Consider the following 57,671-nt stretch of genomic DNA (forward strand, 5'->3'; position numbering starts at 1 on the left):
AGCAAAATTTCCATTTGCGCGTGGTGGGCATTGCCGCGTCGATTGAGCAGGCGTGTAACCTGATACGCCAGCATCAGCCGAGGCTGATACTGCTGGACAATTATCTCCCGGACGGTAAAGGCGTGGCGTTAATCGATAACCCGCTCCTCAAAAGCTATGAATGCTCGGTGATCTTTATCACCGCAGCCAGCGATATGCAGACCTGTAGCCATGCCATGCGCAGCGGCGCGTTTGACTACCTGATTAAGCCCGTTTTTTTCCAGCGTCTGCACGCCTCGCTGGAGCGTTTTATGCGTTTCATCCACACCGTGCAGCAGGTGAAGGTTGTCGACCAGCATGCGCTGGATCGCCTGTTTAACCTCCCCGCCGCGGACACCTCGCAGACCCCGTCCACAAAGGGTATTGAGCCTCACACCCTGGACCGTATTAAGCGTTTATTTGCGGAACACCCCGAAAAAACAATGTCGGTGGAAGAGGTGGTGGAATACGTCGGCATCAGCAAAACCACGGGCCGCCGTTATCTGGAATACTGCGTGGAAAGTGGGTTAATCAGCATCGAAATGCTGTATGGCAATATCGGACATCCCAGAAGGCTTTACCGCAAAGCGGCAGAGAAAACGTAATCCGTAACCGTTCGTTTGCTAAGCGTCGCGGATTTTATGGTGTTAATTGCTGAAACGACGCCGACAATCACACTTCGGAACCGCAACCCGCGCCCCCCTATTGTCGGCGCGGAGCTATGCGCTATGTTGACAATTAGTTCCTCAAATGTAACTAAAAGGTTAACTATAATGTCGAACATTTTCCGAATTTCTCTGATTACCGCTACCGTACTGTGTTCTGCTTCCGCACTGTCTGCTTTGCCGCAGGGCTACCCTGCTGACTATCAAAAAATGGTCGATGCCGCGACCAAAGAGGGCAAAGTGGTGATCTACTCCACCACCGACACCAAAGCTGCCGGGCCGCTGATTGAGGGCTTCGAAAAAACCTATCCGGGCATCAAAGTTGAATATAACGACATGAACAGCACCGAGCTGTACAACCGTTTTATCAGCGAACAGGCCTCGGGTGGCGGTAGCGGCGATGTGGTCTGGAGCTCCTCCATGGACACCGGGCTAAAGCTCGCTACCGACTACGCCATGGAGTACAAATCACCGGAGCAAAGCCAGCTGCCGAAATGGGCGGTCTGGAAAGATAAAGCCTACGGCACCACCTATGAGCCCGTCGTGTTTATCTACAACAAACGGCTGATCCCGGCGGGCGACGTGCCTGATTCCCATGCGGCGCTGGCTAAGCTTATTGCCAGCCAGACGGATAAATTCAAGAGCAAAGTCACCACCTACGACATCGAAAAATCGGGTCTGGGCTTTATGCTCTCGGTGCAGGATCACAAGGCCGATCCTAACTACTTCAAAACCCTGGCCGATATCGCCAAAGGGGGCTTAGCCGTTCAGTCTTCAACCGGCACCATGATGGAGAGGGTGTCATCAGGGGAAAACCTGATCGGTTTTAATATCCTCGGATCCTACGCGGAAGCGCGCGCGAAGAACGATCCGTCGCTGGGGATCGCCTATCCAAAAGATTACACCTTGGTGTTATCACGCGTGTCGTTCATCAGCCAGCAGGCGCAAAACAGCAATGCCGCGAAACTGTGGCTGGACTACGTCCTGTCTGAAAAAGGACAAAGTATTCTGGCAAGCCAGGCGGATATCCCGTCCATTCGTAACGATATCGACGGCAAAAATGATATCGACGGCCTGACGAAAGTGCTCGGCAATGCGCTGAAACCTATCCCGGTTGATGAAAGTCTGCTGGAGTATCTGCAGCCGAAAAAACGCCTGGAGTACATCAAACAGTGGCGTACCGCTGCCGCCAAATAAGCGTCTGAGCGCGACGCGGGCCGTCGCGCTCCTGTTACCTGAGTTCGTTTTGCTGGGCTGCAACACCAGGGATACCCCATGAATACATTTCGCAGAAAGTGGCAAAGCCTGCCGCGCGGTATTGTCGTGTTGATAACCGCCCTGGTTATCTACACGCCGCTGTCGTTTATCGTGATACAGAGCTTCTTGTCCGCCCCGTTCTTTTCACCGGCAAAAGAGTGGAGCCTTGAATCATTTGGTTTTATCTTCACCGACCCTGATTTCTATAAGGCGCTGAAAAGCGGTTTTATTCTCGCTTTCGGGCTGGTCATCATCGCCATTCCGTTAGGGGGCGTGCTGGCCTTTCTGATGGTGCGTACCGACCTGCCCGGCCGCCGTCTGATTGAACCGCTGATCCTCGTTCCGGTTTTCGTGTCGCCAATGGTGCTGGGATTCGGCTACGTGGTAGCCGCCGGTCCGGTAGGCTTTTTATCCCTCTGGGCGCAGGCGCTGATTGGTTTCGTACCGTGGAATATCTACGACATGTCGAGCATCGTGGTCATTGCTGGCCTGACGCATGTTCCGCATGCCTATCTCTATATTTCGTCCGCGCTGCGAAGCGTCGGTTCCGATGTGGAAGAGGCCGCACGTACCGCGGGTGCGTCGCCCTTACAGGTGATGACCTCGGTCAGCCTGCCGATGGTGCGCCCGTCCATTTTGTACGCCATCGTTCTGCTGTTCTTCCTCGGTCTTGAAGTGTTTGGTCTGATGCTGGTCCTCGGCGATCCGGAAGGCAACATGGTGCTGGCAACCTACCTGTACCAGCTGACCAACAAGCTTGGTACCCCTTCCTACCACCTGATGGCGGCGGTTGCGGTGGTGCTTATCTGTATCACCATTCCGCTGGTCATGCTGCAGCGTCGCCTGATGCGCACCGCCAACCGTTTCGTGACCATGAAAGGCAAAGCGTCCCAGGCCCGGGCCTTACCTCTGGGTAAATGGCGCTGGGTGGCGGGCGCGGTGGTCGCCTTCTGGCTTACCGTCACGATCGGCGTTCCCCTGCTCGGCGTGGTATTGCGCGCGTTTATCTCAAACTGGGGCGTGGGCGTTTCACTGTGGGACGAGCTTTCCCTGAGTACTTTTCGCACGATATGGGCGCAGCCGAACCTGCTGCGCGCCATCGTCAACTCCATGTCCATTGGGGTCATTGGCGGCGCGCTGGCCGTGGCGTGCTACCTGTTTGTCGGTATCGCCATGCACCGCAAACCGGACAATACCACGCGTTTTCTGGATTACAGCGTCCTGGTGCCGCGCGCCGTGCCTGGCCTGCTCGCGGGTCTGGCCTTTCTCTGGGTGTTCCTGTTCCTGCCGATGTGGCTGGATAACTCGCTGAAATCGGGCTGGCTTTCCGGGTTCGCCTGGAGCGACTGGATGCGTGAAAACCTGATTGTCTGGCTACGTTCGCTGCGCAGCACCATTTTCAGCGTCTGGCTGGCCTATACGGTGGTCTGGATGGCGTACGGGCTGAGACTCATCTCGTCCACCCTGCTGCAGGTTGCGCCGGAGCTTGAAGAGGCCGCCCGCAGTACGGGGGCTACGCGTGGCCAGATCACCCGCCATGTCACGATCCCGCTCTCCCGCTACGGCCTTATCGGTTCGTGGCTGCTGATGTTCCTGATTTTTGAACGCGAATATTCAACGGGTGTGTACCTGCTTTCACCCGGCACGGAAACCATCGGCTCGATGCTGGTATCCCTCTGGGCCGCGGGAGCCATTGATATTGTGGCGGCGCTCTCTTTTATTAACATCCTGCTGGTGGTGGTAGGTCTGGGCATTGCCCTTCGTTTCGGAGTCAAAATACATGATTGAATTAGCGGTTAACGATCTGCACCTGACCTACGGCGACAATCCTGTTTTAAAAGGGGTCTCCATGAACCTCAACCGCGGCGAAGTGGTCTCCCTGCTGGGGCCATCCGGCAGCGGGAAAACCACCCTGCTGCGTGCGGTGGCGGGCCTGGAAAAACCGACTCAGGGCTCGATTATCATTGGCAAAAACAAAGTCTATGACGGCACGCCGCGCAGTGAGATCCCGGCGGAAGAGCGTAACCTGGGCCTGGTGTTTCAGTCGTATGCGCTGTGGCCGCACAAAACCGTTTTTGAAAACGTGGCCTATCCGCTCAAGCTGCGCAAGGTTCCGGCCAAAGAGATCCAGCAGCGCGTACAGGACGTGCTGGACCAGCTCGGGCTGGGCCATCTGGGCAAACGCCACCCGCACCAACTCTCCGGTGGACAACAGCAGCGCGTGGCAATTGGCCGGGCGCTGGTCTACAACCCGCCGGTCATTTTACTGGATGAACCGCTCTCTAACCTCGACGCTAAGCTGCGTGAAGAGGCTCGCGTATTCCTGCGTGAGCTGATTATCAAGCTGGGCTTATCCGCATTGATGGTAACGCACGACCAGAATGAGGCGATGTCGATTTCCGACCGTATCCTGCTGCTTAACAACGGTAAAATCGAGCAACAGGGCACACCGCAGGAGATGTACGGCTCGCCGAAAACGCTGTTTACCGCTGAGTTTATGGGCAGCAATAATCGCCTGCACGGCAAGGTAACGGAAGTACGTGACGGTAAAGCGCGTATCGAAGGCAAAGGCTGGGTGCTGTGGGGTCAGGCCGGTGAAGGGGTACGAAGCGGTGAAGACGCCACCGCGGTGATCCGCGTCGAGCGCGTGGCGGTGGTCGAGGGGCCGGGTGAAAACCAGCTGGCGCTCCCGTTACTGACCAGCATGTATCTCGGTGACCGCTGGGAATACCTGTTCCGCACGCCGGGGGATGATTTTGTCATTCGCGCCTATGGTCACGAGGCCCGGGACCCGCTGCACTGCCACCTTTCGCTGCCTGAAAAGCACGTGTGGATCTTCCCGAAAAACTAAATGTAAAAAGGCTGCGATAAGCAGCCTTTTTTATGCCCGACATACTGCCTGCACTCGGCAGTGAAAGCCTTACGTCATCAGCTTACCAGGCAAGACTGCCCGCGCTGAGTCAACGTCCATAAGGTTGTGACCGCCGGGATGAACGCGGACTGACCGGCGTTCAGCGTCATGTTGGCACCCTCGGCGTGGCTGAGCGTGGCACTCCCCTTCAGCACCAGCAGAATTTGCGCACGGTCTGTCCGGATGTTTTGCTGCTCGCAATGTTCAATGACGCTAAAGCGAAAATCCGTTACCGGGTTCGGGTATTGCTGCATCCCCTCTTCCCGCTGCGGATGCATCCTGAGGCGGTCGGCTGGGGTTTCGTCAAACACCGTACAGCGCACCAATTCTGCCACATTGATGTTCTTGGGGGTTAAGCCCGCACGCAGCACGTTGTCAGAACTGGCCATGACCTCTACCGCCGTACCGTTCACATAGGCATGTAGCGTACCGGCGCGCAGGAACATCGCCTCACCCGGCGCAAGCGTAATGCAGTGCAGATACAGCGGGGCCAGAGCCCCGATGTCCCCCGGGTAATCTCGCAGTAGCCGTTCGATAAAGGGCGCTACCGGAGCAAACACCCCGCATGCAAGTCGCGCTTCCAGACACGTCAGCACGCCCTCTTTTTCCGCCGGCTCAAGCGCCATCAGACGCGTAAAAAAGGCCTTAAGCCCTTCAGCATGCAGGTTGTTGCGAAACAGCGACAGCGCGGACGTCAGGGCCGGGGCATCCAGGCGCAAAAAGTGATTAGCAATCTCCTGATACGGCCGGAAGCCGTTCATGGCCATAAAAGGCGTCAGGGCAAAAACCAGCTCAGGCTTATGGTTCGCATCGGTGTAATCCTCTCCGGGCAGGTTGCCCTGACGGGCGAACCCGTCTTCTGCCTGGCGCTTATTGGGATGTACCTGCAGCGACAGTGCGCACTCCGCTGACAGCAACTTCAGCAGGTAAGGCAACTGCCCCGCAGTTTCTCCCGCGCACGCGCCTAACATCTCTGCCGGCCTCTGTGAAATAAGGTCCTGTAAAGAGCGTAACCCTGTATCGGTTTCAATCTCCGAGCAGCCTGCGGGGTGGCTTCCCATCCAGACCTCGGCCTGGGGTTGATCGTCAGGGTTGAGCAGGCCAAAAAGATGATTAAGCGCTACGCGACTGCCCCAGGCGTAATTTTTGATGCCGTTACGCATCCGGTAAAAAGGCTGACTCATTGCGTATCCTTTTCACATTCGCCAGGGGTGAAGCCATTTTCAGCCGCCAGCTGCGCAAACCACAATGCGTTACGTTTGATTTGTCGCTCCCCGGTGGCTAAATCCAGACGCCAGAAGCCATATCGCCGCTTGAAGCTGTTGATCCAGGACCAGTTATCAATGAAGGTCCACTGATGAACACCAAAACAGTTGGCGCCGTCAGCGATACCACGATGCAGCTGGGCCAGATGCTCCTCCATCAGAGCGATACGGAAGGTGTCATCTATCACGCCATCGGCCTGCACCGGCCCTTCGGACTGCAGATCCATCGCGATGCCAATTTCCGCCAGATACCATTTAATATTGCCGTAGTTATCGCGAATATTGCAGGCAATGTCATAGATAGCTTCCGGGTGGATCTCGTTATTGTCGCGATAAGGGTTAAACCGCCCCTGAGGATCGATATAATTTTCGAAATAGACTTCCGGCGTGAAGTAATCGAGCGCGTAAACGCTTTCCCGCGCTTTCACCCTTCTCGGCACATAATAATTCACCCCCAGAAAATCAATTCTCGACTGCAGGATCGTCTCCACATCCTGCCGTGAAACCTCTGGTAAGCAGCCGTTTGCGGTTAAGATTTCGCACAGTTCTTTGGGGAATTCATGTTTAACCAGCGGGTCGAGGAAGCTACGGTTAAACAGCAGGTCGGCATACCAGGCCGCTTTTTTATCGGCCTCGCTGTCGCTGCGGGTATAAGAAGGCGTGAGGTTGAGCACGACACCAATCTCACCCGGCAAGCCCATTTCACGGTAGACATTCACCGCCCTGGCGTGCGCCAGCATAATATTAAAGGCGACCTGAGCCGCCAGTTTGCCATCTTTTTTACACGGATAATGGAAGTCATATAAATAACCGCCTTCCACCGGCACGATCGGCTCATTAAAGGTTATCCAGTATTTCACCTTATGGCCAAACAGCTCGAACGCGGTGCGGGCGAAGCGGGCAAAAAGCTCGGTTACGTAGGATGACTCAAATCCGCCATATGCTTTTTGCAGCGCCTCGGGCATATCAAAATGGTAAAGGTTGATGATGGGCTCGATGCCGTTGGCAATCATTTCATCGAAGTAATCGTTATAGAAGCGGACGGCGTCGCGGTTTGGCTGTCCGGTTTTGAAATCATCGATCAGACGCGACCACTGAATAGAGGTTCGAAACGAGTTAAACCCCGTTTGCTTCATCAGGGCTACGTCTTCTTTATATTTACTGTAGGTTTCACAAACGTGCTGCGGACCAATCTGCTGAAAAAAACGCTCTGGTTGTTCGGCAAACCAGCTGTCCCAGACAGAACGGTGCGGCTTATTGGCTATGCCTTCCGTCTGCGGACCTGATGCCGCTGCGCCCCAAAAAAAACCTTCCGGGAATTGATACCGGTTCATAACGCCTCCTGAATGAAAAAAAGGGCTGCCCCGAACAGGGCAGCCAAATAACTACTCTGCAGTGACTTCAATTGATTTGATGAACATATATCCCCAGTCGCCAGAGAACTTGCCAAAGCTAATGGTGTTGTCCCCTGCCCTGAGCGTGACCGGTACGATCATCGTCTGGCCTTTCTCATCCGTTTGCGGGAATTCAATGCTCACCGGCGTTCCGCCGTTCACAATGAACGAGTTTTTCTTACTCCCCCATTTGCCGTTAAATTCCACGTGCAGGGCAAACTTACCGTCCCAGGGGGCGTTAACCTGCCAGGTCACGCTGTCTCCGTCATTGGCAAAAGGACCAAGGAAACCGTCTTCACCAATCGCTAACGTATCTTTATCGCTCTTGGTGATGTTCAGTTTCCCCTTGCTGACGTCCAGCGTTCCGCCGCCAAAATGACAGTAGTCCGCCGGCACGGGTCCCGCCGCGGCCTTCACGCTAACGTTTACCGTCTTGCTGCTTTTCAGCAGTCCATCGTCAGCGGTAAAGGTCAACGCATAGTCACCGGGAGCCGAGAACCAGGCACGGGTTTCCGCTTTGGTGCTGTCACAAAAGTGGACGTTATCCTTGCCTTCGTGATGCCATGCCACGCTGACCTTCGGCTCCGGCAGATTGTCATCCTGCCAGGCCGCGGTGAGCTGAACGCCTTTATCCACGGTGGTAGAGAGCGCATCCTGCAGAGTGATGACCGGCGGCAGGTTTTTCTGCGTATGCTCAAGGCGAATCACGTTTGAAGGCGCAGACTGACCGCTTTCGTTCTTTGCGATCACCCGGTAGTAGTAAGTCTGGCCCAGCGTCAGGCTGCGATAGTCATCACGGAAGAGATCCATTTTTGCCGGATCCCACTCATTTTTGCCGTCAGAGATATCCTGACCAACGCGGGTCCACGGGCCGTGTGGCTGAGTCGCTCTCTCCACATCGTAATAACGCCCGACGGGGGACCCCATCCAGTTAATGGCAAACGGTGAGTTGCTCTCGCGCAGCTTAGGTGCTTCCGGGACCGGCAGGGCCGGCGCCTGGCTCAGCCCCGCCATTTGCGCCGAGGCGGTTCGCACAAGATTGACAACCTCCATCTCCTGGTTTGCTTTGCCCTCGACCGGGAAGCCAGGCAGATGGTAGCTGTAGTGCCCGGTAAACTCTTTGTGCCAGTAAAAACCACCATCATAGCGATGACCACGGAAGCCCCAGATAAAGCCCCCCGCCGCCTGCGCGCCATTGACCTCGGTATGCACAATGGCCTGCATGATAGTGTTAAGGTCTTTTTGATCGAGCAGACCAAATTCGCCAACCAGATAGACCTTTTTGCCGCCAATCGCCTCCAGATCGTTGCGAACCTGCTCGGGGTGGTTGTTCTCGGCGTTGGTGTAATAGTGGTTACTGATGATGTCGACGTTCGGATCGTTGAGCGCGAAATCATTCACCTTTTTATAGGTACCATCGACGACAAGCTGATAGGGCGCCCACTTGCGGATCCAGGCCGACGTTTTCTGCAGGAAATCAGCGTTGGTGTTTTCCAGCTCATTACCCGTTTCCCAGGCCATGATCGCCTTTTCATCGTAGTAATGGCGTCCCGTAATGGTGTTGGTACGGGTAATCACCTGACGGATCACATCCTGATAAGCACGGTAGGTTTTACTGTCGGTTCGATAAAAATCTTCCGGCTTTTCATGATAAAACGCGGCCAGCTGTTCGCGTCCCCCCCACCACCACCAGTGGTCAATAAACGGCAGAATCAGGCGCAGCCCCTGCTTATCCGCCTCGGCAATCATGTTGTCATACACTTTCATGGCCGTTTCATTCAGCCGCGGCATGCCGTCCGGCGTTGCCGGTGACAGAATATGTGTCTCACGTCCGCAGGCAGCATCATTTTCCTGCTGCACGGAAAGCACATATACACGCTGTGCTTTAGCACCGGTTTGCACCAGCGCTTTGATCCAGTTCTCCTGCTCTTCAGCAGTCGGCCATCTAAAGTATTGCCCCCAGCCGCGCGGATCGGCCTTACAGGTTCCGCGCGCGTCATCTTCTATACGATGCAGCTCCGGGGCGTGGATCCCGGCGAAGCGAAAGACGCGATCGCCATCTTTTAACGCTGCGCCATCGCGAGTAATAAAGTGTTCAAAATGGGATTGCTCGGCCGCCAGAGCCCCCGCGCTTCCCAGCGCGGAGAGTAAGGAGACGAGAAGCAGTTTTCGAATCGGGAAAGCCATCTCTTTTCTCCTCAGAACCAGACTTCAGCCTGCACACCAAAATTCAGCGTATCGGTATCGCCGCTACGTGAATATCCCCCCGGACTCAGGGTGCCAGTGCTCCAGTCGTAATTTCTGTCCATCGCATCCGAGACGCCTTTATCCCATTTTGCGTAGGTGGCAAAGAAGCGCAGCTGCGGACGGCTCCAGAAACCTGAATCAAAGGTCAGGGTCGGCGCAATGGTCACCTTGGTCAGGCCACCTTTCCCTTTACCGTTTACGCCCATGTAGTTTTTATCATCCAGATATTCGTAGCCCACCTCATATTGCATGGCAAAGTTTTTGGTTATCTGATGATACGGACGGATACCCGCTACCCACATGGAACGTCCCCAGCCGTCATCGTCGTTGGTCCACCAGCGGTAGTTTTTGTCTTTCTGATAAAACGCAAAGGTCGATACTTCCACGTCACCCAAGTTGGCCATGCTGTCCAGCACGACGCGCCAGGATTGCGTATCGTCAAGGTTTGCCCAGCCCCAGCCGTTTTTACCCAGCGAATCCGCGGCGGCCAGGCCTTTGCCATACTGGAAAGCGATGCGGGAGTACCCGTTAGTCAGGCCGTAGAAGCTGTCAAAGTTGTACAGCGCGGTCACGCCGTATCCCTTCTCAGCCGAGGTAGGATGGTTTTCATTGCGGTTCATGTGGTGGCCGATAAGTTCGACGTCGAGCCCGGTGCCGCCAATCTTTTTAAACCACAGGTTAAGCGAATAGTCGTCCGGATAGCCCTGATCCCCCAGATCTACCGGATAAGCTTTGGCTTCGTCGGTGGTCGAGAAGGCATACACACCCGCATCAAAGCGCGCGAAGCCTAAGTCCAGGTTATCGAACCCGCCCCCGGTTCCGTTGTACTGAATGTACTCCCAGTCGAACTGGTGGCTGGAAAGGTTGGAGCTGCTGTAGCGTTTACCGGCCCAGAAGGTCATGTCCGGGGCAAAATCGAGATTCGTTAATTCAGCAAACCCTTCACGGAACTGGGTCTCTTTGCCGTCATCGTCAGTACAGTTCCAGTCGGCAGTACATTTGGTCTGGTGCGTCAGGTTGGCCTGAATACGTGCGACTGCACCTGAATCCGACTTCAGCGTCACCGTCGGGATCAGCTCAATTTTGGTATCTTCTTCGTTACCCAGACGCCATTTCCCGTCAGGCATCAGCCCCACCGAATCGACCCGGTTGCCATCGCTATTGGCAAGAATACCCGAGCGTAAATAGCCGTGGAGGGCGAAATCATATTTCTCATCGGCGCTGGCATAACCGCTGATGACAGTAAGAGCAATCAAGGACAGAGGTATTGATTTCATTAACGTTTGCATAGGTTCCCTTTGAATTTTTATTTTCACGGTTAAACGTGCAGGGGAAATGTAAGGATCAAATCTGGAAATGTACATCCACAAACGGAAAGCGCTTTCCATGTTTGCCGGATTGAATCACAAATTTAAGATCAAAGAGAAAATTTTTGTGAAGAATGTCACGAAATAATCTTCTGCCCATCAGGAACGGGCAGAAGCAGGGAGGCGGGGATTATTTTTCCAGCTGCATCAACTGGCGTTCATGAACCTTGAAGAAGGGGCGATAGAGCATCCATGCATTAAAAAAGGCGAACAGGCACATGCACATATTTTTCCAGCTGCCGTTCGCCGACCAGGCTGCGCCCAGCGGTGAAGGCATAGACCAGGGCAGCATGGCGACGGCTCTGTCGAGCACGCCAAGCTGGGTTAAATACCAAGCTATACAGGCATTTATCAGTGGTACAAACACAAAGGGCAGTAAAAAAACCGGGTTCATGATGACGGGGAAACCAAACAATATCGGCTCGTTAATGTTGAACAGCGACGGCAGAAGGCCAATTTTCCCGACGCTCTTCAACTGCCGGGATCGGCTTCGCATCGCCATAAAGACCAGCGGCAGCGTAGAGCCGATACCGCCAATCAGCAGATAAAAATCCCAGAATCCCTGCAGATAAATATGGGGCAGCACGGCTTCCCCGGCGGCCAGGGCCCGCTGGTTTTCAAACAGATAGGTGAGCCAGAACGGGTTCATGATGCCCGTAATGATCAGGGCGCCATGAATACCGACGAACCATAAAAGATTACACAGAAACAAGGAGATAAGCACCGCCGTAAGGGTATCGGATGCCACGATAAGCGGGCGTAACGCCTCGCCAATCAGCTGTGGCAAAATTTGTCCGGTCGTCTGCAGCATCACGGCATTCATTACGCTAATGGAGAGCATGATCACCAGCAGCGGCATCAGCAGCTGGAAACCATTTCGCGTCATCACCGGTACCTCCTCCGGCAGACGAATGCACCATCCTCTTTTGTAGAAAAATCTTATTATTTCAATAGAGTAAGCGCTTGAAATGAGCGCAGTAAAAAGCCCCATCCCGCCCAGAAAAATATTCGTTGCACCGTTATCCCGAAAGCCAATGAACAGCAAAAAGGAGAGGCAACCGGTGAGTCCACACAGCCGTTCCGGCAGTTGATACTGCTTGGCCAGACTGGCGCTGGCACCAAACGCGACAATCAGCGCGACCAGTCCGAGCGTCAGCTCAAAGGTTGGCAACAGCATCGGACGCAGCAGCAAATAGACGTGTCCGAGGCGCGATGCACTTGAAATGGCGAACGGTGGAAACAGCAGCGGCACCATCAGGCTTCCCACAATCACAAAAGGCATGGCGAGGGAAAAGCCGTCCCGCATCGCGGTAATATGTTGATTTCTGGTGATTATATTGGCTGCTGGCGTGAGACGTTGCTCAATCAAATCCACAGCAACATTCATCAAATGAATGTTCATAACTCGACCTTAATAGTTCGTGAATAGCCGCGATGATCTCGCACATCCGGACAAAGTGAAAGATTCCCTCAGGTGATCGCGGTCACAATTACCTTATCCACCAATGGAAAGCGCTTTCCGTTTTGTTCCATGATGACTATATTCCAGCCATAAGTTCAAAGGAGACGTTATGAAAAAAATCATGTTGTGTTGTTCTGCCGGGATGTCCACCAGCCTGCTGGTGAAAAAAATGGTCGACGAAGCGCAAAAGCGTGGCCTGGAAGCGGAGATCAAAGCGTTTGGCGTGGCCGAATTCGCCGAGCAGGTCGGTCACTATCAGGTGGTGCTGCTTGGACCGCAGGTGAAGTACATGCAAAGCGATCTTCAGAAACAAGCTGATAAATACGGGATCCGTGTTGAGCCTATCAACATGATGGATTACGGCATGCAAAAAGGGGGCGCCGTTCTCGATTTCGCCCTCTCCCTGATAGATAACAAATAACGAAGGGAAAACCCATGAGCTCTCTGTACGCGAAACTTATCCAGGTCATTGAACAGAAAATTACCCCGATGGCAGGCGCCGTCGGGCAGCAGAAGTATGTGACCTCGATTCGTGACGGCTTTATCACCGCCCTGCCGTTCATGATCGTCGGTTCCTTTATGCTGGTGTTTATTTTCCCGCCCTTCTCACCCGACACGTCCTGGGGTTTCGCCCGGGCATGGCTGCAATTCTCGTTGGATCACCGTGAAGCCCTGATGCTGCCGTTCAACTTCAGCATGGGGATCATGACGATCTTCATTTCAGTCGGGATCGCCGCGAGCCTGGCCAAACATCACGATCTGGATGCCCTTACCGCCGGCATGCTGTCGCTGATGGCATTTCTGCTGGTGGCTGCGCCGTTAAAAGACGGGCAGATTTCTACCGCCTATTTCTCCGGGCAAGGGATCTTCACGGCCATTCTGGTGGCTATCTACTCTACCGAGCTGTATGCCTTCCTGAAGCGTCACAATATTACCATCCGCCTGCCGCCAGAAGTGCCTACGGGCGTTGCGCGTTCGTTCGAAATTCTGATCCCGGTGCTGGCAATTGTTGTCACTCTGCACCCGCTCAACCTCTTCATTGAGGCCCAGCTCGGCATGATTATTCCGGAAGCGATTATGTCGCTGGTGAAACCGCTGGTTGCCGCCTCCGATACGCTGCCTGCCATTCTGCTCTCGGTGCTGGTGTGCCAGGTTCTGTGGTTTGCGGGCATCCACGGCGCGCTGATTGTCACCGGAATTATGAACCCGTTCTGGATGGCGAACTTGTCGGTTAACCAGGCAGCAATGGCTGCCGGTCAGGCGATCCCGCACATTTACGTTCAGGGATTCTGGGATCACTACCTGCTGATTGGCGGGGTCGGCTCCACGCTGCCGCTGGCGTTACTGCTGCTGCGCAGCAAAGCAGTGCATCTGCGTACCATTGGGCGTATGGGCGTGGTGCCGGGGATGTTTAATATCAACGAACCGATTTTATTCGGTGCCCCTATCATCATGAATCCGCTCTTTTTCCTGCCGTTCGTGCTGGTTCCGATGGTCAATGCCACCCTCGCCTACTTTGCCCTTGATTTCGACCTGGTCAGTCGCGTGGTCTCGATGACACCGTGGACAACGCCTGCCCCTATCGGCGCATCCTGGGCGGCCAACTGGAGCTTTAGCCCGGTGATCCTCTGCCTGCTGTGCATGGTTACCTCAGCGGCCATGTACTTCCCGTTCCTCAAAGCGTACGAGAAGCAGCTGCTGGAACAAGAGCATGAAAATGCGGTTGAACAATCTGAAGAAGCGGCACAGTCCGCCTGATAGTAAAAACACAGAGGTTACTGATGGAATTAGAAGAACAGGTCATGGGCATTATTATCAATGCCGGTCAGTCACGCAGTCTCTGCTACGAAGCGCTTGGCTTCGCAAAAAAAGGTGACTTTGCTTCAGCCGACGCGCGAATGAAAGAGGCGGCGCACTTCGCCCGTGAAGCGCATCTGGTGCAAACCCAACTGATCGAAGCTGACGAAGGGGAAGGCAAAACCAAAATGACGCTGGTGATGGTGCACGCTCAGGATCATTTGATGACCTCGATTCTGGCGAAAGAACTGGTGACGGAGCTGATCGAACTGTACCGCACTCGTCAGGCATAACCATTCAGGAGAGGCGCTGGCCTCTCCTTTTCGAGGAACGTATGCACTATCTTGGACTCGATATTGGCGGCACAAAAATGGAAGCCATCCTGCTTTCGCCTCAGGGCGAATGCCTTTGGCGTGAGCGTCGTCCGACGCAAAAAAAAAGTTATGACGCCTTTATGCACCATCTGCTGGCGTTTATCGGCGAAGCGCGCGCGGTAAGTGAAGTGCCATTCAGTATCGGTATTGGCCTGCCGGGGGCCATCGACCCACAGAGCGGGCTAATTAAAAACTGCAACTGCCTGGTACTCAACGGTCACGACCTGAAGCATGATTTAGCACAGCAGCTCAATCAGCCCGTGTGGATAGCCAATGACGCGGATTGCTTCACGCTGTCTGAAGCGGTTGATGGCGCAGGCGCAGAAGCAGATACCGTCTTTGGCGTAATTGTCGGTACCGGATGCGGCGGTGGCGTGGCGGTACATAAGCGTCTGCTTCAGGGGCCAAACGCCATCGCTGGCGAATGGGGACATAACCCGTTGCCTGGCTATGCCCCCGAGACGGATGGTCCGGCGCAGCCCTGCTATTGCGGGAAACATAACTGTATCGAAACCTTTATCTCTGGCACCGGCTTTGCCCGCCGTTATCCCAGCGAACTGAGCGCGCAGGCCATCATTGAAGCGGCGGCCCAGGGAGACCTGACCGCGCGGGCCCACTGGCGCCACTTTATCGACGCCTTTGCCCGCAGTCTGGCCTCGGTGATCAATATTCTTGATCCGCAGGTTATTGTGTTGGGCGGTGGGTTATCAAATGTCAGCCAGCTGTACGACGAACTTCCGGCCGCCATCAGGCCCTACATCTTCTCGGAAAGCTGCCGTACCCGTATCGTCCCGGCCCGTTACGGCGACGCCAGTGGCGTGCGTGGCGCGGCGTGGCTACCGGGTTTGCACGCCGCGCAGACGTGAAACCGCCTGTGGGGGGCGCTAAGATTCTTAAGGTGGGTTATGTTAAGATAACCAAAACCCACCACGCAGAAAATGCTATGCCAACGATTGACGATGTATCACGATTAGCCAATGTCTCACGAGCAACCGTCTCACGCGTGTTGACGGGGACGCGCGGCGTGCGCGAAGAGAGCCGTGAAGCCGTGCTGCGCGCCGTAGAAGAGCTTAATTATCGCCCAAGCTTTGCCGCGCAAAACCTGGCAAGTCAGTCATCAAGCTACGTTGGTCTGGTTCTCTCTGCGAAGGATGAAAGCAGCGGAGCACGTTTGCTGCCTGCGCTCTCCCGCGCCATGAAAGCGTTGAATAAAACGCTCATCGTAGAGTACGTAAACGATCCTGTTGAGCAGGCTGTCACCGTTGATGATCTTCAGCGCCAGTGTGTTGCTGTCGTAGTCTTTGGGCCGGTTGCGGCCGGTAGCGCAGAGAATGTTATCTCCTTCGATCGTCCAGTGGTGGATGCGAAACCTCAGGGATATGACTTTGCCTTTGCGACGGAAAGCGCCTGTCGTTACATGACGGGCAAGGGCCATCGCAATATCGCACTGGTGATTGACAGCGAACACGATGACAACAGTAAAAAGATGGTGGAAGGCTATCGCAACGTCCTGCAAAACTACTCTTTGCCGTTTAATCGCCAGCTGGTGTTAACGGCGAATGAAGATGTTGAACAGGCGCTGTTGACGCTTATCAACAGCCTGAGCAAGTTTTCCGCCATTGTGGTTAAACGTGATGGCTATGCCGCTGAAGCGATGCGTCTGTTCCGGGAATTTGGCATTTCCGTTCCGCAGGAAGTATCGCTGCTGAGTCTGGAAGATTCGCCTCTGGCAACCCAGCTCTATCCACAGCTGACCTGTATCTCGTGGCCAATGGATCAGTTGCTCACTCAGTGCGTTGAGCGCATTAAAAGCCTGGTGGATGGCCGACCTGTTCGCACGTCAGAGCTCTCCCCCGTGATTGGTAAACTCACACCTCGCCAGTCGGTGATGGAAAAAAGCTAGCGGGTACGCAGCGATTGCCGGCTTAAGGGTGTGATAACACAGTAAACGTTATCCCTGTTCTGGAGCGAGATGATGAAAACCTTTCTGTTCATAAGTGCCCTCACCCTTTTCCCGGCGCTCTCCTGCTATGCCATCGCTCAGGAAACGTCCCTGCCGCTGAAAGAGCAAATTCATACCGATGAAGGTACGTTATGCGTGTATGGCGATGCTGCGCGCAGTGAAAAAGTTGTGATGCAGGGCGGCAACGATTGCCCACAGAGTAAAGCGGCAAAACAGTCCTGATTGCAGATAGGATGCTGTTTTTTGGGGGGGCGGCGGAGCAAAATACCGTTCCTATTTCACTTTCTAAGTCATTTGACCGGCAAACATTTACATCTTCATTAATGAACCGGTCTTTTGCTCTTAACGTGAATATTTCCCCCAATATACCGATCGCAGCTATACGGAAAAGGTACCAGTAATAATTAGCACCGGCATGAGGCTTGCATTTACGAAGGGAAATGTCCTTACAGTAGATATCAAGCGAGACTAATCGGATATTGATGTAGTAGAATTGGCTAACTCCCGATTAGCGCTAAAGATGGGGATGAAGGCAAAGTGGGTGCAGTTATTCACACGCAGGCTGGGTCAAATTTTCTTATCAACTCAACTGTAACTTGCTGACTAGCTCATGACCTTTCATCTGACGTGGAATAATATAATTTCTCCAAGAAAATAATATCAAGCATCGTATTATAGATCAAAAATAATCAGGCGGACCACCTACAAGACGGCCCGTATAATTATACCCCCACATCCCCCATCAAAGGAAACACAGAGATTCATCCATAAAAATAATCATAAAATGCATTGAAATTTTCATCTCCGATAAATGGAACAACCCTTACCTTTAACTCATCCATAAAATCTTTTTTTACTTCATCATTATCATCTGCTATATCAAAAATATCGTAATAACCATATACCAAATCAATGAGTTCTGTTAGAGAAAGTAAAAAGCCAGAGAGATTGTCAGCTATTTTAAACGGTTCAACTACGTCATAAGACGCATAAATAGAGGTATTACCTTCATCTACAACAGCAATTATAGGCTTACCACCACCTAAATCATCGCCAATTACAAGATAATTATCTGGTAAGTATTCATAACCACTTTGAGCTTTTGCAAGTTCACTGACTGAATAAAATTTAATTGGCGTAAAACCTGTTTCTATTTTTAACTTCTCAGGATTATTTTTTCCATATAAATAATCCAACTCTGCCGAGCGAGGTAAGTTGGAGGGGAATACGTTGTCAATGTCATTAACGATATTGAAACTCCCGGACAGTGAATATTTATTGCAAATAGCAACAATTTTTTTTAATGACTCTTCAATTTCACTCATAATAACACCTCATATTTATCACATTCACTGATATTATTGACAGCTCTTTAAATTCTTACGGGTCAGGTTACGGTCTATCAATCGTCCTTTACCTGGAGTGTCATAACTTCCTCGGTGACCTTGCAAACCATGTAAATGTTCATCATAGCCGCTTGGATGATTAGCATTCTGGAGAAATACAATATTCCTTGGATCGCCTTGCCATTTTCCTCCTAAAACACCGTTCCCTTTCACACTATTGATATGATGGCCTGTATAGCCCATTTCGGACATAACCGACGATAATTGGCGATTATTTTTTGTACTTAGTATTACTTCGCGTTCAGCGGCCGTCCAGTCCCGGCTTCCTCCTCCAGCCGCAACCAGTTCTTTTTCTTCTCCCCATGCTCGGCTTATTGCTGTCGCCCGACTGCGCGCAAAGGGTAGTAGCAGAACATAGAGCAGCCGTTTCACCGTCAGCATACTGCCCAGCGTAGCGAAACGGCTGATGCGGCATCACCGTGCGCTGAACAAGCTTTGTAGCCCTTGCAGTCTGATAGCGGACTTCGCCAAAACTGCAATACTGGCCGCTCCAGTGTACCTCGCCACGCGCATCGGTCACCTCCAGTTGCGCACCATTCAAATCGGTACTGAACCAGTAAATCTCACCGCTGCTCTGGTCACGCAGATGATCATCCCAGCCGGCGGGCTACAGGATTCATTCGGGTCATAAACATAAGTGCTGAACCCCTGGTTTCCTGCTCCTCCTGCAACAGGCGGTAGCCCCGCCACAGGAAGCGCGTTTCGGTGATGCCATGCGCCGTGGTGACGATTTTACGCGTACGGAGGCCCAGCTCAAGGTCTGGTAGATATACATGACTGGCATCCGGTTGTCCTGATCCCTGAATTTGTGCGGCAATGAATGGCCCGGTAAAGAGCCAGAAGAGATAGTTATTGACGGAGTGGTCGGGAATGTGAAGATTTAGTCATCGAGCCTGATTTATATAAGGCTGCAGTAGATAACTCAAATTGTAATGAATGTTAGTTTTCGTTCTGTTGCGCGGCAAACGCCGTTCACCTTGCTGATTCATACAGGCAATCCCCTGCTGACGAGAATGAAGTACACTTCCCGGTTACACTCTGACGTCCACAGCTCACCGGCGATAATTTTTCTGGCAAAGGAGTAGGCACGTATTTAATGAAATATATATGAATATATAGATTTAAGAAATCTGGAGAATTAATATTTTCGGCGCATTATCATTCATTAATTAATATCAAAAAACACTTAATAAAATAATTAGTTTGTTATAAAAAACACCCACTCTCACTTTGCAATCCATCCATAGGGATATATTCTTTCGATATTTTTAATATTTAATGAGGTCTTTTAAGATTAAGTTGGCACGAGGAATTTATAACAAACCAACTGACCTGATAAATTTATTGACTTCTGCTATAAAAAGTAGAGCCGTTCTTGATGTGCAAATAAAATTGAGAAAAATCAGAAGAAAGGTCGACTCATATAGAAAGAAAAGCATCACTATACCCTTGAATTATATCATAACACTACCAACATCGAGATTGACTCAATAACTTTATGTTCTCAGATAACATAATTTATCACCCATTTTTCTTTTCGAGAGGTTTTTTAATTCTGCTTACTCTCGCCTCTTCCAAAATGCTTAACGATCTAGGTTAAAAAATTTCTGCTTATAGGATTAATAGAATGAGCATTGGATAAATAAGGATGCGGAGAATTTACTCTATAATAGGCCTGATGCGTATTTGAAAAAAGCTCAAATAAAGAGTTTAGCCCATTTTGTTTAGAAAGATGAAGATTAGCAGCTACGGCTGCCCCCTTCACAGATCCCCGCTATAAACACTACTCCTCGTTGTTTTTATTCTCGTTATTTTGCCGCATGGATTCTATAAACTCTCGTTGCTCCTGTGTGAGTTCAAGATCATCCAGCAAGCGATCCAACTCTTCTTCAGGTAATTCTTTTTGATTCTGTCTCTTCCCGATAGCCATGCTCACCCTTGAGTTAATAGGATTAATCTCAGGGTATCCAGGGTGCATAAAATGCGCAACTAACAGATTTTGGACAATAGAAGCCATAAAGCCCCGTTAGTGGTACAAGTAACAAGCGGAGCGTAGCGACTTCATCAGATTGTCTGAGGGTCACACCTTATCAGGTGTGCTCGTATATCTGTCTGTAGTGGTTTACTGAATTTGGCCACCTCAACAGATATGGACTACGCTGCCTAGTTAACCCCACTTGGTGTAAGCGTCCTTACTCAGAAAGCCCCGACTTCAGGTGATACCATTATTAACGTCCTCAAAAGTGCAGCAGGTGAGACCCGCTCTGCGGTGATCGGTGCAGTCATAGGTTGGATTTTCGGCGGGAAATAATAGGATTTAAATACCCATAAATTGCGGTTAATTGATAGAAAATCCTGTCTGTTGTCACTGGCTCGCCTGTGGGGAATGGTGATCGTTATGGTATCGGATACATAACGAAGCCAGTAGTGGCAGGGCCTCGGCAGATCTGCCAGCCATATTGTAGCTAAACACCATCACCGATCCGCCCTCCCATATCGAAAAAATAAATTTTTTTCACAACCTTCTGAAAATCCGTCTATTTTTGGATGCATTGAGCCGCCTGTAGTGCGCTGTGGGACGTCGTGGATTATCGGTACGCAGTTTAGCTAGAAATCCCCGTTACGGGATTCTGGTGGAGCATATGGGGCTATTGGTTGAGCAGTTCACAATTGTGTGGAAAAGGTACGCATCGGTGACCTGCTAGGGCGGGAGAATTTCGCCTGTTGTTGGTGGGTTGTCTGGTAGTGAAACCGGTTGAATGTATCTGTTATTGTGCCGCAGGCCGCTCTGCACACGCATGAAATAATACTGAGCCTATACAACCCTTTATTGTGGGAAAACATCAGAAAACAAGCATCAGACTCTGTAAAAAGGCTATGCAAAAACACCCCTCTTTTATGCAGTGTTTATGCACTCACTTTGATCGCCTTTTCACGAGAAAACCTTCCTAAATAAGGCATACAGCCTGATTAGACAATGAGTGCCGATCCGGTTAGTCGTATAACGTACATTATGTTAAATAGACCTATTTTTTAACAAATTATCTATCTGAACAGATGTGGCTGGGATGTCCGATATTTCAGCAAGAAGACAAGGAATTATTTACTGCTGGCCTGTCACGTCTAGCAGCGGTCCAACAGAGCCGGGGATATTTTCAGCAGGAGAATGTAAAATGGGAGGATAAAGGTACGGGACACCCACGGGGGGTGGGTTGTGAAAGTATTTCCTGTTGTCTTCGACCTTATTGCACGTAAAATGACCAGACCCAATTTGGGAAGGAGTCTTTATGGATATCGCACTGCTCAACAGGGGCTGGAACAGAACATGGTCAGATACCATGGTGAATCTTGAAGCCCGGAAACTCGTCGAAACAGCAAACCGGCTGTCAGCATTCTATTTGCAAGATGGGATAACTCGTATCAAGTTTGTTGAAGAGATAAAACAGGTTGTAGAGAAAGAATTTGAAACAGCACGACGAGCTAAAACCGATGAAGAATGCATTGTATGCATCAAAAATCTGCGTGCTGAAACAGATAATCTACAAGAACAAGAACGTCTGTTAAGAACCAAGTCCGCACAGCTTTACGCGAAGGTCGAGTTTGTTAAGGAAAATAATAAAATCGTCGGCTACATGATTTCAGCTATTCACATTGTGGTTTCTGGAATAGCAATTGCTGGCGGTGCGTTGATGGTCGCTACGATGACACCTTTAGGTATGCTGGCAGGGGCCATCCTTGTAACAGATGGCATTAACGGTCTGTCAAAAGAAATCATCCCTGCTATATATGGAAAACAATATCACACAGAGGGATTTGTGGCTGATGGTGCTATGGAAGCGGCCCAGTTTATGGGTTTCAAGCCTGAAACAGGACTTGCGATTTATAACGCTATTACGTTAACTGCAAGTGTATATAGCATCTTTGGATTAGCCAGAAGACCCGAAGCATGGAGGCTATTTAAATGGATGCCCCGTGATTTTTATCGCAAGGTCGACACGATGAGCCGTCCCAAATTAACAATGAAAATAGTAGGTTATGGACTTAAGGCCAAAGTAATTTTTGACCTGCTTTCTACTGACACAGCGAGCCATTAGCCTCTGAATTTTCTCCAGAACCGCCAGGATTTGTAAGAAAGGACTGGCGGCTGAATAAATGCAACGATGACTATTGCGATCAGAATTGATATCCCACCACCCACGACGGTTTCTTTCGCAGTAAACAACACTAAAAGGATAAAAACCATCAGACATGCCGATGTTATCCATAAAACAACCCTGAATCGATTAGCCAGATCCTGAATCGCTTCCCCCAACGTTCCACCATAGCTTTCAACGTTGTTTTTTATTTTCTGCAAATCCGATGGTGTAAATCCTGAACGTAACAGCGCCTCATCAGTCACTTTCATATCGTCTCGTCCCTTATCTTCCAGAAGTGCTTTCCCAATCGCTGATTGTGCAAGCAATCATACTGATGAACTTTACAGCAATCCACATGATGTTTGTGCAATGTATCAGATTTCAGACAATAGAAGCCATAAAGCCCCGTTAGTGGTACAAGCAACAAGCGGAGCCGTTAGGCGACTACATCAATGTTCAGAGAGATCACACCTTATCAGGGTGCTCGTGTACCTTTCGGAGCGTGAGCGAAGCGCTGGCAGAGCCGGATCTGTAGCTACCGGAGCATTACCACTATTCACCTGTTTACGTAGCTCGTAGGGCCACACATCGGGCTTAAATGCGTGTGATCAATCTGTTCGGGAGTTATGCCAGGTATGCGGCTTTTTGTTCGTTGTTGTACTGTCGCGGTAAGAACTTGGAACCACCGCCAGCGTGATGATATGCTCCCTTGTACCACAGACCAATCACGCGACAGGTGCGGGCGTAGAACAATGGGTAGTTTAAGTTGTACCTGCTAAAGCGGGGCGACGTAACTAGCTGATAAATCATAACTTTTTGATTTATCAGAAGACTGGAGCGGGCGAAGGGAATCGAACCCTCGTATAGAGCTTGGGAAGCTCTCGTTCTACCATTGAACTACGCCCGCTTTGAGGTGCGTAAGGCATTATAGACCTTACGCCTCTTCATACAAGCCTCTTTGCAACTAAATGGCGATTATATAATCACTTAGCACTTTGGCTTACTGCCTGGCGCCGGAAGATAACGCTGCGGATCGATGGCTGTGGCGCGATAGCGGATCTGGAAGTGTAACTTCACCGAGTCCGTGCCGGTACTGCCCATGGTGGCAATCTTCTGCCCAGCCTTCACATTCTGCCCGTTGTTCACCAGCATCGTATCGTTGTGGGCATAGGCAGTGATGTAATCTTCCCCATGTTTAATCATGATCAGGTTACCGTAACCGCGCAGCTGGTTGCCGACGTAGACCACCTTCCCTGCCCCTGATGCATAGACTGGCGTGCCGCGCGCAGCAGCGATATCAATGCCTTTATTGCCCCCCTCAGACAAGGAGTAAGGCAACACGACTTTGCCGCTGGCAGGCCAGACCCAACAACGCTGGCCGACCGGAGGCCATGAGGACTGCGGCACCGCGTAAGACGGTGTCACTTTAGCTGTTTTGCCTTTAGAGGATTTCTTCGTTGAAGACGCGCCACCGTTAACCTTCAGTTTCTGCCCCACCTCGATGGTGTAGGGTGGAGAGATGTTATTCAGACGCGCCAGATCCTTCACGCTGGTCCCCGTTGCGCGCGAAATCCGATACAGCGTATCCCCGCGCTTAACGGTATAGACCGCACCGGAATAGCTGCCCATATCCGACGACTTGCTTCCTGAACAGCCTGCCAGTAATAGCGTCAGCGTCAGACAAAAAACGGCGGTAATGGGATTTCTCGTCAGGCTTCCTGCAAACAAAACAGATCCTCGGTCAGCGTGAATGGCGCACTATGATACCAGCCCAGACTGATATGGGTCAGCCCTTTTCCGCTCTTGAGAGCAAACGGCGCATGGAGGAATGCAGTATAATGCAGCTGCTGATGGTGCAGAGCCATCCGCATCGTTGGCACTGGAGCATCAATGAGTATTCAAGAACACGTTATTTTGGTAAATGACCAGGGAATGGTGATTGGCACTCAGGAAAAGTACGCCGCGCACACCGCCCACACCCCGCTGCACCTGGCTTTCTCATCGTGGCTTTTTAACGCCAGAGGTGAGTGTCTGGTTACCCGACGCGCCTTAAGCAAAAAAGCCTGGCCAGGCGTCTGGACCAACTCCGTTTGTGGACATCCTCAGTCTGGTGAAAAGACGGAACAGGCTATCATCCGCCGTTGCCGCTTTGAGGTTGGCGCGGAGATCGCCAATATCACTCCCATCGCCTCTGAGTTCCGTTATCGTGAAGCCGATCCTTCGGGGATCGTGGAGAACGAGATTTGCCCGGTATTCGCAGCACGCGTCACCAGCGAACTGCATATTAATCACGATGAAGTGATGGAGTATGAATGGGTCGAGCTGGAAGCGTTGTTCCGCGCACTGGACGCTGCCCCCTGGAGCTTTAGCCCGTGGATGGTGCAGGAAGCGACGGTCGCCCGCGATGCGCTCAGGGCCTTCGCGGCGCAATAAAAAAGCCCCTTTCGGGGCTTTTTTTACTGTCTTAACGGCTTATTTCACCGGGCGCATCGCCGGGAACAGGATCACATCACGGATGGTGTGGCTGTTAGTGAACAGCATAACCATACGGTCGATACCAATCCCCAGACCTGCGGTTGGTGGCAGACCGTGCTCCAGTGCAGTCACATAGTCTTCGTCGAAGAACATCGCTTCGTCATCGCCCGCCGCTTTCGCGTTAACCTGATCCTGGAAGCGCTGAGCCTGATCTTCTGCATCGTTCAGCTCGCTAAAGCCGTTGCCGATTTCGCGGCCACCGATGAAGAACTCAAAGCGGTCAGTGATTTCCGGGTTCATATCATTACGACGCGCCAGCGGAGAAACTTCTGCCGGGTATTCGGTGATGAAGGTCGGCTGAATCAGGTGCGCTTCGGCCACTTCTTCGAAGATCTCGGTCACGATACGGCCCAGACCCCAGCTCTTCTCAACGTTGATACCGATGCTTTCCGCGATCGCTTTCGCAGAGTCGAAGTTATCCAGATCGGCCATGTTGGTTTCTGGACGGTATTTCATGATCGCTTCGCGCATGGTCAGTTTTTCAAACGGCTTGCCGAAGTCGAAGACTTCTTCACCGTAAGGCACTTTAGTGGTGCCCAGAATGTCCTGCGCCAGGGTACGGAACAGTGATTCGGTCAGCTCGATCAGATCTTTATAATCCGCATACGCCATATAGAGTTCCATCATGGTGAACTCTGGGTTATGACGCACGGAGATGCCTTCGTTACGGAAGTTACGGTTGATTTCGAACACGCGGTCAAAACCACCGACGACCAGACGCTTCAGGTACAGTTCCGGCGCGATACGCAGGTACATGTCCAGATCGAGGGCGTTGTGATGGGTGATGAACGGACGTGCAGACGCACCGCCTGGGATCACCTGCATCATTGGGGTTTCCACTTCCATAAAGTCGCGGTTAACCATGAACTGACGGATACCGGCCATGATCTGAGAGCGAATCTTGAAGGTCTTACGGGATTCATCGTTGGAGATGAGATCCAGGTAACGCTGACGGTAGCGCGCTTCCTGATCCTGCAGGCCATGGAATTTGTCCGGCAGCGGGCGCAGGGCTTTGGTCAGCAGACGCAGTTCGGTGCAATGGATAGACAGCTCACCGGTCTTGGTTTTGAACAGCTTACCTTTCGCCCCCAGGATATCGCCCAGGTCCCACTTCTTGAACTGCTCGTTGTAGATGCCTTCCGGCAGGTCGTCACGGGAGACGTACAGCTGAATACGGCCGCCAACGTCCTGCAGCGTCACGAAGGAGGCTTTACCCATGATACGACGGGTCATCATGCGGCCAGCAACGGCCACTTCGATGTTCAGCGCTTCCAGCTCTTCGTTCTCTTTACCGTCGAAGTCAGCGTGCAGTTGGTCTGAGGTATGGTCACGACGAAAATCGTTCGGGAACGGCACGCCCTGCTCGCGCAGTGCTGCCAGCTTCTCGCGGCGGGTTTTCAGTTCGTTATTAAGATCGACTACCGCGTCAGCGCCCTGTGCTTGTTGTTCAGACATGTTGGTTCCTCATAACCCTGCTTTCAAACTTGCTTCGATAAATTGGTCCAGGCTGCCGTCCAGCACCGCCTGCGTGTTACGGGTTTCAACCCCGGTACGCAGGTCTTTGATGCGGGAGTCATCAAGGACGTAAGAACGGATCTGGCTGCCCCAACCGATGTCAGATTTGTTATCTTCCATCGCCTGTTTCTCAGCATTTTTCTTCTGCATCTCCAGCTCATAAAGCTTCGCTTTCATCTGCTTCATGGCCTGGTCTTTGTTCTTATGCTGGGAACGGTCGTTCTGGCATTGCGTCACCAGCCCGGTTGGAATGTGGGTGATACGCACCGCAGATTCCGTACGGTTAACGTGCTGACCACCCGCGCCGGATGCGCGGTAAACGTCGATACGCAGATCCGCCGGGTTGATGTCGATATCGATATCTTCGTCAACTTCCGGATAGACAAACGCGGAGCTGAAGGAGGTGTGACGACGGCCGCCGGAGTCGAACGGGCTCTTACGCACCAGGCGGTGAACCCCCGTCTCGGTACGCAGCCAGCCGTAGGCGTAATCGCCAATAATCTTGATGGTGACAGATTTAATACCGGCCACTTCACCTTCAGACTCTTCGATGATTTCGGTTTTGAAGCCGCGGGCTTCCGCCCAGCGCAGATACATGCGCATCAGCATGCTGGCCCAGTCCTGGGCTTCGGTACCGCCAGAACCTGCCTGAATATCGAGATAGCAGTCAGCGTTATCGTATTCACCGGAGAACATGCGACGGAATTCAAGCTGTGCCAGCTTCTCTTCGAGCACGTCGAGTTCAGCCACGGCTTCGTTAAAGGTTTCTTCGTCGTCAGCTTCGACGGCCAGCTCCAGTAAACCGGAAACATCTTCCAGCCCCTGAGCCATTTGATCCAGCGTATCTACGATAGCTTCGAGAGAGGAACGCTCTTTACCCAGCGCCTGCGCGCGTTCAGGTTCGTTCCAGACGTCCGGCTGTTCCAGCTCGGCGTTTACTTCTTCAAGACGCTCTTTCTTGGCATCGTAGTCAAAGATACCCCCTAAGAACGTCAGAGCGCTCCGTGAGGTCCTGAATACGGTTTTTTACCGGATTAATTTCAAACATGGTCTGTTTTCTTTTATGGACTTGTCAAAATGCGGTGATAAGAGCGGGATTGTACCGAATCCACGCCCTTTTTTATAGAGATTACTGCCGCTAAATTGGCCAGATATTGTCGATGATGATCTGAAGGGTGCGGTTACCGCGGAACTCGTTTATATCCAGTTTGTAAGCCAGCTCAACTTCGCGCACGCCGTTGTCCGGCCAGACAGCGGTATCGACGTTAAAGGCAATACCGTCCAGCAGCGGGCCACCGCCTACAGGCTCGACCATCACTTTAAGATGGCGCTCACCAACAATGCGCTGTTGCAGCAGACGGAAGCGGCCATCGAACAGGGGTTCCGGGAACATCTGCCCCCACGGCCCTGCATCCCGGAGCATCTGTGCCACTTCCATCGTCATCTCAACCGCCGTGAGTTCGCCATCGGAAACCACTTCGCCCTGCAGCAGGGCCGGGTCAATCCAGTCGGTGACCAGCTCGCCGAACAGACGCTGGAACTCGTCGAACTTCGCCTCTTCCAGCGACAAACCTGCCGCCATGGCATGGCCGCCGAACTTGAGCATCAGACCCGGGTAGAGGGTATCCAGACGCTCCAGCGCATCGCGCATGTGCAGCCCCTGAATCGAACGCCCGGAGCCTTTGAGGGTGCCATCACCAGCCGGTGCAAACGCAATGACCGGGCGGTGGAAACGCTCTTTAATACGCGAAGCCAGAATGCCCACCACGCCCTGATGCCACTCAGGGTGATACATCGCCAGGCCACCCGGCAGCGTATCGCCGCTGCGTTCCAGTTTTTCGCACAGGGTCAGCGCTTCAACCTGCATTCCCTGTTCAATCTCTTTACGGGTCTGGTTCAGGGCGTCCAGCTCATTAGCCAGCACGCGCGCTTCACCAATGTTGTCGCACAGCAGCAACGCGACGCCAACGGACATGTCGTCCAGTCTGCCGGCCGCGTTCAGGCGAGGCCCCAGGGCGAAGCCCAGATCGCTTGCCGCCAGCTTGAGCGGATCGCGGTTAGCAATCTCAAGCAGCGCTTTGATACCGGGACGGCATTTGCCCGCCCGGATGCGGCTTAAGCCCTGCCAGGTCAGAATACGGTTATTGGTATCGAGCGGCACCACGTCTGCGACGGTCCCCAGTGCGACCAGGTCGAGATACTCGGCCAGGTTCGGCACGGCAATACCGCGGGCGTCGAACCAGCCCTTATCACGCAGCAGCGTGCGTAACGCCAGCATCAGATAAAATGCCACGCCGACGCCTGCGAGTGATTTCGACGGGAAATCGCAGTCGCGCAGGTTCGGGTTGATGATCGCTTCCGCGGCAGGCAGCGTTTCACCCGGCAGGTGGTGATCGGTAACCAGCACCGGGATCCCCAGCTGATGCGCATGATCGACGCCCGCATGGGAAGAGATCCCGTTGTCTACGGTCAGGATAAGCTGTGCGCCGCGGGCATGGGCCTGATCGACCACTTCCGGGCTGAGGCCGTAACCATCTTCAAACCGGTTCGGCACCAGATATGTCACGTTGTCGCAGCCCAGCGCGCGCAGGCTCAGCACGCTCAGCGCGGTACTGGTTGCGCCATCAGCATCAAAATCCCCCACCACCACAATGCGCGTACCTTCACACAGCGCGTTGTAGAGAATTTCTGTGGCTTTTTCGATGCCGTTTAACTGCTGCCATGGCAACATCCCTTTAACGCTGCGCTCAAGGTCGGCAGCGGTACGCACGCCACGGCTGGCGTAAAGCCGCTTTAACAGCGGCGGGAGGTCGTCAGGCAAATCAGCATGTTCAACCGCCTCGCGGCGGCGCAGTTTTATTGGGGCTTTCACGCGAATTATTTACCACCAAACTGTTTCTGGTGCGCGTCGAGGAACTCTTTCATCTCTTTAGGTCCCTGATAACCCGGAACAACATAGCCATTGCTCAGGACAATCGCTGGCGTACCGTTCACGCCAAACTGCACACCCAGCGCGTAGTGGTTAGCGATATCAATGTCGCAGGATGCAGGCTGCACGCCTTTGCCATTCATCGCGTCATCAAAGGCTTTGTTGCGGTCTTTCGCACACCAGATAGCTTTCATATCCTGCTCTGGCTTGCTCTCAACGCCCGCGCGCGGGAAGGCCAGATAACGCACGGTGATCCCCAGCGCGTTGTAATCTTTCATCTCTTCATGCAGCTTATGGCAGTAGCCACAGGTGATGTCGGTGAAGACGGTAATGACGTGTTTTTCCTGCGCCGCTTTATAAACGATCATCTCTTTTTCGAGCGCGTTCAGGTTTTTCATCAACAGCTGGTTGGTTACGTTGACCGGCTGTGCACCGCTCACGTCGTACATTGGCCCCTGAATAATGTGTTTTCCGTCTTCGGTCACGTACAGCACGCCGCTGTTCGTCAGAACCGTTTTCATGCCGGCAACCGGTGCAGACTGGATATCACTGCTGGTGACGCCAAGCTTCGCCAGAGACTGTTTGATAGCGGCGTCATCCGCATGGGCAAAACCGGTAAATGAGGCTGCCAGCAGGGTGAACAGCGCGAAAGACTTTTTCATATAAGATCCTAATTCGTCGGCACTCACGCTCGTGGGTGGTGCTGTTGGTGTAGCTGCCGCAGCCGTTCCGTCGCGACATGGGTATAAATTTGGGTCGTGGAAAGATCGCTGTGTCCCAGCAGCATCTGCACCACGCGCAGGTCGGCGCCATGGTTCAGCAGATGCGTCGCAAAGGCATGACGCAAAACGTGTGGCGAAAGCTTTTCACTGTCGATACCCGCCAGTGTGGCGTAATGTTTGATGCGATGCCAGAACGTTTGCCGCGTCATCTGTTGTGCGCGCTGGCTGGGGAACAAGACGTCGATTGAAGCGCCATTAAGCAACCATGGACGACCGTGATCCAGATACGTTTCCAGCCAGTACACCGCCTCTTCACCCAGCGGCACCAGCCTTTCCTTGTTTCCTTTACCGATTACGCGAACCACGCCCTGACGAAGGCTAATGTCGCTCATCGTCAGGCCGACCAGTTCAGAAACACGCAAACCGGTAGCATACAATAGCTCAAGCATGGCTTTATCGCGTAACTCCAGCGGCAGGTCAACTGCGGGTGACTGTAATAATCTCTCAACTTGTGCTTCGCTGAGATCTTTCGGCAGCCGCTGCGGGAGTTTCGGGGAGGCCAGGAGCGCACTGGGATCGTCTTCGCGAATTTTTTCACGGTTGAGATGCTGGAACAGCCGACGCATTGCGCTGAGCAAACGTGCGGAACTGGTGGCCTTGTAGCCCCCTTCCATCCGCTCGCCCAGCAGCGCCTGCAGGTCGTCGCTTTGGGCGTTCGCCAGCGACAGCCCACGGTGCGCCAGCCACTCCACCAGCATGGTGAGATCGCGCCGGTAGGCACTGAGCGTATTCTCGGCCAGGTTCTTCTCCAGCCACAGTGCATCGAGAAACTGTTCGATGAGTGCGAGATCCTTTTCCACATCAGCCCCTTTGATTCTGCAGTCAGGCCATTATGCCTGATTGCTACCGGTTTCTGGTACACTACGCGCAAAGTCAAAGCAAGAATTGAGATAGTCACGCGATGAATATTGGTCTGTTCTATGGTTCCAGCACCTGCTACACCGAAATGGCGGCAGAGAAAATTCGGGACATCATTGGCCCGGAACTGGTGACGTTGCATAACCTGAAAGATGACGCGCTTACGCTGATGGAGCAGTACGACGTGCTGATCCTCGGCATCCCGACCTGGGATTTCGGCGAAATACAGGAAGACTGGGAAGCCATCTGGGACCAGCTTGATACGCTTAACCTCGACGGCAAAATCATTGCCATGTACGGCATGGGAGATCAGCTGGGTTACGGTGAGTGGTTCCTGGACGCACTTGGCATGCTGCACGACAAACTGGCACCGAAGGGCGTCACGTTTATCGGTTACTGGCCAACCGAAGGGTACGAGTTCACCAGTAAGAAACCGATTATTGCCGATGGGCAGCTGTTTGTCGGGCTGGCACTGGATGAAACCAACCAGTACGATCTCAGCGATGAGCGCCTGCAAAGCTGGTGTGAGCAGATTCTGGGCGAAATGGCAGAACAGTTTAGCTAACGCGAATTACTCCTGCGTCAGCTGCTGTAATAACATCCGACGCAGGTCCCGCCACTCAGCGCTATCCATACTGTCCGCAGCCAGCCACAGATGCTGGCGACGCCCGCTGTCCACGCTACGTAGCCGCAGCATCATGCCGGAAGCGATCATCCAGGGCATACCGAGAATTTCCCACTCTTTTCCCTGCCAGCGCAGGCGGGAATCCATCAGTAATTTGATCTCCCCCTGACGGGCATGAATGCGGCGCTGGCTGCGCACGCTGTCAAACACCACAAACGACAGCAACAGCAGCCACAGAGGCGTATAGCTAAGCGGCCACGGCATCAGTAACACAAAGGCCGCGACCAGGCCGTGGAGCAACAACGACATCCACTGCGAGCGCCACGAGACGCGAAGGTCAGATTGCCACAGGACCACGTTCCTGATTCCGTGTTTGAATTAATTGCACCATCCGTTGCAACTCGGTGTCGGCGGGTTTGCCGTGATTCATCAGCCAGTTAAATAAATCAGGATCGTCAGACTCAAGCAGGCGAACAAACAGACGCTTATCATCATCGCTTAAGCTGTCATACTCATATTCGAAGAAAGGCATGATGGAAATATCAAGTTCACGCATGCCGCGACGGCACGCCCAGTGAATACGGGCCTTGTTGTTAATATCCATGTTCTGTTTCCTGCATTACGTTTGGCACAGTCGGCACCCCGTCCAGTGTTCTTGATTTCTCTGCGGGGACACCAGCTAGTGTAACGTGTTTTTGACCGTTTCTTTACTGGAATATTGCGAACCACGAGCGCGCTTCCACAATAAACCCTATAAAGACAGCGGATTACACTATTTTGCGTGGCGCTACGCATAACCGGGTTATGGCACAAATGGCCTGTTGAAAGCGCTTGCAATGCCAGCAGGCTCTTTTACCATTAGGCATTATCAAAGCGTTAAGCAATTCAGGATATCGTTATGGCCTTTACACCATTTTCTCCTCGCCAGCCCGCCGCCTCTGCGCGTCTGCCGCTGACGCTTATTACTCTTGATGACTGGGCGCTGGCGACACTCACCGGTGCAGACAGCGAAAAATACCTGCAGGGCCAGGTAACCGCCGACGTCAGCCAGATGGACGAACACCAGCATCTGCTGGTCGCACACTGCGATCCAAAAGGGAAGATGTGGAGCAACCTGCGCCTTTTCCGTCGTCAGGAGGGTTTTGCCTTTATTGAGCGCCGCAACCTGCGCGACGCGCAGCTCACCGAGCTGAAAAAATACGCGGTCTTCTCAAAAGTCACTATCGCCGCGGATGATGAACACGTTCTGCTGGGCGTGGCAGGCTTCCAGGCCCGTGCGGCGCTGAAAAATCTGTTCAGTGAGCTCCCGGATGCCCAGAAACAGGTCGTCAGCGAAGGCGCAACGTCTATCCTGTGGTTTGAACACCCGGCGGAACGCTTTCTGTTAGTCACGGATACCGCGACCGCCGAACGCGTCACCGAGGCGCTGCGCGGTGAAGCCCAGTTTAATAACAGCCAACAGTGGCTGGCGCTGAACATTGAAGCCGGTCTGCCGGTGATTGACGCCGCAAACAGCGGGCAGTTCATTCCTCAGGCCACCAACCTGCAGGCGCTGGGTGGCATTAGCTTTAAGAAAGGGTGCTATACCGGCCAGGAGATGGTGGCACGCGCCAAATTCCGCGGAGCCAACAAACGCGCACTGTGGACCCTGGCGGGCCACGCCAGCCGCGTGCCTGACGCTGGTGAAGATTTAGAGCTGAAGATGGGCGAGAACTGGCGCCGTACCGGCACGGTGTTAGCCGCAGTTCAACTGGATGATGGCCGCCTTCTGGTTCAGGCCGTCATGAACAACGATATGGAAGCCGACAGCGTGTTCCGCGTGCGTGACGATGCCAATACACTGAGCATTGAGCCACTGCCGTATTCGCTGGAAGAGTAAGGCGTCATTGCCCGGCGACGAGATAAAAAAACGGTAACCTGACGGTTACCGTTTTTTTTGCTTACTCTCACGAAGAGAGGGCGGAGGCAAGAAGATCAACGTTCTGAAATTAAACCTGCCCCACATAGAGATAAATCGCTAAAAAGTGGCACACGCTACCGCCCAGCACAAACCCATGCCAGATAGCATGATTGTACGGGATACGCTTGCAGACATAGAAAATGACGCCCAGCGAGTAGACGATGCCCCCAACGGCCAGAAGCGTCACGCCCCCTACCGCCAGCTTGATCGCCAGTTGATAAACCACAATCAGCGAAAGCCAGCCCATCGTGAGATAGGTCACCAGCGACAGCACCTTAAACCGGTGCGCAATGGTCAGCTTAAACAGGATCCCCAGCAGCGCCAGGCTCCAGATAACAATCATCAGGCCACGCGACAGCGGCGAGTTAAGACCCACCAGCAGGAAAGGCGTGTAGGTCCCTGCAATAAGAAGATAGATAGCGCAGTGGTCGAATTTCTTGAGCCAGATCTTGGCCCGTTGATGCGGGATAGCGTGGTACAGTGTCGACGCCAGGAACAGCAGGATCATACTCCCGCCATACAGACTGTAGCTGGTGATGGCCATTGCGCTGGCATTCGTATCCACCGCCTGCACCAGCAATAACACTAAACCGACAATCCCAAAAACCAGGCCAATACCGTGGCTAATACTGTTGGCTATTTCCTCAGCCAGCGAATATCCCTGTGCAATTAATGGTCTGCTCACCATACAAAACTCCGGGAAAACTAACGATGAATATTCATCACCTGTCTATGCTAACTGAGAATGATTCCAGTGAACACCTGTTAGCTAAAATAATTTCACAAACATAATTTTTATCTATAAATCATGAACATAAACAAATTATTCACCTAACATTTGTTCACATTAAAATTTAATCATTAAGAATCAAGGGCATAAAATTGGATCCTGCCGACTTGCTGCATGTTATGATGGATAAATGATGTCTGAATGAGAGTTTCGCCATTGTGAGTATGTTCACCCACGCCGCCATTGCCAGTCTCAATAATCTGGAAATGATGGTCTACAACTATGTCATTAAAAATCGTGACAAAGTCATGTACATGACCATCCGCGAGCTGGCGGATGCGGCTGGCGTCTCAACGACCACTATCCTGCGCTTTTGCCGCAAACTCAACTGCGAAGGCTACTCTGAATTCCGCGTGCGCTTTAAGCTCTATTTAGAGCAGAACGAACCCCAGCAGGCAAATTTTGGTGCCAGCGAAATTATCAGCTTCTTTAAAGGCGTTAATAACGAAGAGTTCGATGCTTTATTAGATGAGGCGGTCGATATTATTTTATCTTCCGAACGTATTATATTTGTCGGCGCGGGCACGTCTGGCTCGCTGGCAAAATATGGCGCACGCTTCTTTTCGAATATCGGTAAATTCAGCAACCACATCGACGATCCTTATTTCCCGGTCACCAATGATATGGCTAAAAACGCGCTGGCGATTGTGCTGTCGGTATCCGGTGAAACCGAAGAGATCCTGCGCTTTGCCAGCCAGTTTAGCCTGCATCGCTGCAAAGTGCTCTCCATTACCAGCCACGAGCACTCGCGCCTGGCAAAGCTCGCGGACTTTAACCTCTCCTGGCATGTCCCTCAGATGCGGATAGGCGGCGTGTACGATATCACCACACAAATACCCGTCATCTATATTCTCGAATCGCTTGGCCGGAAACTGGCGAAGAAACTGACAGAATAAAACACCCTGTTTTTTCGATGTGACAAATTACATTTTCAGCGAATTGTTATATCGTGACATTTAATTCCGCTTTGCTAGACTCGAACGCAATATGTCATTTACTGAGAATAGCAGCGATGAAAAAACTTACCCTACCAAAAGACTTTTTATGGGGCGGTGCAGTGGCCGCTCACCAGGTTGAAGGCGGCTGGAACAAAGGCGGTAAAGGGCCGAGCATCTGCGATGTCTTAACGGGCGGTGCGCACGGCGTGCCGCGCGAAATCACGCAGGAAGTCGTGCCGGGGAAATACTATCCGAACCACGAAGCTATCGACTTCCATGGCCATTACAAAGAAGACATCAAGCTGTTTGCTGAGATGGGCTTCAAATGTTTCCGCACCTCTATCGCCTGGACGCGCATCTTCCCGAAAGGAGATGAAACACAGCCGAATGAAGAAGGCCTGAAGTTCTACGACGACATGTTCGATGAGCTGCTGAAATACAATATTGAACCGGTCATCACCCTCTCCCACTTCGAAATGCCGCTCCACCTGGTGCAGGAGTACGGCGGCTGGACCAACCGTAAAGTGGTGGATTTCTTTGTGCGCTTCGCGGAAGTGGTGTTTGAGCGTTACAAAAATAAGGTCAAATACTGGATGACCTTTAACGAGATCAACAACCAGCGTAACTGGCGTGCGCCGCTGTTTGGCTACTGCTGCTCAGGCGTGGTTTATACCGAGCATGACAATCCGGAAGAGACCATGTACCAGGTGCTGCACCACCAGTTCGTTGCCAGCGCGCTGGCGGTGAAAGCGGCGCGTCGTATTAACCCGGAAATGAAAGTCGGTTGTATGCTGGCAATGGTGGCGCTCTATCCGTTCTCCTGTAAACCAGAGGACGTGATGTTTGCACAGGAATCCATGCGTGAACGCTATGTCTTTACCGATGTCCAGCTGCGCGGTTACTACCCATCCTATGTGCTTAATGAATGGGAACGCCGTGGCTTCACCATCCATATGGAAGCTGGTGACGAGCAGATCCTGCGTGAAGGCACCTGTGACTATCTGGGCTTCAGCTATTACATGACCAACGCCGTGAAAGCGGAAGGCGGTACTGGCGATGCTATCTCAGGCTTTGAAGGCAGCGTACCGAACCCGCATGTGAAAGCCTCTGACTGGGGCTGGCAGATTGACCCGGTGGGTCTGCGCTATTCCCTGTGCGAACTGTACGAGCGTTATCAGAAACCGCTGTTTATCGTGGAAAACGGCTTTGGCGCCTACGACAAAGTAGAAGAAGACGGCAGCATCAACGATGACTACCGCATCGACTACCTGCGTGCGCACGTGGAAGAGATGATGAAAGCCGTCACGTATGATGGCGTGGATCTGATGGGTTATACCCCGTGGGGCTGCATCGACTGCGTGTCGTTCACTACCGGCCAGTACAGCAAGCGCTACGGCTTTATTTATGTGAACAAGCACGACGACGGTACCGGCGATATGTCACGCTCGCGGAAAAAGAGCTTTAACTGGTACAAAGACGTGATTGCCAGCAACGGCGAGACGCTTTAACGCTTTTCTCCTCTCCCCGACGGGGAGAGGAGATGTTTATTTCCCACCCGCCAGTTCAATAAAACTTCCCGTCACATACGAGGCTTTCTCGCTCAGCAGCCAGACAATCGCCTGCGCCACCTCTTCTGGCTGACCGCCACGCTGCATAGGCAGCATGGATTTGACCCTATCCACCCGGCCCGGCTCACCGCCAGATGCATGAATCTCGGTGTAAATCAGCCCGGGACGTACGCAGTTTACGCGGATCCCTTGCGCTGCCACTTCCAGCGACAATCCCGTCGTCAACGAATCAACAGCACCTTTGGACGCGGCGTAATCCACATATTCACCCGGAGCACCGAGGCGCGATGCCGCGGATGACACGTTCACGATCGCGCCGCCTTTGCCACCATGTCTGAACGACATGCGTTTTACCGCTTCGCGGCAGCAGAGGAAATAACCGGTCACGTTCGTGGCTAACACGCGGTTGATCCGTTCAGCGGAGAGGTGTTCAATCGTGGATTGTTCAAACAGGATCCCGGCGTTGTTCACCAGTGCGGTAAGCGGTCCGGCTTCACGATCGATACTGTCGAACATTGCCAGCACCTGAGCTTCATCACTGATATCTGCGCGCACGGCAAACGCAGTCCCCCCCGCGTCGGTAATCATCGTGATCACGTCCGTCGCGGCTTTAATGTTGTGGTGATAGTTCACCGCCACGGTGTAGCCTTCGCGCGCCAGCTGCAGCGCGGTGGCTTTACCAATACCGCGGCTGGCGCCGGTGACCAGTGCAATTGCCATCTATGTCTCCTTATAAAAAAAGCCGGGTAGCGTTAACGCTGACCCGGCCTGTACACATTATAACCGTGGAACGATTACTGGTATTCGCTCATTGGCACACAAGAGCAGAACAGATTACGGTCACCGTAGACGTCATCGAGACGTTTCACGGTCGGCCAGTATTTGTTTGCTATGCCAGCCGGGAACACCGCCTGCTCACGGGTATAATCGTGCTCCCACCCGGAGACCAGCTCATTCTGGGTGTGCGGTGCGTTAACCAGCGGGTTATCAGCCAGCGTCCACTCACCGGCTTTCACGCGGTCGATTTCAGCGCGGATAGCCAGCATCGCGTCAATAAAGCGGTCCAGCTCAACTTTGCTTTCAGACTCGGTGGGTTCAACCATCAGCGTACCCGCCACCGGGAACGACATGGTTGGCGCATGGAATCCGTAGTCAATCAGACGCTTAGCAATATCCAGTTCGCTGATACCTGTCTCTTCTTTCAAAGGACGGATATCGAGGATGCACTCGTGCGCCACGCGACCATCACGGCCCGTGTAGAGCACCGGATACGCTTCTTTCAGACGCGTTGCGATGTAGTTAGCATTGAGGATAGCCACCTGGCTTGCCTGCTTCAGCCCTTCCGCGCCCATCATGCGGATATACATCCAGCTGATGGGCAGGATTGAGGCGCTACCGAACGGTGCCGCAGAGACCGCGCCCTGACGGGTCAACATGCCTTCAATCTGCACTACGCTGTGGCCTGGGACAAACGGCGCCAGGTGTGCTTTCACACCGATTGGGCCCATACCCGGACCACCACCGCCGTGCGGAATGCAGAAGGTTTTGTGCAGGTTCAGGTGCGACACATCCGCGCCGATAAAGCCCGGAGAGGTAATGCCAACCTGTGCGTTCATGTTCGCACCGTCGAGATAAACCTGACCGCCGAACTGATGGACCACTTCACATACTTCACGGATGGTCTCTTCGTACACACCGTGGGTGGACGGGTAGGTCACCATGATGCAGGAGAGTTTTTCGCCCGCCTGCTCGGCTTTCGCACGCAGATCGGCCAGGTCAATGTTGCCATTCTTGTCGCAGGCCACCACCACCACTTCCATACCCGCCATCTGGGCAGACGCCGGGTTGGTGCCGTGCGCAGAACTTGGGATCAGGCAGATATCGCGATGCCCTTCATTGCGGCTTTCGTGATAGTGACGAATTGCCAGCAGGCCCGCGTATTCCCCCTGCGCCCCGGAGTTTGGCTGCATGCAGAGTGCATCGTAACCGGTCAGCTTCACCAGCCAGTCGGAGAGCTGGTTGATCATCAGATGGTAACCTTCCGCCTGCTCTGGTGGGCAGAACGGGTGCAGTTCGGAAAATTCAGGCCAGGTGATTGGGATCATCTCTGCCGCAGCGTTCAGCTTCATGGTGCAGGAGCCCAGCGGGATCATCGCCTGGTTCAGCGCCAGGTCTTTGCGCTCCAGAGAGTGCATATAGCGCATCATCTCGGTTTCGCTGTGGTAGCGATTGAACACAGGGTGAGTCAGGATCGCATCATCACGCAGCATGCTTTCCTGGATAGAGCGGCTGTCGAGCGCGACATCTTTATCGAGCGTATCAATATCCAGGCCGTGCACATCGCCCAGCAAGACGTTAAACAGGTTTACGATATCTTCGCGGGTAGTGCTTTCATCCAGGGTAATGCCTACCGCGTTATGGATGTCGCTACGCAGGTTGATCTCTGCCGCGTCAGCACGAGCCAGCACCGCGGCTTTGTCAGCCACTTCAACGCACAGCGTGTCAAAGTAATGGGCGTGGCGCAGTTTCAGGCCTTTCTGCTGCAGACCGCAGGCCAGAATATCCGCCAGACGGTGAATACGGCTGGCAATGCGTTTCAGGCCAACCGGACCGTGGAAGACAGCGTACAGGCTGGCGATATTGGCCAGCAGGACCTGCGAGGTACAGATGTTGGAGTTCGCTTTCTCGCGACGAATATGCTGCTCGCGAGTCTGCATTGCCATGCGCAGCGCGGTGTTACCGGCGGCATCTTTTGAAACGCCGATGATACGGCCAGGCATAGAACGTTTGAATTCATCTTTTGCGGCAAAGAACGCCGCATGTGGGCCACCGTAGCCCATCGGGACACCAAAGCGTTGTGCAGAACCGAAAACAATGTCCGCGCCCTGTTTACCTGGAGCCGTCAGCAGGACCAGCGCCATAAAATCAGCCGCGACGCTGACAACCACTTTGCGGGCTTTCAGCTCAGCAATCAGTGCGCTGTAGTCGTGAACGTCACCGGTGGTGCCGACCTGTTGCAGCAGCACGCCAAACACATCCTGATGATCGAGGACTTTGTCGGCGTCGTCGACAATCACGTCAAAACCAAAGGTTTCGGCACGGGTACGAACCACATCAAGCGTTTGCGGATGCACGTCCGCTGCCACGAAGAAGCGGTTGGCATTTTTCAGTTTGCTCACGCGCTTCGCCATTGCCATTGCTTCGGCGGCGGCGGTGGCTTCATCCAGCAGTGAAGCGGACGCGATATCCAGGCCGGTCAAATCCAGCGTAACCTGCTGGAAGTTCAGCAGCGCTTCCAGACGGCCCTGAGAAACTTCTGGCTGATACGGGGTGTAGGCGGTGTACCAGCCCGGGTTTTCCAGCATATTACGCAGAATAACCGGAGGTAACTGCACGTTGGTGTAGCCCATGCCAATATAAGACTTATAGCGCTTGTTCAGGCCGGCAATTGCCTTCAGCTCCGCCAGAGCGGCGAATTCAGTGGTGGCTTCACCCACCTGAGGCGGCGTGGCAAGCTGGATGTCTTTTGGCACAATCTGGCCGATCAGTGCATTTAATGAATCCGCGCCAACTGTCTTCAGCATCTCCTGCTGTTGCTGAGCATCCGGCCCAATGTGACGTTCAATGAAGGCGCCACGGTTTTCAAGCTGGCTTAAAGTCTGTGTCATGAGCGATGGTTCCTGAAACGTGCAGTGAATGTGTTTTCTCCCTCTCCCTGAGGGAAAGGGCTGGGGTAAGGGTGTCGTCTGTTCCCCTCACCCTACCCTCCCCCCAAGGGGGAGAGGGTTAAGGCTTACTCGTTTTCTAACAGCGCTTCGTACGCGGTGGCATCCAGCAGCGCGGCGACCTGCGATTCGTCGCTGGCTTTGATCTTGAAGATCCAGCCGCCTTCATAAGGCTCGCTGTTCACCAGCTCCGGGGAGTCGCTCAGGGCGTCGTTCACGGCAACAATTTCACCGCTTACCGGGGCGTAGATATCAGAAGCCGCTTTAACGGACTCGGCCACGGCGCAGTCATCGCCTGCTTCCACGGATGCGCCGACTTCAGGCAGGTCAACAAACACCATGTCGCCCAGCAGCTCCTGCGCATGCTCGGTGATCCCTACGGTGTAAGTGCCGTCCGCCTCTTTGCGCAGCCACTCGTGTTCTTTGCTGTATTTCAGTTCTGCTGGCACATTGCTCATTGAAGTTCTCCTGATAAAAATGATTAGGCGACCGGCTTACCGGCGCGAACAAAAATCGGTTTGGTCACGTTGACCGGCATTTCACGGTTGCGGATTTGCACCACTGCCGTTTCGCCAATGCCCGCCGGAACACGCGCCAGTGCAATACTGTAGCCCAGCGTCGGGGAGAAGGTACCGCTGGTGATCACGCCTTCACGCGGGTTACCGTCAGCATCTGTAAAACGCACCGGCAGCTCGCCGCGCAGCACGCCTTTCTCGGTCATCACCAGGCCTACCAGTTGTTCAGTGCCCTTTTCACGCTGCATTTCCAGCGCTTCACGGCCAATAAACTCACGGTCAGCCGGTTCCCAGGCGATGGTCCAGCCCATGTTGGCCGCCAGCGGTGACACGCCTTCATCCATCTCTTGCCCGTAGAGGTTCATACCGGCTTCCAGACGCAGCGTATCGCGCGCGCCCAGACCTGCCGGCTTAACGCCAGCTTCCACCAGCGCACGCCAGAAATCGGCGGCTTTCTCATTCGGCATGGCAATTTCATAGCCCGCTTCACCGGTGTAGCCGGTGGTCGCGATAAACAGATCGCCCGCCTGTACGCCGAAGAACGGCTTCATGCCGTCGGTGGCTTTACGCTGCTCATCGCTGAACAGAGAGGCGGCTTTAGACTGCGCGTTCGGCCCCTGTACGGCGATCAGCGACAGATCATCGCGGACGGTGATGTCGATGGCGTAAGGTTCAGCGTGTTGGGTAATCCAGGAGAGGTCTTTTTCGCGGGTGGCGGAGTTTACAACGAGGCGGAAGAAATCTTCAGAGAAGTAATAGACGATGAGGTCATCAATTACGCCGCCGGAGGCATTCAGCATGCCGGTGTAGAGCGCTTTGCCTGGCGTCTTCAGTTTGGCGACGTCGTTTGCCAGCAGATAACGTAAAAACTCCCGGGTGCGGCTGCCATGCAGGTCGACAATCGTCATGTGTGACACGTCGAACATACCGGCATCGGTGCGCACCGCGTGGTGCTCATCAATCTGCGAGCCGTAGTGCAGCGGCATCATCCAGCCATGGAAGTCCACCATGCGTGCGCCGCATAACACGTGTTGTTCGTACAAAGGAGTCTGTTGAGCCATCTTTTCCTCGTTGAATAAGCAGAGCTGTCTTGCGTTTCGCACACCTGAACAGTGCCACGAAACCCGGCGCCGCGATCGCTTTCTGGACCCCGACGCAAACGTTCTCTTTTACCTGAACTTACCACCGAAACCGGCGATTAACCATAAGGTAAAACGGGTCATCACATTAGCTTATGACCTAAAAACACGAAAAAGCTTACAGAGTTATTCACTGGCAAACTGCGATTAAACCCGCATAAAATTAACATTGCTCTAACAGGATTTAGCAGATGGTGATATTTCATGCGGAAAAACGGGCGGAATTTCCGTAACAAAAAAATAGTAAGATTAGATTTTCTAATGCGAAAAATGCGGTGAAATTAGATTATTTCAAACGAGCGAATTTCCCCGGCGCAGAGGCCGGGAAAACAAAGTGTGACGGGGGTCTATATTAGCGCAGCCAGTCCGGCAGGTCGTTAAGACCCATCGCCTGGCGAAGGAGTTGAGGTTTTACGCCCGGAAGGGTATCGGCAAGTTTAAGGCCGAGGTCGCGCAGCAGTTTTTTCGCTGGATTCGCGCCGGCAAACAGCTCACGGAAACCCTGCATGCCTGCCAGCATCACCGCTGCACTGTGCTTACGGCTGCGTTCGTAGCGACGCAGATAGAGATGCTGGCCGATATCTTTGCCTTCGCGATGCAGGCGACGCAACTCTTCAACCAGCTCTGCCGCGTCCATAAAGCCAAGGTTCACGCCCTGCCCGGCCAGCGGATGGATCGTATGCGCCGCGTCACCCACCAGCGCCAGACGGTGCGCCGCAAACTGACGCGCATAGCGTCCGGTTAACGGGAACACCAGCCGCTCGCTCTCAAGGGTGCATAGCCCAAGACGGTTATCAAACGCGACGCACAGCGCCTGGTTAAACGCCTCGGGAGTCGCCTCCTGCATCTGTTGCGCTTTATCAGGAACCAGAGACCAGACAATCGAACACAGGTGCGGATCGCTCAACGGCAGGAATGCCAGAATGCCGTCATTGTGGAAGATTTGGCGCGCCACCCCACCGTGCGGCTCTTCAGTGCGAATCGTTGCCACCAGAGCATGATGGCGATAGTCCCAGAACGTCAGCGGAATATCCGCCTTGTTACGCAGCCAGGAGTTGGCACCGTCAGCGCCCACGACCAGTCGCGCGGTCAGCATGTCACCGCTTTGCAGGGTGATAAAGGCGTCGTTTTCTCCCCAGGCAACCTGCTGGATTTGCGCCGGTGCCAGCAGCGTGACATCGCTGCAGGACTGCGCCTTTTGCCACAGAGCATGGTGGATAACGGCATTTTCGATGATGTGTCCCAGATGGCTGTAGCCCATGCTTTCATCATCAAACGCGATATGACCAAAGCTGTCTTTGTCCCACACTTCCATGCCGTGATAACAGCTGGCACGCTGCGCCACGATATCTGACCAGACGCCAAGGTGCGTCAGCAACTTTTCACTGGCCGCATTGATTGCCGAGACGCGCAGTTCCGGCGGCGCGTCCTGCGCGACAGGCTGAGGCACGTTTTGCTCCAGTACCGCAACGCGCAGGCCGCTGCCCTGTAAACCACAGGCCAGCGCCAGTCCTACCATTCCGCCGCCAACGATGGCGACATCAACATTTTGCACGGTGATAACTCCTTAACGCGCGACCCAACCAAGAGTCCGCTGCGCCAGCACGTCACGTGCCGGAATGAATAATTCCATCGCCATCAGCCCAAGATTGCGGCCTGCAACCAGGGGTGCCCAGCGATTGGCAAACAGGTGCACCAGACCATCCGTCACACCAATCGTCGCCTCTTTATCTGCCCGGCGTCGCTTCTGGTAATGGCTGAGCACCGACCAGGCACCACAGTCTTTTTGCTCGCTCCACGCCTGCGAAAGCGTTTCTGCCAGGCTCATCACGTCGCGAAGCCCGAGGTTAAACCCCTGCCCGGCGATGGGATGCAATGTCTGCGCAGCATTGCCGACCAGCGCCATGCGATGGGAGATGGACTGCGAGGCGGTGGTCAGCGACAACGGGTATACGCTCCGCTTTCCCGCGTGGGTAATACGTCCCAGCCGCCAGCCAAAGGCTTTTTGCAGCTCGGTACAAAAACGTTCGTCAGACCAGGTCTGTATCTCAGCCGCGTTGTCCTGCGGATGGCACCACACCAGCGAACTGCGATCGTGGGACATGGGCAGCATCGCCAGCGGGCCATGCTGGGTAAAACGCTCAAAAGCGCGGCCGTTGTGAGCGCCCGCTGTCGAAACGTTAGCAATGACGGCCACCTGCCCGTAGGGCTGTTGTCGCCACTCCACGCCGCACTGCGTGCCGAGCGAAGAGCGCGAACCGTTTGCCGCTACCAGAAGCTGGCCTTCAAGGACGGTACCGTTATCCAGCACCACGTTGACCGACGCGTCACTGCGGCTAAAGCTGGCCACACGCGCCGGGCAATGCAGGGTCACGCCTGGCGCATCCTTAAGCAGGCGGAACAGGCGTAACCCGACGTCGTGCAGCTCCACGACCCGGCCCAGCGCATCTATACGGTAATCATGCGCATCCAGGGTAACGAAACCGGCATGACCGCGATCGCTGACGTGAACGGTGTTAATCGCCGTCGCGCAGTCGGCTATCGCCTGCCAGATGCCAATGCGTGAGAGTTGCTGACAGGTACCCTGCGCCAGTGCAATGGCGCGGGCATCAAAACCGGGGTGATCAGAGGCCTCTGGCGCAACTGCCTCCACCAGATGCACCGGCAGTTTTCCCTGCGTAAAATGCGAGATGGCCAGTGCCAGCGTGGCTCCGGTCATCCCGCCGCCAACGATAATCACGCTCATACGCGTGCCGCTGCCATCAGCGCCTCGATATCGTCAGCATTTTTCACGACGCTGGCGGTCAGGTTTTCGTTGCCGGTTTCGGTAATGACGATGTCGTCTTCGATACGAATGCCAATCCCACGGTATGCTTCCGGCACGTCGGCATCCGGCGCGATATACAGCCCCGGCTCAACGGTTAATACCATGCCTGGCTCCAGCACGCGGGAACGATCGGCACCGTACGCTCCCACGTCATGCACATCCAGCCCCAGCCAGTGGCTCAGGCCGTGCATAAAGTACGGACGATGCGCGTTCTCGGTAATCAGGGTATCCACGTCGCCTTTCAGGATACCGAGCTTCACCAGACCGGTGATCATGATGCGCACCACTTCGCCGGTCACTTCCTGAATGGACGTGCCTGGACGGTACAGCCTGAGCGCCGTCTCGAGCGATTCGAGGACGATGTCATACACCGCGCGCTGTGCGGGGGTGAATTTACCGTTCACCGGGAACGTACGGGTGATATCGCCCGCATACCCCTGGAATTCGCATCCGGCGTCAATCAGCACCAGATCGCCGTCGCGCAGCGCACTTTCGTTTTCGGTGTAGTGCAGAATGCAGCCGTTTTCACCGCCGCCGACAATGGTGTTGTATGAAGGATAACGCGCGCCGTGGCGGTTAAATTCGTGATGAATCTCCCCTTCCAGCTGGTATTCAAACATTCCCGGGCGGCATTTCTCCATGGCACGGGTGTGTGCCAGCGCACTGATTTCACCCGCGCGGCGCATCACGTCCAGCTCTTCCGGGGATTTGAACAGACGCATCTCATGCACCACCGGACGCCAGTCCGTCAGGGTGGCTGGCGCGGACAGATTCTGCCTCGAACCTTTGCGCAGCTTATCCAGAGCGGTAAAGACAATCTCATCGGCATACGCATACTCGCCCTGCGCGTGGTAAAGCACATCCAGGCCATTGAGCAGTTGATAGAGCTGCTGGTTGATTTCACTGAATGCCAGTGCCCGATCCACCCCCAGCTTCTCTGGCGCAGCCTCTTGCCCTAAGCGACGGCCGAACCAGATTTCGGCAGTGAGATCGCGTACGCGGTTAAAAATCACGCTGTGGTTGTGGGTGTCATTACTCTTAATCAGCACCAGTACCGCTTCCGGCTCGTTGAAGCCGGTGAAGTACCAGAAATCGCTGCTCTGGCGATAGGGGTATTCGCTGTCGGCGCTGCGCGTCACTTCTGGCGCAGCAAAAATCAGCGCGGCGCTGCCCGGCTGCATATTGGCCAGCAGCGCCTGACGACGGCGCGAAAACTCTTGATTTGAGATAACCATGACACCCTCCTGTGCGTTATTTTTCTTAATGTAAGGTTGGCTTGCGGACTTCCGGCGCGGTCGGCTGCGAACGCGTAAAGTGGTCGTGGCACAGCAATGCTGCAACGCGAACGTATTCGATGATCTCTTCGAGAGACATTTCCAGCTCTTCCTGGTCTTCGTCTTCATCGTAGCCCAACTGCGCAATGTTACGCAGATCGTCGATCGCCTCACCCGCTTCGCCAGTCACTTTATCGAGTTTCGGCTGCGTGACGCCCAGCCCCAACAGGTAGTGGTTGACCCAACCTGCGAGCGCATCGGCACGATCGAAGACGCTGACGTCATCGCCTTCAGGCAGATAAAGCTGAAAAAGGAAGCCATCGTCTTCCAGCGAATCGCTGATCGCGGAGTGCATTTTACGCACGGCTTCCGCCAGCTCGTGACCAAACGCCAGCCCTTCGTTCGTCAGGTCGTGGATCAGCGGCTGCCATGAGCTGTCGCTGTTTCCGCCGCACAGCATGCCACTGATCAGACCGTGCATTTCCGCAGAGGTTAAACCGACTCCCTGCTGGTTCAGTAACTGGTTTAAATCCTTGTAACCAGGCATTTCGTTCTGTATAGACATGCGCATTCGTCATCGTTGGGAGGAATATTCATGATATGCTACCACTTTGGACCCTGGTGATACCAGAAAAGGGCTTGTATCTTCACATCAGGGTAGCTATAGTGTCGCCCCTTCGCAGCCCCCGGGGCAGTAAGCGAAGGCAGCGCAGTCAATCAGCAGGAAGGTGGCATGTCTGCACAACCCGTCGATCTCCAGATTTTTGGCCGTTCACTGCGAGTGAATTGTCCGCCTGAACAAAGGGATGCCTTGAATCAGGCTGCGGACGATTTGAATCAGCGGTTGCAAGATCTCAAAGAACGCACTAGAGTCACAAATACTGAGCAGCTGGTTTTCATCGCCGCGTTGAACATCAGTTATGAACTGACTCAGGAAAAAGCGAAGACCCGCGATTACGCGGCAAGCATGGAGCAGCGCATTAAAATGCTCCAGCAGACCATTGAACAGGCATTGCTTGATCAAGGTCGCAATCCCGAAAGACCGGGACCAAAGTTTGAATAACACTTCTCAGTTGACTATGGTAGAGTAACTGTGAAGACAAAATTTCTCTGAGATGTTCGCAAGCGGGCCAGTCCCCTGAGCCGATATTTCATACCACAAGAATGTGGCGCTCCATGGTTGGTGAGCATGCTCGGTTCGTCCGAGAAGCCTTAAAACTATGACGACACATTCACCTTGAACCAAGGGTTCAAGGGTTACAGCCTGCGGCGGCATCTCGGAGATTCCCTCTCTTTTTCTTCTACCGACTACCATGACCCAACTCCCTGAAGCCTCTTCCTCACGCCAGGACATCCGTCAGCTCATGCGTCAACGCCGTCGTGCGTTAACTCCCGAACAGCAAGCACAGTTTGCCCAGCAAGGCGCTGCCCGTATGATGGCCTATCCCCCTGTTGTGATGGCGCGTACCGTCGCCCTGTTCCTCTCGTTTGATGGCGAGCTGGATACTCAACCGCTGATAGAACAGCTGTGGCGCGCCGGGAAAAGAGTGTACCTGCCGGTGCTGCATCCGTTTAGCCAGGGAAATCTGCTGTTTTTACACTACCATCCGCACAGCGAACTGGTGGTGAATCGTCTGAAAATCACCGAACCAAAACTCGACGTCCGCGACGTCCTCCCCCTCTCAGAACTGGATGTACTGATCACGCCGCTGGTTGCATTTGATGAGCAGGGTCAGCGCTTAGGGATGGGTGGCGGTTTTTATGACAGGACGCTGCAAAACTGGCAGCAGTATCATTTACAGCCTGTGGGGTACGCACATGACTGTCAGGGCGTGGAAGCCTTGCCGGTAGAGAAGTGGGATATTCCGCTGCCTGCGGTAGTGACGCCGGGCAAAACCTGGCGCTGGTAAAATAAAGCCGGGTAGCGACCCGGCTTTATGCTCACAGAAACAGAATCAGTACAGCAGACGGGCACGAATGGTACCCGGAATAGCCTTCATGCTCTGCAGCGCTTTTTCCGCTACATCTTCGTCCGCTTCAATATCAATCACCACGTAACCCATCTGAGAGTTCGTTTGCAGATACTGCGCGGCAATGTTGACGCTCTGCTCGGCAAAGATCTGGTTGATCGCAGTCAGCACGCCCGGACGGTTTTCATGGATGTGCAGCAGACGACGGCCACCGTGCAACGGCAGAGACACTTCCGGGAAGTTCACGGCAGAGAGCGTAGAACCGTTGTCGGAGTATTTGCTCAGCTTGCCCGCGACTTCCAGACCGATATTTTCCTGCGCTTCCTGCGTCGAGCCGCCGATGTGCGGCGTCAGGATCACGTTGTCGAATTCGCACAGCGGAGAGGTGAACGGATCGCTGTTGGTAGCAGGCTCAGTCGGGAAGACGTCAATTGCCGCCCCCGCCAGATGCTTACGCTTCAGCGCATCGCACAGCGCCGGGATGTCGACAACCGTACCGCGCGCGGCGTTGATCAGCAGTGAACCTGGCTTCATCAGCGCCAGTTCCTCAGCACCCATCATGTTTTTCGTTGACGCATTTTCCGGCACGTGCAGGCTGACCACGTCGCTCATGTTCAGCAGGTCAGAGAGGTGTTGAACCTGAGTGGCGTTGCCCAACGGCAGTTTGCTTTCGATATCATAAAAATAGACATGCATCCCCAGGGATTCAGCCAGGATCCCCAGCTGAGTACCGATGTGGCCATAGCCGATGATACCGAGTTTTTTACCACGGGCTTCGTATGAACCCGCAGCCAGTTTGTTCCACACGCCGCGGTGCGCTTTGGCGTTAGCTTCCGGAATACCACGCAGCAACAGCAGCAGCTCGCCAATCACTAACTCCGCCACGGAACGGGTGTTGGAGAACGGGGCGTTAAAGACAGGCACACCGCGTTTTGCGGCGGCATTCAGATCAACCTGGTTGGTACCGATGCAGAAACAGCCGATGGCAACCAACTTTTCCGCCGCGGCAATCACGTCTTCAGTCAGTTGGGTACGGGATCGCAGGCCAATGAAATGGGCATCACGGATGGACGCTTTCAGCTCTTCGGTGTCCAGCGCGCCTTTGTGAAATTCGATGTTGGTGTAACCTGCTGCACGAAGGCTATCAAGCGCTTTCTGATGCACGCCCTCAACCAGCAGGAATTTAATCTTGTCTTTCTCCAGTGATACCTTTGCCATTTACCTTACCCGACCCTGTTTTTGTCTGAACTGATGTTGTGCTGGATTTAAATCCGCTGTAGCCAACATATCAAAAAAAACTATTGCAGCAATATGAACGTTTGCGTCGGCACTCTGAAGAAAAGTCATACAGAGCAAAATGACAGAGGAAAATGCTGTAGAAATTTGCGAATGCGGCAGGATCGGCAAACGAGAGGTAAAAAGCGTGACACAAGTCACCGAATTTAGCTTTTCAAAATTTTTTTAGCGGGGGGAGGGCTCCCCCCATCAGATCATTTTACGATGGTTTGCACGCCATCTGCCGTGCCGATCAGCGCGACATCCGCGCCACGGTTGGCGAATAACCCTACAGTCACTACGCCTGGAATACCGTTAATGGCATTTTCCAGCGCAATGGCGTCGAGAATTTCCAGACCGTGAACGTCGAGGATCACGTTGCCGTTATCAGTGATGACGCCCTGACGATATTCCGGGCGTCCACCCAGTCTCACCAGTTCACGCGCCACAGCGCTCCGCGCCATTGGGATCACTTCTACCGGCAGCGGGAATTTACCCAGGATATCAACCTGCTTTGACGCATCGGCGATACAGATGAATTTATCCGCCACGGAGGCGATAATTTTTTCACGCGTCAGCGCCGCACCGCCGCCTTTGATCATCTGCATATGGCCGTTGATTTCATCCGCGCCATCAACATAGATGCCAAGACGGTCAACTTCATTCAGATCGAAAACGGTGATGCCAAGGCTTTTCAGCTTTTCCGTGGAAGCATCGGAGCTGGAAACTGCGCCCTCGATCTGCCCTTTCATCGTGCCCAGCGCATCGATAAAGTGTGCCGCCGTCGAGCCCGTACCAACACCGACAATGGTACCCGGTTGCACATACTGGAGAGCGGCCCATCCTACTGCTTTTTTCAGTTCATCCTGCGTCATGATCGTTTAGCCTGTGGTGTGAAAACGTAGGCCGCATTATAGAACACGTCGGATGGATTTCGTCTGCCACGAAGGGAAAATTGTGTCATAGTGCAGATTAAGCAAAATTAAGGAGTCAGCCAGAGCAATGAAACGTCCGGACTACAGAACACTACAGGCACTTGATGCAGTTATTCGTGAACGCGGTTTTGAGCGCGCAGCGCAAAAGCTTTGTATCACTCAGTCCGCCGTATCACAACGCATCAAACAGCTGGAGAACATGTTCGGGCAGCCTCTGCTGGTACGTACCGTTCCACCGCGTCCAACGGAGCAAGGGCAAAAGCTCCTCGCCCTGCTGCGCCAGGTTGAACTGCTCGAAGATGAGTGGCTGGGTGACGAACAGACCGGCTCAACGCCGCTGCTGCTCTCGCTGGCGGTGAACGCCGACAGTCTGGCAACCTGGTTGTTGCCGGCCCTTGCGCCGGTGTTAGCGGACTCCCCGATTCGCCTGAATCTGCAGGTTGAAGATGAAACCCGTACACAGGAGCGCCTGCGACGCGGTGAAGTGGTTGGGGCGGTCAGTATCCAACCTCAGGCGCTGCCGAGCTGTCTTGTCGATCAGCTGGGCGCACTGGACTACCTGTTTGTCGGCTCAAAAGCGTTTGCCGAGCGCTACTTCCCGAACGGCGTCACCCGCGCCGCGCTGCTGAAAGCCCCTGCGGTGGCGTTCGACCATCTGGACGATATGCATCAGGCCTTCCTGCAGCAAAACTTCGATCTGCCACCGGGCAGCGTGCCATGTCATATCGTGAACTCGTCTGAAGCGTTTGTGCAGCTCGCACGTCAGGGCACCACCTGCTGTATGATCCCGCACCTGCAGATAGAGAAAGAGTTGAAAAGCGGTGAGCTGATTGACTTAACGCCGGGGCTGTATCAGCGCCGGATGCTCTACTGGCACCGTTTTGCGCCAGAAAGCCGCATGATGCGCAACGTCACCGACGCGCTGCTGGCGTATGGGCATAAGGTGTTGAGACAGGATTAAGGAACAATTCCCCTCTCCTGACGGGAGGGGGGAATTGTGAAGACAGATTACTGCGCTTTTGCCGGCTCAGTCTGCTGACTTTGGGTCGGCTGCAGCTGGAATACCACATCAACCTGATCGTCGAACTGAATCGTCGGCTGCTCATAAGTTTCCTGAGCAGACACCGGTGCCGCGTCGGCCTTCATCATCCGCACCATCGGGCTTGGCTGATAATTTGAGACGTGGTAACGCACGCTGTATACCGGACCGAGCTTACTGTTGAACCCGGACGCCAGCTGTTGCGCCTGATGGATTGCATCATCAATGGCGGCTTTACGCGCCTGGTCTTTGTATTTTTCCGGTTGCGCAACGCCCAGTGAGACGGAACGAATTTCGTTCAGACCCGCTTTCAGCGCGCCATCCAGCAGCGAGTTCAGTTTATCGAGCTGACGCACGGTCACTTCAACGGTGCGCACGGCACGGTAGCCTTTCAGGATGCTTTTACCGTTCTGGTAGTCGTAATCAGGCTGGGTACGCAGGTTGGCAGAGCTGATGTCTTTTTTAGCGACACCGTTCTGCTCCAGGAAAGAGAGATATTGCGCAACACGATCGTCAGCCTGCTTCTTGGCAGAAGCGGCATCTTTCGCGGCCACGTTCACTTCAATTGCCAGCGTTGCAACATCGGGTACCGCATCCACGCTTGCGGTGCCTGAAGTGACGATGTGCGGGCCATCAGGCAATTCACTTGCCTGCACCGACACCGCACCTAAACTCACTAATGCCGCCAGGGCCATCACTTTAAACTTCACTGTCATTCCTCCATGTTGCGAAGAGTGCCCAACAACAGGGCGCATGCCAGCAAGCTTAGCGGCTCTCGCTCAGTTGTCCATAAGACAACGCTTAGTTGAGCAATTCCTGAACATGATGAATCCCCTCTTTTGCCAGCTGAAAGGCGATAAACCACATCACCACGCCCACCAGCGTATTGATGATCCGCTGGGCTTTAGCGGTACGCAGACGCGGGGCCAGCCATGCCGCCAGAATCGCGAGACCGAAGAACCACAGGAATGAGGCGCTGACGGTACCCAGGGCAAACCAGCGTTTTGGCTCAACGTCGAGCTGCCCACCCAGGCTGCCCAGCACCACAAAGGTATCCAGATAAACGTGCGGGTTGAGCCAGGTGACCGCCAGCATGGTGACGATAATCTTCCAGCGGCCCTGCTTCATGACCTCGGCGCTCGCCAGTTCGAGATTGCTGCTCATTGCCGTTTTCAGCGCCCCAAACCCATACCACAGCAGGAACGCTACCCCACCCCAGGTCACCAGCGCCAGAAGCCAGGGAGACTGCATCAGCAGCGCACTGCCGCCAAAGATTCCGGCGCAGATCAGCAGCAAATCGCTCACCGCGCACAGCAGGGCAATCATAAGATGATACTGACGGCGAATGCCCTGGTTCATCACGAACGCGTTCTGCGGGCCAAGGGGAAGGATCATGGCCGCACCTAATGCAAGACCTTGAAAATAATAAGATAACATGAATAAATTCTCAGCAAGTTGTCCTGGGAGCTGACTATACTGCGAGAACCTTATTAGAGGAAATTGATAATATTAATTGGTGATTAGTATTGCTAATAAAAAGGCCCGGTGGCGTTGCCGCTCACCGGGCCTGCTGAGGAAGAGGATTACTCGGCTTCTTTCTCGCGTTTAAGGTTCACGTCCATCTGTGGATACGGGAAGCTGATCCCGTTGGCATCAAAATCACGTTTGATACGTTCCAGAACATCCCAGTAAACGTTTTGCAGATCACTGCTTTTGCTCCAGATGCGCACGACAAAGTTGATGGAGGATGCCCCCAACTCGTTCAGCCGAACGGTCTGCTCTTTATCTTTCAAAATACGATCGTCGGAGGCAATGATATTGGCGATCAGCGATTTCACCTGATCGATATCAGAGTCATACGCCACGCTGATAATCAGCTCGTTACGACGCACCGGCTCGCGGGAAAAGTTAATGATGTTGCCCGCGATGATTTTCCCGTTCGGTACCACCACGATACGGCCATCCACAGTTCGCAGAGTGGTTGAGAAAATCTGCACCTGCAGTACGGTGCCGGCAATACCGCCCAGGTCAACGTACTCGCCAGAACGGAACGGACGGAAGGTTACCAGCAACACACCCGCTGCCAGGTTCGAGAGCGACCCCTGCAGCGCCAGACCAATGGCCAGACCGGCGGCACCGAGAACAGCAATCACCGAGGCAGTCTGTACGCCAACACGCCCCAGTGCAGCAATCAGCGTAAAGGCAATAATACCGTAGCGCACCAGTGCAGAGAGGAAGTCAGCCACAGTGGCGTCAATGTGACGCGCCAGCATCACGCGGTTTACGGCGTTTGATACGATACGCGCCACGATCATCCCGACGATGATGATGGCAATCGCCGCGACGATGTTAACGGCATAGCTCAGCAGCAGCGCCTGGTTGCGCACCAGCCAGTTACCGGCATTATTGATGCTGTCTACAACATCGAGTTGTTCCATTTAGTCTTCCTTTTGTTATCCCAAAAACACAAAATCCATCCCCCATGGAGACAGGCAGGTCAGTAAAGGGTAAACAAAAAGGACCGGTTTTGCCAAACAGATCACATAAACGGACCGGGCAGACCATTGAAAAAGCATAAAAAAAGGCCCGCATTTGCGGGCCTTCTGATGCTATGAGCTGCTTAAATTACAGAACGTCAACCGCGTTCAGTTCTTTGAAAGCCTGCTCCAGACGCGCCACCATGGAAGTCTGCGCAGCACGCAGCCATACACGTGGATCGTAGTATTTCTTGTTCGGCTGGTCTTCGCCTTTCGGGTTGCCCAGCTGGCCCTGCAGGTAAGCTTCGTTCGTTTTGTAGTACTGCAGGATACCGTCCCATGTTGCCCACTGGGTGTCGGTATCGATGTTCATTTTCACTACGCCGTAGCTTACGGAGTCTTTGATTTCCTGAGCAGAAGAACCGGAACCGCCGTGGAAGACGAAGTTCAGGCTGTTGTGCGGCAGGTTGTGTTTCTTAGAAACGTATTCCTGAGAATCACGCAGGATAGTTGGGGTCAGAACCACGTTACCTGGTTTGTAAACGCCGTGTACGTTACCGAAGGACGCTGCGATGGTGAAGCGTGGGCTGATTTTGCTCAGCTCGGTGTAAGCGTAATCAACGTCTTCTGGCTGGGTGTACAGTGCAGAAGCGTCCATGTGGCTGTTGTCCACGCCGTCTTCTTCACCACCGGTGCAACCCAGTTCGATTTCCAGGGTCATGTCCATTTTGGCCATGCGCGCCAGGTACTTAGAGCAGATTTCGATGTTTTCGTGCAGGGACTCTTCAGACAGGTCGATCATGTGAGAAGAGAACAGTGGCTTACCGGTCGCTGCGAAGTGTTTTTCACCCGCGTCCAGCAGACCGTCGATCCACGGCAGCAGTTTCTTCGCGCAGTGGTCAGTGTGCAGGATAACCGGAACACCGTAGTGTTCAGCCATCTGGTGTACATGGTGCGCACCAGAGATTGCGCCCAGGATTGCCGCGCCCTGAGGAACGTCAGTTTTCACGCCTTTACCAGCGATGAATGCTGCGCCACCGTTAGAGAACTGAACGATAACCGGTGCTTTAACTTTTGCAGCAGCTTCCAGTACGGCGTTAATGGAGTCGGTACCAACGCAGTTAACTGCTGGCAGAGCGAAGTTGTTTTCTTTAGCTACCTGGAACACTTTCTGAACGTCATCACCAGTGATCACGCCAGGTTTTACGAAATCAAAAATTTTAGACATGTTGCTTAGTCCTGTATCTTCGGCCGTTAGAAAAGGTGCGAGCTCTTAAAGCGCGCTGAAAATTGGGCAGGTTTCCCTGCCCTTGAATGGCTTACTTCTTAGCGCGCTCTTCGAGCATTGCTACTGCTGGCAGTACTTTGCCTTCCACGAACTCGAGGAATGCGCCGCCACCAGTGGAGATGTAGGAGATCTTGTCAGAAATACCGAACAGGTCGATTGCTGCCAGCGTATCACCGCCGCCTGCGATAGAGAACGCTTCGCTGTCTGCGATAGCGTTAGCAACGATTTCAGTACCTTTGCGGAAGTTCGGGAATTCGAACACGCCAACAGGACCATTCCACAGGATAGTTTTCGCGTTTTTCAGGATTTCAGCCAGTTTCTGTGCAGAAACGTCGCCCAGGTCCAGAATCTGCTCATCATCTTTGATGTCGTTAACAGATTTCAGGGTCGCAGTCGCTGTTTCAGAGAACTCAGTCGCGACGCGAACATCCGTTGGAACCGGGATATCGCAGGTGGTCAGCAGACGTTTTGCTTCGTCAACCAGATCCGCTTCGTACAGGGACTTACCGACGTTATGGCCTTGTGCCGCCACGAAGGTGTTCGCGATACCACCGCCAACGATCAGCTGGTCAGCGATTTTAGACAGGGAATCCAGTACGGTCAGTTTGGTAGAAACTTTAGAACCACCAACGATTGCAACCATTGGACGAGCAGGTTCTTTCAGTGCTTTACCCAGTGCGTCCAGCTCAGCAGCCAGCAGAGGACCGGCACACGCGACGTCTGCGAATTTACCGATACCGTGGGTTGAAGCCTGCGCACGGTGAGCAGTACCGAAGGCGTCCATCACGAATACGTCACACAGTGCAGCGTATTTTTTGGACAGCGCTTCGTCGTCTTTCTTTTCGCCTTTGTTGAAGCGAACGTTTTCCAGAACAACCAGTTCACCGGCAGCGATGTCTACGCCGTCCAGGTAATCTTTTACCAGGCGAACCGGGTTGGACAGTTTGTCTTTCAGGTAATTAACAACTGGCAGCAGAGAGAACTCTTCATTGTACTCGCCTTCAGTTGGACGACCCAGGTGGGAGGTCACCATCACTTTAGCGCCCTGCTTCAGAGCCAGTTCGATGGTTGGCAGAGATGCACGGATACGCGCGTCGCTGGTCACTTTGCCATCTTTAACCGGTACGTTCAGATCAGCACGGATGAAAACGCGTTTACCAGCCAGATCCAGATCGGTCATCTTAATTACAGACATGGTGAATCCTCTCGTTGATTCTTAAAGTTTTGCAGACGCACGATGCGTCTTACCTGAAACCTTGAGCGGCCATTGCTAACGTGGTGTCGAGCATTCGGTTAGCAAAGCCCCATTCGTTATCACACCAGACCAGCGTCTTGATAAGGTGTGCGCCACTGACGCGCGTTTGAGTGCCATCGACAATGGCGCTGTGCGGGTCGTGGTTAAAATCTACTGAGACCAACGGTAATTCCGTATAGTCAACTATACCATGAAATGCCCCCTGTGCCGCTTTTTGCAGCAACAGGTTGACTTCACAGGCTTTTACCGGTTTTTTCACCGTCACGCTCAGGTCAATTGCGGTGACGTTAATCGTCGGTACACGTACGGCAATTGCTTCAAAACGATCGTTAAACTGCGGGAAAAAACGGGTGATACCTGCCGCCAGTTTTGTGTCCACCGGAATGATTGACTGGCTCGCGGCTCGCGTGCGTCGTAAGTCCGGATGATAGGCGTCAATCACCTGCTGATCGTGCATCGCTGAATGAATCGTGGTTACGGTGCCGGATTCAATGCCATACGCATCGTCTAACAGTTTGATGACCGGAATAATGCAGTTGGTGGTACAGGAGGCGTTGGAAACAATGCGGTGTTCGGCTTGCAGCTCATGCTGATTCACGCCAAATACGACGGTCGCGTCGAGGTCGTTGCTGCCAGGATGGGAAAACAGGACTTTTTTCGCACCTGCTGTCAGATGCGCTTCGCCATGCTCGCGGTTACCGTATACGCCAGTACAGTCAAGTACGATATCCACACCCAGTTCACGCCACGGTAGCCCGGCAATACTGCTCTCATGCAGCACGCGGATGGCATCGTCGCCGACAAACAGCTGATCTCTTTCCTGGCGAACATCCCAGGCAAAGCGTCCGTGGCTGGTGTCATATTTCAACAAATGCGCCATGCCCGCAGCATCCGCCAGTTCGTTGATAGCCACCACGGTTATTTCCGCCCGACGCCCGGATTCATATAAAGCACGAACCACGTTACGCCCGATGCGACCGAAGCCATTAATCGCTACGCGTACGGTCATAGATCTCCTGCAAAGCTATCCCTGAGTTTGAGGTGGCTGAAAGAGTAATCCAGCTACGCCCGAAGGGGAATCCTTGCTGTCACAAACTGCGATTGATTGGTCAATTGTCGAACATTTAATCGACTGAAACGCTTCAGCTAGAATAAGCGAATCAGGGAATAAAAGGAATGTCTGTCCAGAG

52 protein-coding genes, 1 tRNA gene, 1 other RNA gene and 1 pseudogene (1 of these 55 cut by a window edge) are annotated in these 57,671 nt (G+C 53.6%); 20 read left to right on the forward strand and 35 right to left on the reverse strand.

Going from position 1 to position 57,671, the window contains the following annotated elements; all coding sequences use genetic code 11:
- From L462_RS08960 to L462_RS08945, 4 genes are all read left to right on the forward strand, one after another.
- Positions 1-623: the 3' portion of a response regulator gene (locus tag L462_RS08960; RefSeq protein WP_014171487.1), read on the forward strand. 79 nt of this gene lie to the left of the window's left edge; 623 of the gene's 702 nt are visible here — the last part of the coding sequence; its start codon lies off the left edge, out of view; the stop codon is at positions 621-623.
- Between the two features lie 168 nt (positions 624-791).
- Positions 792-1,880, forward strand: coding sequence for an ABC transporter substrate-binding protein (locus L462_RS08955; RefSeq protein ID WP_020883753.1), 1,089 nt, complete (start codon positions 792-794; stop codon positions 1,878-1,880).
- Positions 1,881-1,958: 78 nt separating this feature from the next.
- Complete coding sequence (locus L462_RS08950) at positions 1,959-3,728, forward strand: ABC transporter permease (protein ID WP_014171489.1); 1,770 nt, start codon at positions 1,959-1,961, stop codon at positions 3,726-3,728.
- Entirely contained in the window at positions 3,721-4,791 is a 1,071-nt protein-coding gene (locus L462_RS08945) for an ABC transporter ATP-binding protein (RefSeq protein WP_020883751.1), read from the forward strand. Before L462_RS08950 ends, L462_RS08945 begins: the two co-directional genes overlap by 8 nt.
- 77 nt (positions 4,792-4,868) lie before the next feature.
- Here the strand turns inward: L462_RS08945 and manA are convergent, their stop codons facing one another.
- The 5 genes from manA to L462_RS08920 form a co-directional block, all read right to left on the reverse strand.
- The gene (manA, locus tag L462_RS08940) at positions 4,869-6,035 is read right to left on the reverse strand and encodes a mannose-6-phosphate isomerase, class I (RefSeq protein ID WP_032678910.1); all 1,167 of its coding nucleotides are present in this window, start codon (positions 6,033-6,035) and stop codon (positions 4,869-4,871) included.
- Complete coding sequence (locus tag L462_RS08935; protein WP_032678911.1) at positions 6,032-7,450, reverse strand: glycoside hydrolase family 1 protein; 1,419 nt, start codon at positions 7,448-7,450, stop codon at positions 6,032-6,034. The genes manA and L462_RS08935 overlap by 4 nt, the downstream gene beginning before the upstream one ends.
- Positions 7,451-7,501: 51 nt before the next feature.
- Positions 7,502-9,697, reverse strand: a complete 2,196-nt coding sequence (locus tag L462_RS08930; protein ID WP_032678912.1) for a CBM35 domain-containing protein — start codon at positions 9,695-9,697, stop codon at positions 7,502-7,504.
- An 11-nt stretch (positions 9,698-9,708) separates the two neighbouring features.
- Positions 9,709-11,046, reverse strand: a complete 1,338-nt coding sequence (locus L462_RS08925) for a maltoporin (protein WP_032678913.1) — start codon at positions 11,044-11,046, stop codon at positions 9,709-9,711.
- Between the two features lie 208 nt (positions 11,047-11,254).
- Positions 11,255-12,526 (reverse strand): PTS sugar transporter subunit IIC, encoded by a 1,272-nt coding sequence (locus L462_RS08920; RefSeq protein WP_020883745.1) that lies wholly within the window; start codon positions 12,524-12,526, stop codon positions 11,255-11,257.
- A gap of 169 nt (positions 12,527-12,695) precedes the next feature.
- Between L462_RS08920 and L462_RS08915 the strand changes: the two genes are divergently transcribed.
- The 6 genes from L462_RS08915 (at position 12,696) to L462_RS08890 (ending at position 16,942) form a co-directional block, all read left to right on the forward strand.
- Positions 12,696-13,007 (forward strand): PTS sugar transporter subunit IIB, encoded by a 312-nt coding sequence (locus L462_RS08915; protein ID WP_014171497.1) that lies wholly within the window; start codon positions 12,696-12,698, stop codon positions 13,005-13,007.
- A gap of 14 nt (positions 13,008-13,021) precedes the next feature.
- On the forward strand, positions 13,022-14,344 hold the full coding sequence (locus tag L462_RS08910) for a PTS sugar transporter subunit IIC (protein ID WP_014171498.1): 1,323 nt from the start codon (positions 13,022-13,024) through the stop codon (positions 14,342-14,344).
- Positions 14,344-14,676 (forward strand): PTS lactose/cellobiose transporter subunit IIA, encoded by a 333-nt coding sequence (locus L462_RS08905; protein ID WP_254915524.1) that lies wholly within the window; start codon positions 14,344-14,346, stop codon positions 14,674-14,676. The genes L462_RS08910 and L462_RS08905 overlap by 1 nt, the downstream gene beginning before the upstream one ends.
- A gap of 41 nt (positions 14,677-14,717) precedes the next feature.
- Positions 14,718-15,623 carry an ROK family protein gene (locus tag L462_RS08900; protein ID WP_032678914.1) on the forward strand — a complete coding sequence of 302 codons (906 nt, stop codon included), beginning with the start codon at positions 14,718-14,720 and terminating at the stop codon, positions 15,621-15,623.
- A 77-nt stretch (positions 15,624-15,700) separates the two neighbouring features.
- Positions 15,701-16,660 carry a LacI family DNA-binding transcriptional regulator gene (locus tag L462_RS08895; protein WP_032678915.1) on the forward strand — a complete coding sequence of 320 codons (960 nt, stop codon included), beginning with the start codon at positions 15,701-15,703 and terminating at the stop codon, positions 16,658-16,660.
- A gap of 69 nt (positions 16,661-16,729) precedes the next feature.
- A complete protein-coding gene (locus L462_RS08890; RefSeq protein ID WP_082209489.1) occupies positions 16,730-16,942 on the forward strand; it encodes a hypothetical protein in 213 nt (70 codons plus the stop codon).
- A gap of 539 nt (positions 16,943-17,481) precedes the next feature.
- Here L462_RS08890 and L462_RS08885 read toward each other — a convergent pair.
- The 3 genes and pseudogenes from L462_RS08885 to L462_RS24910 all read right to left on the reverse strand — a co-directional run bounded on the left by L462_RS08885 (position 17,482) and on the right by L462_RS24910 (position 20,143).
- Positions 17,482-18,045, reverse strand: coding sequence for a hypothetical protein (locus L462_RS08885; protein WP_032678917.1), 564 nt, complete (start codon positions 18,043-18,045; stop codon positions 17,482-17,484).
- 33 nt (positions 18,046-18,078) lie between these two features.
- Positions 18,079-18,878, reverse strand: a pseudogene (locus L462_RS25590) (RHS domain-containing protein); the annotation flags it as partial.
- A gap of 1,031 nt (positions 18,879-19,909) precedes the next feature.
- Positions 19,910-20,143 carry a hypothetical protein gene (locus L462_RS24910; protein WP_081308099.1) on the reverse strand — a complete coding sequence of 78 codons (234 nt, stop codon included), beginning with the start codon at positions 20,141-20,143 and terminating at the stop codon, positions 19,910-19,912.
- A gap of 1,270 nt (positions 20,144-21,413) precedes the next feature.
- Between L462_RS24910 and L462_RS08875 the strand changes: the two genes are divergently transcribed.
- Complete coding sequence (locus L462_RS08875; RefSeq protein WP_032678920.1) at positions 21,414-22,220, forward strand: DUF4225 domain-containing protein; 807 nt, start codon at positions 21,414-21,416, stop codon at positions 22,218-22,220.
- Here L462_RS08875 and L462_RS08870 read toward each other — a convergent pair.
- The 3 genes from L462_RS08870 to actS form a co-directional block, all read right to left on the reverse strand.
- Complete coding sequence (locus L462_RS08870) at positions 22,217-22,531, reverse strand: hypothetical protein (protein ID WP_032678921.1); 315 nt, start codon at positions 22,529-22,531, stop codon at positions 22,217-22,219. The two genes, L462_RS08875 and L462_RS08870, sit on opposite strands and share 4 nt — an antisense overlap.
- A gap of 564 nt (positions 22,532-23,095) precedes the next feature.
- Positions 23,096-23,169, reverse strand: a tRNA-Gly gene (locus L462_RS08865).
- An 80-nt stretch (positions 23,170-23,249) separates the two neighbouring features.
- Entirely contained in the window at positions 23,250-23,990 is a 741-nt protein-coding gene (gene actS / locus L462_RS08860; RefSeq protein ID WP_014171504.1) for an amidase activator ActS, read from the reverse strand.
- A gap of 162 nt (positions 23,991-24,152) precedes the next feature.
- Between actS and idi the strand changes: the two genes are divergently transcribed.
- The gene (gene idi / locus L462_RS08855; RefSeq protein WP_020883734.1) at positions 24,153-24,695 is read left to right on the forward strand and encodes an isopentenyl-diphosphate Delta-isomerase; all 543 of its coding nucleotides are present in this window, start codon (positions 24,153-24,155) and stop codon (positions 24,693-24,695) included.
- Positions 24,696-24,734: 39 nt separating this feature from the next.
- Here idi and lysS read toward each other — a convergent pair whose 3' ends face one another.
- The 5 genes from lysS to xerD form a co-directional block, all read right to left on the reverse strand.
- Positions 24,735-26,252, reverse strand: coding sequence for a lysine--tRNA ligase (gene lysS / locus L462_RS08850; RefSeq protein WP_020883733.1), 1,518 nt, complete (start codon positions 26,250-26,252; stop codon positions 24,735-24,737).
- 9 nt (positions 26,253-26,261) lie between these two features.
- A protein-coding gene (gene prfB, locus L462_RS08845; RefSeq protein ID WP_104440355.1) for a peptide chain release factor 2 occupies positions 26,262-27,360 on the reverse strand; the annotation gives its coding sequence in 2 pieces (ribosomal slippage) (positions 26,262-27,284 and positions 27,286-27,360; 1,098 coding nt in all).
- A 90-nt stretch (positions 27,361-27,450) separates the two neighbouring features.
- Positions 27,451-29,184 (reverse strand): single-stranded-DNA-specific exonuclease RecJ, encoded by a 1,734-nt coding sequence (gene recJ, locus L462_RS08840; RefSeq protein ID WP_032678922.1) that lies wholly within the window; start codon positions 29,182-29,184, stop codon positions 27,451-27,453.
- 5 nt (positions 29,185-29,189) lie between these two features.
- A complete protein-coding gene (gene dsbC, locus L462_RS08835) occupies positions 29,190-29,903 on the reverse strand; it encodes a bifunctional protein-disulfide isomerase/oxidoreductase DsbC (RefSeq protein WP_020883731.1) in 714 nt (237 codons plus the stop codon).
- Between the two features lie 23 nt (positions 29,904-29,926).
- On the reverse strand, positions 29,927-30,823 hold the full coding sequence (xerD, locus tag L462_RS08830; protein ID WP_032678923.1) for a site-specific tyrosine recombinase XerD: 897 nt from the start codon (positions 30,821-30,823) through the stop codon (positions 29,927-29,929).
- 101 nt (positions 30,824-30,924) lie between these two features.
- Between xerD and fldB the strand changes: the two genes are divergently transcribed.
- Positions 30,925-31,446, forward strand: coding sequence for a flavodoxin FldB (fldB, locus tag L462_RS08825; RefSeq protein WP_014171513.1), 522 nt, complete (start codon positions 30,925-30,927; stop codon positions 31,444-31,446).
- Positions 31,447-31,452: 6 nt separating this feature from the next.
- On the opposite strand, the gene L462_RS08820 is transcribed toward fldB, so the two are convergent.
- Positions 31,453-31,863 carry a protein YgfX gene (locus L462_RS08820; RefSeq protein WP_014171514.1) on the reverse strand — a complete coding sequence of 137 codons (411 nt, stop codon included), beginning with the start codon at positions 31,861-31,863 and terminating at the stop codon, positions 31,453-31,455.
- A complete protein-coding gene (sdhE, locus tag L462_RS08815) occupies positions 31,844-32,110 on the reverse strand; it encodes an FAD assembly factor SdhE (protein WP_003863437.1) in 267 nt (88 codons plus the stop codon). The genes L462_RS08820 and sdhE overlap by 20 nt, the downstream gene beginning before the upstream one ends.
- A 294-nt stretch (positions 32,111-32,404) precedes the next feature.
- On the opposite strand from sdhE, the gene ygfZ reads away from it, so the two are divergent.
- Complete coding sequence (gene ygfZ, locus L462_RS08810) at positions 32,405-33,385, forward strand: tRNA-modifying protein YgfZ (protein ID WP_032678924.1); 981 nt, start codon at positions 32,405-32,407, stop codon at positions 33,383-33,385.
- Positions 33,386-33,494: 109 nt separating this feature from the next.
- Here ygfZ and L462_RS08805 read toward each other — a convergent pair whose 3' ends face one another.
- Entirely contained in the window at positions 33,495-34,154 is a 660-nt protein-coding gene (locus tag L462_RS08805) for a PAQR family membrane homeostasis protein TrhA (RefSeq protein ID WP_014171517.1), read from the reverse strand.
- Between the two features lie 266 nt (positions 34,155-34,420).
- On the opposite strand from L462_RS08805, the gene L462_RS08800 reads away from it, so the two are divergent.
- Entirely contained in the window at positions 34,421-35,152 is a 732-nt protein-coding gene (locus L462_RS08800) for a MurR/RpiR family transcriptional regulator (protein ID WP_020883729.1), read from the forward strand.
- Between the two features lie 116 nt (positions 35,153-35,268).
- Positions 35,269-36,702 (forward strand): 6-phospho-beta-glucosidase BglA, encoded by a 1,434-nt coding sequence (bglA, locus tag L462_RS08795; protein WP_032678925.1) that lies wholly within the window; start codon positions 35,269-35,271, stop codon positions 36,700-36,702.
- A 36-nt stretch (positions 36,703-36,738) separates the two neighbouring features.
- On the opposite strand, the gene L462_RS08790 is transcribed toward bglA, so the two are convergent.
- The 8 genes from L462_RS08790 to L462_RS08755 form a co-directional block, all read right to left on the reverse strand.
- Positions 36,739-37,482 carry an SDR family oxidoreductase gene (locus L462_RS08790; protein ID WP_025203278.1) on the reverse strand — a complete coding sequence of 248 codons (744 nt, stop codon included), beginning with the start codon at positions 37,480-37,482 and terminating at the stop codon, positions 36,739-36,741.
- 74 nt (positions 37,483-37,556) lie between these two features.
- Entirely contained in the window at positions 37,557-40,430 is a 2,874-nt protein-coding gene (gcvP, locus tag L462_RS08785; RefSeq protein ID WP_032678926.1) for an aminomethyl-transferring glycine dehydrogenase, read from the reverse strand.
- 125 nt (positions 40,431-40,555) lie between these two features.
- Positions 40,556-40,945 carry a glycine cleavage system protein GcvH gene (gene gcvH / locus L462_RS08780; protein ID WP_014171522.1) on the reverse strand — a complete coding sequence of 130 codons (390 nt, stop codon included), beginning with the start codon at positions 40,943-40,945 and terminating at the stop codon, positions 40,556-40,558.
- Between the two features lie 23 nt (positions 40,946-40,968).
- Positions 40,969-42,063: a glycine cleavage system aminomethyltransferase GcvT gene (gene gcvT / locus L462_RS08775; RefSeq protein WP_020883724.1), complete on the reverse strand. Its 1,095-nt coding sequence runs from the start codon at positions 42,061-42,063 to the stop codon at positions 40,969-40,971.
- Between the two features lie 430 nt (positions 42,064-42,493).
- Positions 42,494-43,696 (reverse strand): FAD-dependent 2-octaprenylphenol hydroxylase, encoded by a 1,203-nt coding sequence (gene ubiI, locus L462_RS08770; protein ID WP_032678927.1) that lies wholly within the window; start codon positions 43,694-43,696, stop codon positions 42,494-42,496.
- A gap of 12 nt (positions 43,697-43,708) precedes the next feature.
- Positions 43,709-44,887 carry a 2-octaprenyl-6-methoxyphenyl hydroxylase gene (gene ubiH, locus L462_RS08765; RefSeq protein ID WP_032678928.1) on the reverse strand — a complete coding sequence of 393 codons (1,179 nt, stop codon included), beginning with the start codon at positions 44,885-44,887 and terminating at the stop codon, positions 43,709-43,711.
- Positions 44,884-46,203, reverse strand: a complete 1,320-nt coding sequence (pepP, locus tag L462_RS08760; RefSeq protein ID WP_032678929.1) for a Xaa-Pro aminopeptidase — start codon at positions 46,201-46,203, stop codon at positions 44,884-44,886. Before pepP ends, ubiH begins: the two co-directional genes overlap by 4 nt.
- A gap of 25 nt (positions 46,204-46,228) precedes the next feature.
- The gene (locus L462_RS08755) at positions 46,229-46,807 is read right to left on the reverse strand and encodes a YecA/YgfB family protein (RefSeq protein WP_025203274.1); all 579 of its coding nucleotides are present in this window, start codon (positions 46,805-46,807) and stop codon (positions 46,229-46,231) included.
- Between the two features lie 168 nt (positions 46,808-46,975).
- On the opposite strand from L462_RS08755, the gene zapA reads away from it, so the two are divergent.
- From zapA to L462_RS0123655, 3 genes are all read left to right on the forward strand, one after another.
- On the forward strand, positions 46,976-47,305 hold the full coding sequence (gene zapA / locus L462_RS08750) for a cell division protein ZapA (RefSeq protein ID WP_006811891.1): 330 nt from the start codon (positions 46,976-46,978) through the stop codon (positions 47,303-47,305).
- Between the two features lie 41 nt (positions 47,306-47,346).
- Positions 47,347-47,530, forward strand: a non-coding RNA gene (gene ssrS / locus L462_RS24485) — 6S RNA.
- 25 nt (positions 47,531-47,555) lie between these two features.
- Positions 47,556-48,152 carry a 5-formyltetrahydrofolate cyclo-ligase gene (locus tag L462_RS0123655; RefSeq protein ID WP_032678931.1) on the forward strand — a complete coding sequence of 199 codons (597 nt, stop codon included), beginning with the start codon at positions 47,556-47,558 and terminating at the stop codon, positions 48,150-48,152.
- A gap of 45 nt (positions 48,153-48,197) precedes the next feature.
- Here the strand turns inward: L462_RS0123655 and serA are convergent, their stop codons facing one another.
- A complete protein-coding gene (gene serA, locus L462_RS08745; protein WP_014171529.1) occupies positions 48,198-49,430 on the reverse strand; it encodes a phosphoglycerate dehydrogenase in 1,233 nt (410 codons plus the stop codon).
- A 272-nt stretch (positions 49,431-49,702) separates the two neighbouring features.
- Entirely contained in the window at positions 49,703-50,362 is a 660-nt protein-coding gene (rpiA, locus tag L462_RS08740; protein WP_014171530.1) for a ribose-5-phosphate isomerase RpiA, read from the reverse strand.
- A 127-nt stretch (positions 50,363-50,489) separates the two neighbouring features.
- Here rpiA and argP point away from each other — a divergent pair, with 127 nt between their 5' ends.
- Positions 50,490-51,383 (forward strand): DNA-binding transcriptional regulator ArgP, encoded by an 894-nt coding sequence (argP, locus tag L462_RS08735; RefSeq protein WP_008499727.1) that lies wholly within the window; start codon positions 50,490-50,492, stop codon positions 51,381-51,383.
- Positions 51,384-51,430: 47 nt separating this feature from the next.
- Here argP and L462_RS08730 read toward each other — a convergent pair whose 3' ends face one another.
- The 6 genes from L462_RS08730 to epd form a co-directional block, all read right to left on the reverse strand.
- Positions 51,431-52,171: an oxidative stress defense protein gene (locus L462_RS08730; protein ID WP_025203272.1), complete on the reverse strand. Its 741-nt coding sequence runs from the start codon at positions 52,169-52,171 to the stop codon at positions 51,431-51,433.
- A gap of 91 nt (positions 52,172-52,262) precedes the next feature.
- The gene (gene argO / locus L462_RS08725; RefSeq protein WP_014171533.1) at positions 52,263-52,898 is read right to left on the reverse strand and encodes an arginine exporter ArgO; all 636 of its coding nucleotides are present in this window, start codon (positions 52,896-52,898) and stop codon (positions 52,263-52,265) included.
- A 146-nt stretch (positions 52,899-53,044) separates the two neighbouring features.
- Complete coding sequence (mscS, locus tag L462_RS08720; RefSeq protein WP_014171534.1) at positions 53,045-53,899, reverse strand: small-conductance mechanosensitive channel MscS; 855 nt, start codon at positions 53,897-53,899, stop codon at positions 53,045-53,047.
- 187 nt (positions 53,900-54,086) lie between these two features.
- Positions 54,087-55,166 carry a class II fructose-bisphosphate aldolase gene (gene fbaA / locus L462_RS08715; RefSeq protein ID WP_014171535.1) on the reverse strand — a complete coding sequence of 360 codons (1,080 nt, stop codon included), beginning with the start codon at positions 55,164-55,166 and terminating at the stop codon, positions 54,087-54,089.
- A gap of 91 nt (positions 55,167-55,257) precedes the next feature.
- The gene (gene pgk / locus L462_RS08710; protein WP_014171536.1) at positions 55,258-56,421 is read right to left on the reverse strand and encodes a phosphoglycerate kinase; all 1,164 of its coding nucleotides are present in this window, start codon (positions 56,419-56,421) and stop codon (positions 55,258-55,260) included.
- 49 nt (positions 56,422-56,470) lie between these two features.
- Positions 56,471-57,490, reverse strand: coding sequence for an erythrose-4-phosphate dehydrogenase (epd, locus tag L462_RS08705; RefSeq protein WP_014171537.1), 1,020 nt, complete (start codon positions 57,488-57,490; stop codon positions 56,471-56,473).
- Positions 57,491-57,671: the final 181 nt, after the last annotated feature.

The organism is Enterobacter sp. BIDMC 26 (assembly GCF_000534435.1).
Lineage (GTDB): Bacteria > Pseudomonadota > Gammaproteobacteria > Enterobacterales > Enterobacteriaceae > Enterobacter > Enterobacter ludwigii.

What these genes read in the sequence shown, in the direction of transcription:
- L462_RS08955 (WP_020883753.1), top strand. Translation starts at nt 792, where the DNA reads ATGTCGAACATTTTCCGAATTTCTCTGATTACCGCTACCGTACTGTGT.
- L462_RS08950 (WP_014171489.1), top strand. Translation starts at nt 1,959, where the DNA reads ATGAATACATTTCGCAGAAAGTGGCAAAGCCTGCCGCGCGGTATTGTC.
- L462_RS08945 (WP_020883751.1), top strand. Translation starts at nt 3,721, where the DNA reads ATGATTGAATTAGCGGTTAACGATCTGCACCTGACCTACGGCGACAAT.
- manA (WP_032678910.1), bottom strand. Translation starts at nt 6,035, where the DNA reads ATGAGTCAGCCTTTTTACCGGATGCGTAACGGCATCAAAAATTACGCC.
- L462_RS08935 (WP_032678911.1), bottom strand. Translation starts at nt 7,450, where the DNA reads ATGAACCGGTATCAATTCCCGGAAGGTTTTTTTTGGGGCGCAGCGGCA.
- L462_RS08930 (WP_032678912.1), bottom strand. Translation starts at nt 9,697, where the DNA reads ATGGCTTTCCCGATTCGAAAACTGCTTCTCGTCTCCTTACTCTCCGCG.
- L462_RS08925 (WP_032678913.1), bottom strand. Translation starts at nt 11,046, where the DNA reads ATGCAAACGTTAATGAAATCAATACCTCTGTCCTTGATTGCTCTTACT.
- L462_RS08920 (WP_020883745.1), bottom strand. Translation starts at nt 12,526, where the DNA reads ATGAACATTCATTTGATGAATGTTGCTGTGGATTTGATTGAGCAACGT.
- L462_RS08915 (WP_014171497.1), top strand. Translation starts at nt 12,696, where the DNA reads ATGAAAAAAATCATGTTGTGTTGTTCTGCCGGGATGTCCACCAGCCTG.
- L462_RS08910 (WP_014171498.1), top strand. Translation starts at nt 13,022, where the DNA reads ATGAGCTCTCTGTACGCGAAACTTATCCAGGTCATTGAACAGAAAATT.
- L462_RS08900 (WP_032678914.1), top strand. Translation starts at nt 14,718, where the DNA reads ATGCACTATCTTGGACTCGATATTGGCGGCACAAAAATGGAAGCCATC.
- L462_RS08895 (WP_032678915.1), top strand. Translation starts at nt 15,701, where the DNA reads ATGCCAACGATTGACGATGTATCACGATTAGCCAATGTCTCACGAGCA.
- L462_RS08890 (WP_082209489.1), top strand. Translation starts at nt 16,730, where the DNA reads ATGATGAAAACCTTTCTGTTCATAAGTGCCCTCACCCTTTTCCCGGCG.
- L462_RS08885 (WP_032678917.1), bottom strand. Translation starts at nt 18,045, where the DNA reads ATGAGTGAAATTGAAGAGTCATTAAAAAAAATTGTTGCTATTTGCAAT.
- L462_RS24910 (WP_081308099.1), bottom strand. Translation starts at nt 20,143, where the DNA reads ATGGCTTCTATTGTCCAAAATCTGTTAGTTGCGCATTTTATGCACCCT.
- L462_RS08875 (WP_032678920.1), top strand. Translation starts at nt 21,414, where the DNA reads ATGGATATCGCACTGCTCAACAGGGGCTGGAACAGAACATGGTCAGAT.
- L462_RS08870 (WP_032678921.1), bottom strand. Translation starts at nt 22,531, where the DNA reads ATGAAAGTGACTGATGAGGCGCTGTTACGTTCAGGATTTACACCATCG.
- idi (WP_020883734.1), top strand. Translation starts at nt 24,153, where the DNA reads ATGAGTATTCAAGAACACGTTATTTTGGTAAATGACCAGGGAATGGTG.
- lysS (WP_020883733.1), bottom strand. Translation starts at nt 26,252, where the DNA reads ATGTCTGAACAACAAGCACAGGGCGCTGACGCGGTAGTCGATCTTAAT.
- dsbC (WP_020883731.1), bottom strand. Translation starts at nt 29,903, where the DNA reads ATGAAAAAGTCTTTCGCGCTGTTCACCCTGCTGGCAGCCTCATTTACC.
- fldB (WP_014171513.1), top strand. Translation starts at nt 30,925, where the DNA reads ATGAATATTGGTCTGTTCTATGGTTCCAGCACCTGCTACACCGAAATG.
- sdhE (WP_003863437.1), bottom strand. Translation starts at nt 32,110, where the DNA reads ATGGATATTAACAACAAGGCCCGTATTCACTGGGCGTGCCGTCGCGGC.
- ygfZ (WP_032678924.1), top strand. Translation starts at nt 32,405, where the DNA reads ATGGCCTTTACACCATTTTCTCCTCGCCAGCCCGCCGCCTCTGCGCGT.
- L462_RS08805 (WP_014171517.1), bottom strand. Translation starts at nt 34,154, where the DNA reads ATGGTGAGCAGACCATTAATTGCACAGGGATATTCGCTGGCTGAGGAA.
- L462_RS08800 (WP_020883729.1), top strand. Translation starts at nt 34,421, where the DNA reads ATGTTCACCCACGCCGCCATTGCCAGTCTCAATAATCTGGAAATGATG.
- bglA (WP_032678925.1), top strand. Translation starts at nt 35,269, where the DNA reads ATGAAAAAACTTACCCTACCAAAAGACTTTTTATGGGGCGGTGCAGTG.
- L462_RS08790 (WP_025203278.1), bottom strand. Translation starts at nt 37,482, where the DNA reads ATGGCAATTGCACTGGTCACCGGCGCCAGCCGCGGTATTGGTAAAGCC.
- gcvP (WP_032678926.1), bottom strand. Translation starts at nt 40,430, where the DNA reads ATGACACAGACTTTAAGCCAGCTTGAAAACCGTGGCGCCTTCATTGAA.
- gcvH (WP_014171522.1), bottom strand. Translation starts at nt 40,945, where the DNA reads ATGAGCAATGTGCCAGCAGAACTGAAATACAGCAAAGAACACGAGTGG.
- gcvT (WP_020883724.1), bottom strand. Translation starts at nt 42,063, where the DNA reads ATGGCTCAACAGACTCCTTTGTACGAACAACACGTGTTATGCGGCGCA.
- ubiH (WP_032678928.1), bottom strand. Translation starts at nt 44,887, where the DNA reads ATGAGCGTGATTATCGTTGGCGGCGGGATGACCGGAGCCACGCTGGCA.
- pepP (WP_032678929.1), bottom strand. Translation starts at nt 46,203, where the DNA reads ATGGTTATCTCAAATCAAGAGTTTTCGCGCCGTCGTCAGGCGCTGCTG.
- L462_RS08755 (WP_025203274.1), bottom strand. Translation starts at nt 46,807, where the DNA reads ATGTCTATACAGAACGAAATGCCTGGTTACAAGGATTTAAACCAGTTA.
- zapA (WP_006811891.1), top strand. Translation starts at nt 46,976, where the DNA reads ATGTCTGCACAACCCGTCGATCTCCAGATTTTTGGCCGTTCACTGCGA.
- L462_RS0123655 (WP_032678931.1), top strand. Translation starts at nt 47,556, where the DNA reads ATGACCCAACTCCCTGAAGCCTCTTCCTCACGCCAGGACATCCGTCAG.
- serA (WP_014171529.1), bottom strand. Translation starts at nt 49,430, where the DNA reads ATGGCAAAGGTATCACTGGAGAAAGACAAGATTAAATTCCTGCTGGTT.
- rpiA (WP_014171530.1), bottom strand. Translation starts at nt 50,362, where the DNA reads ATGACGCAGGATGAACTGAAAAAAGCAGTAGGATGGGCCGCTCTCCAG.
- argP (WP_008499727.1), top strand. Translation starts at nt 50,490, where the DNA reads ATGAAACGTCCGGACTACAGAACACTACAGGCACTTGATGCAGTTATT.
- argO (WP_014171533.1), bottom strand. Translation starts at nt 52,898, where the DNA reads ATGTTATCTTATTATTTTCAAGGTCTTGCATTAGGTGCGGCCATGATC.
- mscS (WP_014171534.1), bottom strand. Translation starts at nt 53,899, where the DNA reads ATGGAACAACTCGATGTTGTAGACAGCATCAATAATGCCGGTAACTGG.
- fbaA (WP_014171535.1), bottom strand. Translation starts at nt 55,166, where the DNA reads ATGTCTAAAATTTTTGATTTCGTAAAACCTGGCGTGATCACTGGTGAT.
- pgk (WP_014171536.1), bottom strand. Translation starts at nt 56,421, where the DNA reads ATGTCTGTAATTAAGATGACCGATCTGGATCTGGCTGGTAAACGCGTT.
- epd (WP_014171537.1), bottom strand. Translation starts at nt 57,490, where the DNA reads ATGACCGTACGCGTAGCGATTAATGGCTTCGGTCGCATCGGGCGTAAC.